The following is a 57,671-nucleotide window of genomic DNA, read 5'->3' on the forward strand; positions in this document are numbered from 1 at the left end:
CAATGCTCCACAAGAATCCTTCTTTGGGCATTTTAAAGATGAAACGAATTTCAAAACATGTATGACCCTGGAAGAGGTTAAGCAAGAAGTGAAAAGCTACATGATCTATTACAATCATTATCGAGGTCAATGGAACTTAAACAAGCTGCCGCCTGCGCGATACAGACAGCAGCTTGAAGCAGCCTAACCTTTTTTAATTTGTCCTGTACAAGGGGTACATTTTATAGTACAAAAAAAAAAGCCTGATCCATATGGATCAGGCTTCTTCAATATGTTTGTCGTTTGCGTGTTCACCAAGTTTCCGTAATCACCATGTTTCCGCAGCCGACTGCGACCAACTTTATTAAGACTTTGCAGGTTTCCGCGAAGATTTAGATGAACTAGATTTTTTATTCTTTTTCTGACTCACTTCCACAACCACTGGCTCCTGTGGATGTTCCACCGGGTACATTTTGCGGAACAATAATGTCTGTAGTACCAGGAACGAACCCCCAACTGTCCAGTAGAGCGGCATGGCTGCTGGAGCTGTTAGAGAAAAGAATGCCATCATCAATGGGGAAAGATATCCCATAATGGCGAACTGTTTTCGCTGCTCAGGTGCCATATTGGCTTGTGATACCTTGGCTTGAATCAGATATATGACCGCAACCACCACAGCGAGTACGTAGTCCGGCGCTCCCAGTTTGAACCACAGGAACGAATGGGAGGACAGTTCCGGTGTAAGTCGGATGGCTGTGTAAATACCTGAAAGTATAGGTAACTGAATGAGCATCGGCAAGCAACCAATGTTCAGTGGATTGAACTTATGTTTCTTGTATAGCTCCATCGTTTCCTGAGACAGCTTTTGCTTATCAGCAGGATCATTTTTGCCTTCATATTTTTTCTTGAGCGCATCCATTTCGGGTTTCATGGCGTTCATGATGACTCGTGTTCCCTGCTGGGACTTGGCTTGACGCATCATCAATGGCAACAGTGCTAAACGAATGACCAGCGTAATCACGATAATCGCGACCCCGTAGCTTCCACTAAATATGGTGGCAATGTGCTGAATCAGGTACGACAGTGGAAATACAATGTAGTGATTAAAAAATCCCGGTGTCGATGAAGTAATCTCCGACACGTTGTTGCTGCATCCGGCAAGCAGCATGACTGCAAACAAAATGGCAATCAGGCCATAGATCCGTCCCTTGCCCGAAGTAAAAGTGAATCCCTTGTTGGTCTTATGTTCCATATATATCCTCCTCGTTGATTTGTTGACCAATCGTTCAACGAGGAATGACAATCTGGTTCATCTTCATCGGGCGCTTCTCTTCGTCTAATCATGCGGCTCCAGTCTTCCTGTCTGTGCTGTCTGTCCAAACACAGGGCGGGAAGTACAGGTTCAAGTCCACCACCGGCGCCACCTTCCACCCAGTACTCCGTCATGCCACAGTGAAGATGGGCAATATAGGCATAACTGACGGTGAAGATGAGTCCAATCGAGAATAAATATGGTAATAACTCCTGCAGTTCAAACAAGGGATTCACCCCCTTTATAGGTTCATTTTTATATTATAACACTTACATATTGTTTTTGCATAAATCCGTACGTGAAAACAACTACTATTCAGCTATTCCGTTCTCAATTTGGACATTTCTAGCTCAGCTTTATGTCTTGCAACGTTATAAGAAGGCCATGAGCGATCTGATGTATCCATATCCAGATATGCTTGACGTTCCAGCATTTCCCTCTTGAGATCCGGATACTCCTCCTGAGCAAACTCTCGAAGTAACGGTACTGCATCTGCCGATAGACTCGCCAGATAGGTTGCATCAATATTGCCAGTCTGATGATAACGTTCAATATTCAGCTCGGCAATCCGTTTATCCATGCCCACATAGTTGACTGCAACATAAGCTGTGAACGCCAGCACAATATACCAGCGAATCAGCGGTATTGACGTGTACCGTATACGAAGGCCAGCAATCAGCAACAGGAGTGCGAGGAAGATCATGAATGCGTGTACCAGGAAGCGGATGTACGTATATCCATATGCCTGCTCATACAGATTTAGGCGCATAAACGCGGAATACAACATAATTGCTGAACAACTGACCAGAATCAGGAGAAGTACCTGATGCACGATGGAACCCGCTTTGCCACTCGAACGGGTATACTGCAAAGCAACAATAAGAATAAAGAAGTTAATACCTGTGACGAGAATTAACTCTGCGAATCCACTTCTCGCATAGTCTGCGTAAGACAGATCTACCGGAAGATGCCCCTCTCCTGCACCAAACAGATACGAAAACTGTACAAGTACAAACAAAACGTACACACAGTTAATGACAATCAGCATCGTCCCCACAATGATGGGGTCCAATCTGAATGGTTCCCGCTGAACTGGAGTGCGTTCGGGCTCGGGTGTAATCTTATTCGTAACCTTACCTTCAGTGGCCGGGTCCATAGGAGAGAATATATAGGTGTGGTCACGCTTATCAACCGTGGATGCAGCTCCATTTTTCCAATGTGCGTTCTCTCTCTTTTCTGCCTCATATTGCATTGGCTGTACGAATCCCCATACATAACCGAACAGCAATACACCTGCGATGACAATCCAGATGATTCTCGGTATCCCTGGAGTAAAAGCCAATTGATTCATCCACTCCGGAAAACCGGCTAAATACTGATCAAAGACCCCGTCAGCAGAGGACAGTAATGCAACGACTACAATGAGTATAGGCAAGGACGCCACAAGACCAATGAGTACTTTAAAAACAACTGTTTTCTGTGATTTGCCGATGCCACGCCCTCCTGCTCTCACAGCAATAGCAGCAACCGTCCCCCAATGACGTATGGCTTGAGGCAGCAAGTGGTCAATAGCCATACCAATCAAACCAATCTCCCACCACTGCTTCTGTTTTCTGCCCATCAGATACGTCATATGTAAGATAACTACGCCGGGTACAACCAGAAAATTAAGAACATACAGCAATTCATTGTCGTATAACAGGAACGTTAGCGACAACAGTAGCACTACAGCCACTACAAAAGCATCAATGAACTTGAAAGACCTCATGCGGTCCCGGGCAAACAGATACATGAACACATAAAAGAGAATTACAAAGATAGGATACGATACGCCAATCTCATTACCATAGAATAAATACTGGTGAATAATCGCCAGCATCCATGCAGACAGTAGCGTGATTAGAGCGCGTTGCGGTGAAGCCATTATTTTATCAATCATGGGAAAAACCTCCATTAACCTTTCTATGCTATATTCTAGATGATAAAATAGGAATATAAATAGAAATTAAAATCGACAAAACTTCTTATTTTAGAGGAATACGTCAGAGTTCACCTCCAGGAGGGAATCAACACTTGAAATTACATCAGCAATATCTGCTGTTGCATCGTCATTACGGCCACCATACGGAACATGAACTTACACTCGCCGATCTCGCTGAGTTGCTAAATTGTACACACCGCAATACATTAACGATTGTCAAAAAGATGGTTGCCCATGATTGGATTCGTTGGGTTTCCCAGCGTGGCCGGGGTCGGCGTTCTTCACTGACCTTGCTTGTTCCGGCTGATCAAATCGCCGCAGAATATATGATGCAGGCCATGAATCGCCGGGAGTTGCAGGAAGCTGCCGAGCAGGTGAGCGCATTCTCCAGTTCAACAATCATGCAGGATCATCTAAACCAGTGGTTGCTTAGTTATTCGGGTCATCATACGGAAGCCGGCAATAATAACGAGCAGATTGATACGCTTCGATTGCCCCTGCGCCAACAGCTTCATGCGCTTGATCCGCTGTACATTAATCTATTAGCTGAATCCTTTGTTACCAGCCATGTCTTTGACGGGTTAGTTCAACGGGGTGAAAAAGGAGAGATCCTTCCCTGTCTGGCTCATACCTGGGATGTCAGTGCAGACCGAAAGACCTGGATTTTTTATCTGCGAAAAGGTATTACGTTTCACGATGGTCAGATGCTGACGGCCCATGATATTGTACATACGTTTGAACGACTGCAATCTACAGATCGCCGGACACTGTACCGTGATGTAAGTAAACAGATTCTATCTATTGAAGCGCTCGATCACTTAACCGTGTGTTTCCAGCTTAAACATCCTCACGAATTGTTTTTGTCTTTTCTGACAACAAGTCGTGCGGCGATTGTACCCTCACCCGGAAAAAACGAACAGAAGATAAAGCATGCGGTTGATACGCACGGGATGCAAAAACCTGTCGGGACGGGGCCGTTCAAGGTCACTGCCTGGGATGATCACTTGTGCAGACTTGAAGCCTTCTCATCGTATTTTCAGGGTAGAGCGCATATGGACCGGGTAGATATCCTGCAAATTCCGTGGAGTGCCTCGGCAAAAATAGACGACGATAGCCAAGATATCGAAACTCCGTTCTTTCATCTTGTTCATAATCCGTCTTCGTCTGCGGGTGCAGACTGGACACAGATAAGTGCAGGTGTGATGGTTCAAAAATTAATCACGTGTAATACGCAAAAATCCGGACCGTTAAACGATCCGGAAGTAAGAGCACACCTTCAATTATGCCTTGCTGGAATGTATAGAGATGACGGACATGCAAATGACTCTGAAGTCGTGGAGACTGATTTGAGTGCGGTGAATACCAAGAAGGTCCAGGTCCACTTGGAGGGATTTAGCGATATATCGATAAGATCCGTATCCTCCAGTCCCATCTCCCTGCACATTGCAACCATTCCACAATATCGCAGGGATGCTAAAAATCTGGCGTCCATACTGGAGCAGTGCGGTTTCTCTTGTACCATCCGTACCGCTACAATGGAGCAGTTCAAAGGAAATCTGCGGCTGGAATCTGATCTGATTCTCTTCTCTCTCATTCGGGACAGGGACGAAGAACTGCGCAGGTATGATCTCTACTCTACGTTATCTGAGCATCTGGAAGATTCTGCTCGTGTAACGATCCATGAGATCTTACAAACCATCGTCGCCTCTCCCATCGCTGCGGATCGAACTCGTGAATTAGACCGCATTGAGCAATTTTTGGTCAGCCAGAACCTACTGTTCCATTTATCTGAAAAACCGGTAGAGACGGCTTATCTGCCTTCGGTACGTGGTCTATCTTTCAACAGCCAGGGCTGGGTGAACCTGCGTCATATCTGGTTTCCGTCTAATGAGCGAGCACATCAGTTTGATTAGACATCGTATTATATAACTTTATATACTGGTACCATCCGATCGCGCGTCTTTTAATTTTATTTTGACATGGTCGTGATCGGTTCTCCCTGTTTGCTTCTCAATGAAATAGTATCTTTACGTCGATATACTCCAAGCAATAAACCCATCATGGCGTATTCTAAGATCACATGAGAACCAAATCCAATAAAAGGGAAAGTAACGCTGACAATCGGAACCTTTCCGGTAGTCATCGCCAGCGAGTAAAGCATTTGCAATGCGAACATCACTGTAATACTGAACACAATCATGCGACCAAATTCATCGAGTACACGAGTTAGCATTTTCAGCATACTCGTAAGAAACCATACGATTCCAAGCAACAGTATTATGCCTGCTAACCAACCAAATACATCAATAAGCATTACACCGGGATAGTCCATATAAAATCCTGTAAAGTGGTCCAAAGACGTGTCAGAACCGTTTCCCCACCATCCGGCAGAATGAAGAATATTCATAATTGATTGGTTATAGCTGCCATGTCCTAGCGGGTCATTTTGGAGATTAAACACGGCAGTGAGTCTCTCAAACCGCCTGTACTCACCACTCAAAAACAATTGCATCATAGTGACAAGTCCCGCAATTGCAGCCCCTACAAACGTATAAAGCCATTTTTGTGTAATCCAGGCAAACAAGATAATAGTTGCTGTTCCTAATGGAAACAATCGTACCCAATCTGAAGCTTGTAACAGGCTAAAAGACGGCAAAGCCACAAGAAGAATATACGCGGAGACAGATTGTACGTCGCACTTAGTACGCAGCTTATCCATCATAATCGTACCTATGGCAAGGGGCAATACCCACATGGATATCGTCGTAAGATCAATTGTTAACCCAAATATGCTCCAGAACCGTTGTACACCATAATCAAACGGTGATACCAGCGGATTAATCCACAACATACCACTTAACAAAATATAGATCCACCAGGCAGATTTTTTCCATTTTTGATAATCAAAATACATCAAAAACACCATCAGCACTAAACCAACAATAGTGTAGAGTAAATGACTTTTATACAAAAACTGAAACCTTTCAACTGAAATATTTGTCGTATAAATCCATGTCAGCAGCAGGCTAATGATTAGCAAACTGGCAAGTCCCGTTAGCAACCCCCAATGCATACGATGGCGATGCAATCGGTGCATGCTTTTGCCCACAACTGAAGGATCACCCATCTGTTCAATGGCATATGTAATTGCTTCTTCCTCTGTATAACCTTCTTGTTCTTTATCCAAAATCATCTCTTCCATGTGGTTTCCCAACTCATCACGCAGGTCGTTATGTACTTCGCGAGCTTTAACCTGAACACACATGTGATCAAGATAATGCTGAATTCGCTCATGTCGATTCGTCATGTCAAGCCTCCTTCCCCAAGCACCTGATCCACAGCTCGACGGAACAAATTCCACTCTGCTTTTTTACTTTTTAAGGCCTCCATGCCCTTGTCACGAATCGAATAATATTTACGTTTACGGCCTTCAACCTCCATCCAGTACGACTCTACCCAGCCTTCAATCTCCATGGCATGCAAAATAGGATATAACGTGCCCTCTTTCAGATTAAACACACCCTCAGATTGACGATGTAATTCCTTAATTAATTCATAACCGTACAATGGTCGTTCCTGAAGCAGGGTCAGAATCAATGTTTCGGTACTACCTTTAATCATCTGTTTGTTGACCTGCAATACTGTCACTCCTTCCCTCTCAATTCATTTAGCAATTTTTTAAAGCTTTCGAAAAATACACTTTCAAATCTCTTCTTTTCTCATACATCGGAAACCTATGCATAGAACAACTAGGTATGATATTACCTTATCCTTCCTTTTTTGTCTAGCTAGCAACCTTCTTTATTTATGTTAAAATAAACAAGTCCTTTCATTCACGAACTCTAATGATGAATCTATCTATTCGTATAATTCAATTACATATCCTATTTTTGAATCTAATTCAGGAGGCATTACATTCATGAGCAAACTAATTTTCTTTCTCGGCGGGGCCGGAAGTGGTAAGACCACACTTGCCAAAGCACTTTCCCGTAAACATAAAGCTGCTTTCCTGGACATGGATATTCTACTTCGTCCCGCGGCTGAGGCGATCATGACCCTTCAGGGACTCGATCCATCGGACCGAGATTCGCCTGAATACAAGAGGTTATGCCGTGATCTCGGGTATCGTATTACCATGGACGCCGCTTTGGATAACGTTCAGTTGGGTATCGATACTATCGTTGTGGGACCATTTACCAAAGAAATTGGAACCCCGGATTGGATTGCTCAGGAACTTGCACAGATCGGACGTACCCTGGATGATACGGATGTGCGTGTGGCCTATATATATCTGGAAAATGAATCCTTGTATCACGAGCGGATTACAGCGAGACAATCTCCACTGGATGAATGGAAACTCGCAAACTGGGATGCCTTCACAGCTTCTCTCGTTCGTAAAGAAATAGTCTGGCCCCTCCCAGCTTTATCCGTCGCTTATATTGACAATTCCAGTGATGATCCTGCCATTGCCTATGCCGAACTTGAACAACGGATGTACGAGTAAAAAGAATCACACGCTCAATCTTGCTTTGGTGATAGGTAGAATAAACGCTTCTCTCGCCAAGTTGTGACTCACTTCTAGGGTGCGTGTGGTTCGTTAGCATTTCAAAGAGTGCCCATTGACGAAGCGAAATGTGCCCCAAAACGCTATCTGAATGAATGTATTTGAATGAAAGCTGTACACTGATCACATATACATATCAAATAAAATCAAAAAAAAGGGATCCGTCTCACCAAGCCTCGCAGGCCGATGAAACCGATCCCTTTTCCGTTAATTAACCCCGCATAGCTCATTCTCAATAGACGAAATCTTCTACACCAATTGGACGTCAGACATCAGCCGAGAAGAATGCTTTACATTCCTCCATTGCCCTATCGTTTACCCATCTAAAGCGCTTAGCATAAAATATCTTTTCCCTATCCGCGCTGACGTGCCGCTTGACGTTCTTCAATACGAGATGTAATTAATCCATGACTCTCATCGATCTCTTCCGGTGTACACGCGGCTTTTAACTCATATACTTTCACCGGCGAACGATCAATGATATCCAAAAATGAATCAAAAAAGGTCATGTCTTTACTATGGATGTATGGACACCAATGATCTGCCAACCCTACGGTTTCATGAATATGCACGCCAACCACGTGATCAATCAATGCGTTAGCCTCACGTACATTATCGTACAGCCCCATTCGATCCATCATCATGCCGTGACCAATATCGTACCAGAGACCAAGCGGCGCGCCCTTCATTTGTCCAATAATCGTTCCCGCTTCGTGCAAAGTCGGCATCTGATAACAGCGTGAACGGGTCTCAATACCAAAATTCACCCCGTATCCCCGCTGCTCTGACAAATCGCATACCTCTTCCAGACTCTCCCGAATCCGGCTCAGGTAATGTGCGCTGCCATCTTCCCGCTTCTCCAGCATCTCTTGCCATAAAGATTGATATGCCAGTGAATCCGGCCCCTGATCGTGGTATATCTTTTTCAACGCTTCATCTATATTGTATTCAAACGGCACCTCACCGGGATGTACAACTACAGCCTTGGCCCCATAACGATGTGCGTACTCGGCTGAGCGAAGTAACAGTCCAATCGCCCGTTTGCGGCGCGGCTCATCATCGAATCCAAGCAGGACGGAATCCGTCCCGTAATCCGGATCAGCCACATGCGGCAATGTATTATGCACACTGGATACACCGATCTCTCCCCGTTCAATCATCGGTTCTATCGTCTGCAGCATCTCTTCCGTTACGTTATAATTCAGTTCATCTTGTTTGAATCCAAGAGACTTGATCTCTTCGATCATACCTTGTCCGGTCGTATGACGTTTGATGTTCCAACATGTTGAGAACGAATATTCCTGTTTGTCCGTATACATGATTGGTCCTCCTGTCTCTCATTTTATCGCCCATTCATATTCCATTTATCTCTATCTATATAAGTTGAACCAATAAACTTTACACTAGATCACTCCAATTGCAGTACCATCTTCCGATCGCTGTTATCCCCAGATTTTTTTGATCCCCTTCTCCAAAGGGAAAAATCCGGCGATAGCTTATGCTTCCGATGCAGCTTTCTTGCAGAAAGCTTTCAGGCTAACGCTCCGCTTCTTCAGATCGGTTCTGCACTCTTCGTTCTCGTGTAAATGTTCAGTTCATCTTATATACCTATTTATTCCTCATACCGTTGTCTTCACCGAGAGTCAATTCAAATCTCATCTTGTTTGCAGTCTTTCCAGGCACATAACGATAGATGATCTCCACATGATTCACGTACATTAACACGGATGGTTCAGGTGCTTCAGCCTTCACGGTACACGTAAGTCCAGGGAACTGCCATAACACTGGTGTAATATCCTGCTGACGAAGGGATGGCCCTCTGATTTCAAAATAAACGTCGATCTCTTCCGCCGTATCCAGCTTCACATCAATGGTTAACGAATCTGGCGTGAGATCCGCATCAAACGTTACTCCGCGCAGATGACTGTTCCACCCCTCGCCTACCTCACGGCGGATCAAGCGAAGATAATAACGCTCCCCCGTCTCTGTCTGCCAGTGGATCGTGGCTGGATGCATCTGGCCATTGGTATTCACACTTCCCGACATGGCCCCGATCATCCGATCCTCACAGATCCAGGCTTTGGCTGTACACAGATTCCGATTGGACGTTGGATCATTGCGCTCACACAGTTCCATGAACTGTTTCTGCACAAGCCGATCTACTTGATGAGCCTTGAAATACGGCACGGCTTCTGCGGGCACATCTACCCCAAGGAGCGCAATCAGTGGATCATGGCCTGACTCACAGTTGATTCCTGCCAGATATTCATACCCTTCACCAAGCAAAAGATAGATAAATACACCGATTGAACTATGTTCTCGCATCTCCATGTCGTACGCCCGAGAGAACGGGCCGGAGAGATTCTCCAGGTTGGCATTGTAATACAGCGCAATGTTACTCCACAGCCCGTGTTCAATCCGGTGTCCAATTTTAACCAAACGTTCCGTGAGTCCATACTTTCGAAACATGCCAAGCACGGACAGATCCACCCCGTAATACGTTGTCGTATTGAACTCGGCGAATGTACCGTTGTATTGTTCAAACTCCTTCATTAACCCCTCCGCCTGTTCATCCGAATGCTGAATCCAATCTGTTCGGTTAAAGCGATGGCCGTAGTAGTGGGTGATGAAAATATGCATTAACTCAATATTGGTGTTCATGGGGATTACGTCGGATAACCTGCGTTCTATTGACCCTTGAACAGCCAATTCCATTGCATGGTCCATTCGTTTCACCAGTGTATCTGGCATAAGTTCGGAGAATTCGGCAGTTACGACCACACAGACACAAGCGATAAACTCGCGCCAGTTGGGATCATAGCTGATCCAGACCGGTGGCAGAATCTGATTTACTGTCGAATGAAACAGGCGTTTCAGTTGTTTGGGATCTGCGGCCTCTGTGAGCAGAGATCCATCTTCCTGTATTTTATGGATAAACTGCGCAGACACCTTCTCAAAGGTGCGTTCCAGGAAATAGGCCGTGCCTGGCGCAAAAGATTTCCAAGCATAGTGACCCGCTGGTGGATGCGCATCAGTTGGTCGGGTCGCGAAGGTGCCGTGATAGATCTCATCCGGAGCGTCATATTGAACATCGAGCACCTTGTGGAACACTTGTATCGCGCGTTCCACATCACCAGGCTCATTTCGAATCAACAACCCGAGTGCATAATGTGCACTGGCTCGTGTGCTGTGCTGCGATGAATCCTCTTCTTCAAAACTGCGAAGCAGGTCCATTTCCTTATCATAGAAGCTATCCATCATCAACATGGACTGATTCACAAGATACTGTTGCTCTTTCGACATCTTCTCTACCATTCGTTGTGTCATGTCATGCGCCCTCCCGAGACTATAGGTGCGTGTTCAAAAAGATCAGTTTTCAGTACCAAGAAGATGGAATTAAGCTAGAAATGGAGTAGCGGAGCGTAGGACAACTACGTGAGCAACTACAATGTTTCTGAAGGAAACATACTTCGTAAGCATCAACCTATTTCGGCTAAATTTCATATTCGATGCTGATGATGCCACTAGGCATCATTCGTAATCAAAAGTGAACTTTTTGAACAACCTCTATTAACCTTTTACAGCACCTACCATTACGCCACTGATAAAGTACCGCTGCAACCACGGATACACAAGCAGAATCGGTAACGTTGAGAATATAACGCTGGCTGCCTTCAGACTCTCAGGCAGGACTTGGACAGCACCAATGCCTTCGTTCTGCATCAGTTCTGTAATCTGGTTTTGCTGAATCATCTGATACAATTTCAATTGCAAAGGGTATAGCTCGGGCTTGGTAATATACATGAGTGCATCTTGGAAACCATTCCACCGTCCTACCGCGTAGAATAGGCTCAGTGTCGCCATAACCGGAAGGGATAGCGGCAAGATAATGCGCATAAGGGTTCCGAAGTGGCTGCTTCCATCAATGCCTGCCGCTTCTTCCAGACTTTCGGGAATTCCTCGGAAGAAGGTGATGAGGATGATCATATAGAATGGACTAATCAATCCAGGCAAAATAAGTCCCCATGTGCTGTCGAGTAGATGCAGATTTTTGATCAGAATGTACTCGGGAATAATGCCGCCACTGAAGAACATCGTTACCACAATGACAAGCATGAACCACTTACGCCCCTTCAGATTACTTTTCGCCAGTGGATAAGCTGCTGCAATGGTCATCGCCATGCTTAACACCGTACTCAGGACGGTCAGCCAGATCGTATAGATCAGGGAACGAATCATCGATCCATCTGCAAATACTTTGGTATACGCCTCAAAGGATAACTCTTTTGGGAAAAAAGAAACTTCTCCTGAACCGATCGCCCGGTTTGAGCTGAGCGAGATCGCAATAATATGAATGAATGGTGCAAGACACAGCACCATCGTAATGATAATAAGAATGACGTTTACCGTATTGAATATTCGATTCGCCGTGTTTTCAGACATCTCACTCACTCCTTACAGATCATATGTGAATCAAATCCACTACATAATGCTCTCATCGGTCAATTTCTTGGACGTATAGTTCGCTCCGAGTATGAAGACAAGTCCAACTAATGCCTGGAACAAACCTACAGCCGTCGCGAGTGTAACCTGACCAGATTGTAAACCGACACGATAGACAAACGTGCTGAGCACATCTGAGTATTCACGTACAGCCACGTTACCGATAATAAACGGTCGGTCGAAACCGATGGAGATCATGTTGCCGACATTGATGATCAATAAGGTAACAATCGTTGTTTTGATGCCTGGCAAGGAGATGTGCCAGATTCTGCGTAGCCGACTTGCTCCATCCACTTCTGCCGCTTCGTACAGTTCCCGGTTAATTCCTGTCAAGGATGCCAGATACAGAATCGTACCCCAGCCGGCACTCTGCCACACGCCTACCGCAAGATACGTGAAGAGCCAATAGTTTTTGTCTGAAAGGAATGGTAATGGATCAAATCCCATGCTCATCAAGATATTGTTAATAAAACCCGATTGTGTACCAAATACTTGAAGTACGATCCCTCCAATAATGACCCACGAAATAAAGTGAGGAATGTACAGTAAAGTTTGTGCCAGTTTTTTGAACCAAGCCTTTTTAAGCTCGAACAATAAGATGGCCAATATAAGCGGCGCCGGGAAGGACACCAGCAGATCCAGCATGTTAAGCACTAACGTGTTGCGTAATGCCGTGTAAAATCCCTGATTTTGAAATACTTCTCTGAATGCATCCAAGCCAATCCACTCACTACCGGAGATCCCTTGAAAGAAGTTAAAGTCCTTGAACGCAATCTGCACGCCATACATTGGCCCATACTTGAAAATAATGAAGTAGATCATGGGCAGTAGGAGCAACGCATATAGTTGCCAGTTTCTGCGGAAATAGATGCTTGTTTTCATAAACCTTCCCCCCATGTCATTCAGGATTCTTCATCAAGGCGATGTTGCCATCGCCCTAATGAATTCCCTGTTCTTTGTTGTCATACACATTAGATGTGAACTCTACTCTACTTATTTCATTGCTTTGTAAGCTTCTGTACGTTCATCCAGGATCGCTTGACCACCGCTTGCCATGTAGTCTTTCATCATGCTGTCATACGTGGCTTCAAAATCAGCGGGTTTGGAAATGGTTGTTTTCACGAAGAACTCCATAAACTTGTCTTTCAGGCCGTTACCGTAACGTGCTTCTGCATCAATAGGTTTGGAGAAGCGTACCGGTTGAATGGTGTCCGTGTTGGAAATGGCTACCGACTTGCGCATGTCATCCCGATACTTCGACTCTACCTGTACGACATAAGCCTCTTCATTTTTCTTGTCATCCCCAACGTATTTACCATTAACGATAATGGCAATGTCACCGGAATTATAGATACGACCTGCGATTTCAGGTGAAGCATCATCTTTAATCAGTGGTACACCATCCACAAGCTCATAGTTCTCATTTTCAACACCAAATTGCAGGTCGAACAGGTTGTTGCCTGAAGCCATCCAATCCAGATACTTCATCGCTGCTTCTGCATTTTTGCTCGATTTCGGAATCATGACATACATTGCATTGGGTGCATATGCCGGTTTGGCGAATTTGCCTTCGGAGTTTTTGAATGCATCAATCGGTGTCATCACTGCACCCGGTTGATTGGTTTGCAGATTTTTGTACGTACCAGAGATGTAAATCTCCCCTGCATCTTCGGTGTAGAATCCAACTTTGCCGTTAGATACATCTTCCCACAGCTTTTTCTTGTCTTTATCTAGTCCAAAGTCCTTGCTCATTAATCCTTCATTATAAAGTGTGTTCATATATTTCAGAGCGTCCTTGAAACCAGGCAACAACGTTGGATAGTCATTGGAACCCAGTTGTTGTGTTAACGTATATTTTTGTTCTTCCGTCAGTGGTTCAATGAATGACCAGATCAGTGGTTCATATTGAGCCGAAGCAATCGACATCCCCATTGGGATAAGTCCTGTACCGACTTTTCCCGGATCTTTTTCCTTAAAGGCCTTCAGTGTTGTATGCAGCTCCTCGGCTGTCTCAGGTGAAGGCAATCCGAGTGCATCCAGCCAGTCCTGACGAACATAGGATGCATACTTCCCAAGTACAAGACGTTTACCTGGAACCGCAAACTGTTGACCATCGTATTGACCGTAGGCCAGCGTTTCATCTCCCAGGAACTTCTTCAGGTTAGGACCGCTTTGATTGATCAGATCCGTAAGTTCAGTCAGACCTCCTTGCTCTGCATATCGGTTGAATGTTCCCGAGTCGTAGGTAAATACGATATCAGGTACTTCAGATCCACTCGCCATCAGAACGTTAAGCTTCTGTACTTCCTCCGAACGTGGTACCGGAACAAACTGAACATCAATGTTGTTTGGATCACCAAACTTCTCTTGTATGAAGCGAGTCAGATAACTGTCCGAAATGGTGTAGCCCGCCGGAGTGTTTCCCCGATCGAAGATTTCTACTTTCAAAGTTGTTTTTTCCCCCGAACCCGACTCTCCAGATGAAGATGTTGATTCGCTTCCCGACGAACATGCAGATAATAATAGAGTGAATGCTGTTACCACTGCGAGGATTGAACTTGCCTTGCCTGCCTTACGTCTTTGAAATAATCTCATTTGACCTTTCCCCTTTCGCACACTCTCTGAATGGATTCACATGATTGCCACTCCACTTTGTTCATCCCATTTTGTTGCACCTGTGAATGTCACTAATCATTACATAAGAGCTGATATTTAGACAATAAACTATTTTCAAAATGTAAAATTCACGATTTTTAAGTTAAATACCGCGATACATAAACATATTTCCTGACAATATACAATTTTCACGACACTAATGTTAACTATAGTAACACATAATGTTGCATTAAGATCGATTTCTCATGCCTAATTTGGCATCACCCATCTTGCAATAATCCTTTTTCCATTGAATCTCTCTTCAAAAAAAAGAAAAAGAGACCACATCTTATGTGATCTCCTTGTTTAGCAACACGTGTAGAACGTTTCGACGTACTAATTCCTCGGTGGAAGATTAAACTTCACTTGACCAAACAACGTATCGATGGCATTTCCCGCAAATTGATCGATAACATGTTCGTTGTTCGTATCCGTATGTTCCAAAATCAATACATTATACTTCTCATCATAATGCATTCCGCCCATAATAAATCGTACAGGAATGTTCTGAGCCGCCCCTTCCTTTGAAATAGTCTGAATAAGTTCGGATTCATGCCTTTGTTGACTTGTCGTGTAGGTGCCCACAGGAATAGTTAGCGTATATGACGAGTCATCTACATGAAATGTAAATGTGTTGTTGTTTGCTGTAATGGTAACCCGTTTACTGATATCTACCGATCCCCACACTTGATGTCCGTATTTGTACATCATTTTCACTCCTGTCCTATTAATCTATGGATTGTCATAATGCTAGTATAGGACATTCGTAAAATTCCTTAACAACATACCAACTACACTGGCCTAAGATCGTGGTTGGACACCCAAAAAATCTCCTGCAAAGGACGATAAGGGACGAAACCTTATTGCCTCATACAGGAGATTTCATAGATATCTCTAAGATTATTGATTTTCATGCGGTTCTAACACGACCAATATCGTTATTGATCCCCTGGTTTCCCACTCTGCTTGCGGTAGTCCCCTGGTGTCACGCCCATAATCCGTTTAAATACTCTGCCGAAGGAGATCGCATTGGCATAACCTACTTGCAGAGCAATGTCCTGAACAGCCATATCAGATGCAGATAACAAACGGCAGGCCTTTTCAACCCTTAGTTTCACCAGAAAATCAACAAACTTCATCTCAAACTCTTCCTTGAACAAATAACTCGCATATTTACCCGAGATCTGGAAACGATCACTCAGATGTTTCAGCGACAGATCCGGATCATCAAAATGCTCTTCAATATAAATCCGCAACTCGTTGATCATCGCGCGATGACTTTTCGTTTCATTTACAGACACATAATTGCGATAGACCTCTTTAAGCCATTCCTGCAAAATCTCTTGAATCCCCTCCAGTGTGTCCACCTGCTGGATATCACTGCGAAGACGAGTCAGGATTTCCTCGGCAAATTGGCTTTGCAACCGCTCAGACAGTTCCCCGAATTCACGGGACAACATCTGGATTAACGCCTGCAGCAACATGCGAATATCGTTATCTGTAATCTGATCTTCGCTGAACGCAACAAACATCTGATCCAGTTGAGTCCGCCAACCATCACTGGTAAGCCTGAATTCACGGACAAAGTCTGCGAGCATCTGCAAATACTTGTACGATTGCAGCTCAATACGATCCGGTAGCTGCTCACTGAGAACGATGGCATCTTTACCAAGGGTAAGTCTATGCTGCAAACCCGCATCTGCACTCGCATAGGAACGAGTAATCTCCTCCCAGCCCGATACGGTTCGTCCAATCCCGAAAGTAAACCGGAGGCGAAAGTTTTCCGCAATCCACATATGCATCTGTTTAGCCAGATCCATAAGCAATTCACGGTCCAGTCCTTCCTGCTCATCCGATGCAATCACCACAATAAGCCTGCGGTTCCCAAACCATTCAGCCCAACCACCGAATTGAGTCTCATTCTGTACCAGTTCTTCCACCACGTTCATGAGCGCTATCTTCAGAATATTCTGATTGGTCGAGAGATCGTCACCATTCATGTCCGCAATGAGGACAGCAACACTCTTCGGTTCCATGAAACGTTCCTCTAGCGGTTGCAGATGGCGAAGTCGCTGACGGAACGAATCCATTCGCTCCCCTTCCATCAGATCAACAAGTAACTGTCTGCGGTGAATCAGCAGGTTTTCATGATGCTGTTTCTCATAGTCAACCGTTTGAGCAATCAGATGTTCCAGCGCACGATCGATGAGAGCCAGTTCATCCTTGACGGATGGAGCTGCTTCATCCTCTTCGGCACGTGGCTGTAACGCCTGAATTCGATTCATGATCAGCTGGATGGGCCGCGTATTTCTGCGGGTAATGTAGATCAGTCCCGCCACCGCACCAACAATCGTTAACAGTCCAATGCCGATCCACACATAAGAGACAAGTGATACCCATGAATACAGTTGTCCGGATTGAATGCCACTCTCGAAGACCAGACCAAGCTTGTCCGCAGTCACACGATTAAGGATTTCACCTGCTGAAGGGTCCATTTGATGCGCGGTATAGATCAGATTATCGCTCTTGTCCCGAACCTGAAGAACAGATAACTTTTCATTGGTCATGTTATCAATCTGCCGTTCTACTGCATACATGCGGATGGTAATGACGAGTAGTCCTTCCCCGCCCCAGGGCAATGGAAGCCACTTATTCATGCTAATCACCTGTGAAGGTACGTCGAAGGAACGTTCCTTATAATTACGCGGCAAGTTCCAACCGAGGTTCTCCCGATCTTTCAAGGCTTGCTCAATATAGGCACGATCTTCGAAATCTTCCAAACGCATCATGCCTCTGGGCGTAAGAATCTGGGAATCGGACATGCGATAGAGATAAATGGATTGAATCATACCCTGCTGATCCAGCATACGCCCCAGCCCACTTGCCGCATCATAGATGAACTGAGTCGATAATTGTCCCTGTTCAGCTTCCAAAAAGCGACTATACGTCTTGTTCACACCAATGTCTTCAAGCAACCGAAGTTCAATGTCGCTTAGTGAGCGCTCCAGTGTATCCACGATATAGCGGGTGGAGATCATGTCGGCTTTTTGTGTTTCGTTACGTGAGAGTTCGTTGACAATCAGGAAGGAGAGAAAGATCAGAATGGAAATCGTAAGCAGAAAAATAGGAAAATACGAATACATCAACTTGGTGTGCCAATTCCGCTTCAGATTTACTTTCATAGGCTCCAACTCCTTCCATCTCTATTCTAATGAGTATGCTCTTCTCTGTTCTTTGGCCTGCCTGCTGACGATATACAGAATCACTGATCCTAGTGCCGCACTGATCGTGCAAGCCAGATACATCAGTGATGGACCGCCGGAATCGAGTAAATATCCGTTAAGCATATTCCCAACTATTCCGCCCAGGCCAGCAAACACCATGTTAAATAAACTTTGTCCTGTGGCCTGCATTTCCCGTCCCGTAACGGAAGCCACATACTCCACTGCTGCGATATAGAAGAATCCGAAGGATAACCCATGCAGCACCTGAACGCCAATCATGACCTCAGGCGTCGGCCATAGCCATTGTATCCCCCAACGTAACATATACGCCCCCGCTGCAAGCAGCATCGTCCGTTCATGTCCCCATTTTCGGAGTATGAATGCCGCTGCCAACATGGATGGAACATTGGTGATCGATGCAAGCAACAGCGCTGTACCTGTCATCGTCACAGAACCGCCAGCCATCTGAAATGAAATAACAAAAAAGGAGTTAAACGCAGTGAGCGTTTGGTTAACCAGGAAACAACCTGTTAGAAATAGAAGGAATGTCCGGTTTCGGAGCAATCTTGCCAAACCTACGGAGAAGGTTACCGAGGACGAGGATATGCTCGTCTGCCGGGGAAGTGTACTTGCCAGTATAGCGCTCAGAACGTTAAACAGGAGAAATGGCAGCCATAACATGTGAATGGAAAACTGGGAGAGATACATCCCTGCGGCAAATCCACCAACTCCCGTTCCTATGCTGCCGAAGAGTCGGATCATGCCATATGAGGTGTTGGCTGCTCTCGCGGCGGTAACCGCATAGGAGTCAGCCACGGGTATTTGAGTCACTTGGAATATAGTGCATAAAGTATAAATCAATATTAATATAAAGTACACTTGAATATTGTAGAAGTACGCTAACGATGCAGGAACAAGCAGGCTTATCACCAGTACGAACCGTGTCTTTTTAAACTTATCTACCAGAATTCCCCATATAGGTTGAAGAATAATAGATACAAGTGTGCCAAACGCCATAATAAATCCGGTTTCTTTACTGGAAAACCCTTGTGCTACCAATATGGGATTAATGTACGGGTTAAACATCCCCCCGGCAAGCCCCATAAACAGATATAGGCCCTGTAATTTGAGTAAAACACGTTTTGCATCATTGGAATCGGCTTTTGTTTTCTCTGTGTAAGCCTTCATATGTCTACTTCTCATCCGGATCTCCATCCTTTATTTCTGTAGTTGCTTCGCCTATTCTCTATTTTTATGTGCGTGTCAGACTCGATTTGATTGCAGCCAATGCCCCGATTGCTCCTGCTTTGTTCCCCAGTTCAGCTACAGCTAAAAGTGTAGGCAGAACGGTGTAACGTTGGAGGCGTGTGCGCACTTCATTTAGATAATAGGATGGGTTGGATGCAGCCACGCCACCACCGATCACTATAATGGAAGGATTGAGTAAAGCCGTAATATTCGCCAGACCTCTAGCCATATAACGCATAGGCAGTTCCAGAATCTCAAGTGCAGCAACATCACCCGATTCGGCTGCTCTGAATACATGTCTGGCTTCAATCTGTTCCACTTCCCCTCCTGCCAGACTCATAATCAGGGATAAGGAACTCCCCTTTCCAGCAGCAAAATAACGCCTCGCCTGTTCGGTAATTCCCGTACCTGAAGTCACTTGCTCAAATACGCCAAAGGAATCCGCATCAGCAACGTAACCGGTATGAAGCCCTTCGTCTCCTGCAATGAAATGCCCAATCTCACCTGCTGCTCCATTCTGACCGCTGTAGAGCTGTCCATTCAGGATAAGAGCAGATCCAATGCCTGTTCCAACCGTGACCATTACACAGTGTTGATGTCCCTGTGCTGCCCCTTGATCATATTCTCCCATTGCGGCCATATTCACATCATTATCCAACATGATATTCCCGCTGTAATACTTCGCAATAGCAGGGCGAATATCTAGCTCAGGCCACTGAAAAGCCGGAGCATTTCGCAGTATTCCCTCCTCCTGCAGAACCACACCAGGGAATCCCAAGCCTACACCGTTAAGTTGATCCAGACTGCATCCAACTTCGCGGCAGAATGTTTCCAGTTCAGCGAATAACCATCGGAAGAACTCATCCGGCTGATCACTGGCAAGCGTAGGCAAGATACGTTCATGAACTTCATTTCCAGCCTGTTGTGATGACAAGAGCATTAATGTTTTGGTGCCTCCAATGTCAATACCTGCAATCCAGCCGGATGGATCACCTCCAACCGTACCATCCTGATTGGACTGATAATTATTTCTTACGTTTTTCACGGATTCTTTCATCCCTTTTCCCTCCTCACATGTTGTATATCCAATCTCTTATTCCATGGCTTCCTGCTGAAGGTTCAGCATCGTTTGTTGTATGGCTACCTGCACTGCGCCAATGACAACAGCCTGCTCACCAAGCTTGGAACAGATTAACTGTGGTTGCACCGGGAATTGATCAGATATGATCTGCCTCAGTAAAGGCAATAACACATCACCGTTTCCTCCTACACCTCCGCCAAGCACAATGAGATCTGGAGCAAGCACAACGCTAATCTGACGCAGAGCTGAAGCAATCATCTGGCTGTATTGATGTAGAATATCTAACGCCTCTACTTCTCCACTGCGTGCAGCTTCAAATAACTTCTCGGGAGTCAGGTGTCTGTGAAGATCATCTGCAACTACATCTACATTTACATCTGCACCCGAATCAGAAACCTCCAATAATAGTTCATCATGCTGATCTAGATAATCTTTCGCCAGTTGCATCAGACCATCAGCGGACAGCACTTCCTCCAGACGTCGACCATCCTCCACCAGCATCTCTGCGATCTCTCCAGTTAAGCCACCTAGCCCTCGAAGCAGTTGACCATGTACCATGATGCCAGCGCCCGTCCCTGTACCGATGGAGAAAAAAACAAACAAGGGATAACCTGCTGCTGCACCACTCCGGTACTCCCCAAGTGCCGCAAGATTCACATCATTTTCCAGGATTACTTCACAGGGAAAAGCTCCTGACAACGACTCTAGAGAGAAAGCTTCTTCCAGACCCGCTAACGGGTCCACAATACGATTGATATGTCCTGAATCAGGCAGCACTACACCAGGTATGCCGAACCCGATGCACTGAATCTGATCCCAGTTCAGATGATTCTCATCAAGTAATTTGTTCATATGGCTTTGAAGAAGCTCCAGCAGCGTTGTTTCTGCTTGGTCATGAGCTTTTTGGACAAGCATGGGATGTGTTCGATAGGCAATGATCTCTCCATTCAGATCGGATACTGCAATCCGAATACGTGTTGCGCCAATATCTATACCACAGACATAATAAGCCGTTTCATTGAAACGAATGAGGGTTGCTTTTCGACCCTGAGCGTTGTCAGCTGGCCCCATTTCCCTCACCAGATTACGGTCAATCAGATGTTCGACTGCCAAAGATACTGTTGGTTTACTAAGTCCGGTCTGACGGCTGATTTCCGCTCTCGACATGGTTCCCTGAGTTATCAGGGCATCCATAATGAGATTTTCATTCAGATTGCGGATATACTGCGGTGTGCCAGCCATGTTATCGCCTCCTTTTATAGTTAGTTAAGTTTATTAACAAATTAATTAAATTCAATATATCATCGTGCTTGGTAGGTGTACAGCTTTTTGTCATTGCACTCTTTTACTAGAAAGCCACATCTTCACTTATAACACAAAAGCCTAATAAAGGAATTATTATACAATAATAGACGTTTATACATTTCCGAAACAGTGACCTGTTCATAGAATACCTTATCACGATCAGGGAGGTTTTAATATGTATAGAAAGCATAAATGTCATCCGAAACCAAAGTGTTTTTACAAAAAAATTACGAAAACTTGTGTTACCAAAATTAAATATGTCCCTACAAAGTGTAAAAAACATTGTTGTGTCACTGTTGAATATTGTCCAGTCAAAAAAAGAAAACATTATTAATATTCTTTTGCCCTTCTCTATAGAGAAGGGTTCTTTCTTTTTGAACTAGATTAATACGGGATACAATTAACCTATCAAAAAAGTTGCGGTGATATTTCACCGCAACTCCTTTCTTCCTTATATACATATTCATTAAGTTTTGGAGAGTTCAATAAATCCTTCACCGAATACATCACGCACGTCATGAATGGTGATAAAAGCAATCTCGTCTTCCGCTCGTACAATCTTCTTCAGCATAGAAACTTCCTGCTTGCTAATCACAATGTATAGAATTTCTTTCTTATTTTTTGTGTAATAGCCATGACCGGACAGGACGGTTACTCCGCGATCCATCTTCTCAATGACTTGCTTCGCGATTTCATCCTGTTTGGAAGAGATAATCATAACTGCTTTTTTCGGATTGAGCCCTTCAATAATGAACTCCATCGTTTTGGTTCCGACAAACAGTAAAACAATGGTACACATTAATCCTTGCGGTCCAATGATGAAGTATGAGGAGAAAGCCACAATCAGATCGAAGAACAGAAGTCCGTAACTGATATTCCAATCCAGATATTTGTTGGCAAGTCGGGCCAGGATCACTGTCCCCGCCGTTGTGCCTCCCACTCTAACAATCAAGCCAATACCAAGACCGGCAAATACTCCAGCAAAGATGGTATTGATCCAGAGTTCATCCGATGCAATCGTCCAACTCTCCGTCAGATGCAGGAACAACGAGTTGAATACAACCGCAATAATCGTATATACCGTAGTCGTTTTATCAAGAAACCGATATCCCACAATTAACAAAATACCGTTCAGGATCAAGTTCATCAGTCCAGGGGACCATTCAAACAGGTAATACAAAATAATCGTGATACCCGTGACGCCGCCTTCAGCCAAATCGTTCGGGATGACAAACAGGTTCACCGCCAGTGCAAACAGAAATGCACCTGCCATAATAAATAGAATATCCGTAATTCGTTTCTTCATTATGCATTCCATCCAATCCATCAGAAATCAACCTAATCGACCCGTCTCATAAGTTGTCATAATCACTCAAGGATAGATTTTACCATGCTCTCAACAAAATTTGTATACATAATACAAATTGTTGCGTAATTTGTGCAAAGGAATTTGTAAAACCTGCTCTTCTGTCTTCTGCAGAGCTATTGAGCATCATACACCCATGACAAATGTCATGGTCCATCATTGATATTCATCATTACAGAGGGCTGACGTTTATGACTTACTGTCATGTTTGGATTGTTTTACAATGATAAAAACGCTTCCTAGAGGAAAGTCTTACCGGGAAACGTCAAGTTGTAGCTGAATACAGTTATGACGATTGAAGGAGGACACAATTTTATGAATCGATCAAAAGAAATGGCCTTAAAAAAGGAAGTTACCCCTTACGAAAAAAATGATCTCAGATTAAGTATCCGTCAGTTAATCAATACATTGCTCCCGCTCTTCTTGTTATGGGCTGCAGCTTACTTTAGCTTATCGGTTTCCTACTGGCTGACCTTCCCGATTGCCTTGGTAGCATCCGGATTTGTACTTCGGACCTTTATTATTTTCCATGACTGCTGTCATGGTTCATTCTTCAAGAGCAAACGCGCCAATGATATTCTCGGTACCATTACGGGTGTATTAACAGTGACACCCTATCAGCAGTGGAAAAACGAGCATTCTATCCATCACGCAACAAGCAGTAATCTTGACAAACGTGGTGTAGGTGATATCTGGGTTATGACGGTTGACGAATACAAAGCAGCTTCTCCTTGGGGACGCCTCTTCTATCGGATTTATCGTAACCCGTTTGTATTGTTTTGTATCGGACCTATCTACGTGTTTCTGTTGGCTTACCGTTTTAACCGTAAAGGTGCAAGACGTAAAGAACGTATCAACACACATCTGACTACAGCATTAATCGTAGTGCTCTATGCATTCATGTCCTGGTTAGTCGGATGGCAGGCTTTTGTAATGGTGCAGGCACCTATCTTCTTCTTCTCCGGTTTCTTTGGTATCTGGCTGTTCTACGTTCAACATCAGTTCGAAGAGACGTATTTTGAACATGAAGATGAATGGAGTTATGTAAAAGCAGCTGTTGAAGGCAGTTCTTATTACAAATTGCCAAAATTATTGCAATGGATCAGTGGTAATATTGGGTTTCACCATGTGCATCACTTGAGCCCGCGTGTACCTAACTATTTCTTGGAAGAAGCACATAACGCAACACCACCCTTGCAAAAAGCAACGACCATTACACTACGTTCCAGTCTGGTTGCCCTGCGCTTCCGCTTATGGGACGAAGATTCCAAACAATTTATTAGTTTCAGACAGCTCAAAAGCTTATCCCGCAAGCCGTATGTTCAACCGCCTATCCGAGTAACCAATCCAGCGGGTCTGACAGAGAAGCCTTAACTCTGTCGGATTCGTTTTCTTGTGTTCAAGTTATAGTCATGCTACAGTCATGCTAAAGTTGAGTACAAGTACAAGGAGGAGAATTACATTCAAAAGTGGATGCAAAATTTTTATAAAAAGACAGGATTGAATCTTTATGTGTGGCTCGCCTTTTTCATCCTGCCCTTCTATTTCATTTCACAATATTCCAAATTATGGACGTTGGTAACTGGCATCATCATCATCCTCGTTTTCTTCGTCTGCTATCTGCTCGCCTTCATCACCAAGGGCTGGCAGGTGTACATGTGGATTGGACTACTTATTGCCATATCCATTACGATGACTATCGCTTATGATTATGCCTATTTCTCATTGTTTCTTGCTTTTTTTATTGGGAATATTAAAAATAAAGCCGGTTTCTTCACCCTCTATTCGGTGAATTTGGGAGCCAGTTTCCTAACCATTAATTATGGTTTCATTAATCAGAGTTCTCTATTGGTGAGCCAACTCCCGTTTGTATTCATCAGCTTGATGGCCTCCATTCTGCTTCCCATCAGTACGTATAACAAAAACAAAACTGAACAATTGGAAGGTCAACTTGAGAATGCCAACAAACGACTGGATGATCTTGTGAAAATGGAAGAACGACAGCGTATCGCTCGTGACCTGCACGATACCCTTGGACAGAAGCTCTCACTGATCGGTCTGAAAACCGATCTGGCGAAGCGTTTGCTCCGCAATAATCCCGATCAGGCAGAGATCGAATTGAATGACCTCAGACAAACGGCAAGTACAGCTCTGAAGGAAGTTCGGGAAATGGTCACCACCATGCGTGGTACACAATTAGTCGATGAACTGTTCCGGGCGGAGCAGATTCTGAAGGCCGCTTCGATTGAATTTGAGCTTGAAGGCAATCCAAAGCTGCAAGACACATCGCAATTGAATGAAAATGTGATCGGCATGTGCTTGAAAGAAGCCGTCACCAATGTAGTCAAGCACAGTCAGGCCACGGTATGCACCATCATCATTAAAGAGACACAGTCTGATAACATTTTAACGGTTCGGGATAACGGTGTAGGCATAGAACGCACGCGCAACAAGGATCGACGCGGTACCGGCATTTTGGGTATGAAGGAACGACTTGAATTTGTGAACGGTTGTCTGGATCTTCGCTCCGGAGCAGATAAAACAGGCACACAACTCGTTATCCAGGTGCCTAAGCTGACACGCAAACCAATGAAGGAGGATACAACATGATCAGCATTGTAATCGCCGAGGACCAACGCATGATGCTGGGCGCCTTGTCTTCCCTGCTCAATCTGGAAAAAGACATGCAGGTGGTAGGACAGGCAAGCAATGGACAGGAAGCTTTGGCACTTGTCAAAGAACTGACCCCGGATATCTGTCTGATGGATATCGAAATGCCCGTCAAAAGTGGGCTAGAAGCGGCAGAAGAGATGAAAGGTTTGAACTGTAAAGTCATTATTCTGACCACTTTTGCCCGAACCGGCTATTTCGAACGTGCGCTAAAAGGCGGTGTTCGTGGATACCTGCTCAAGGATAGTCCGATTGAAGAACTGGCTGAAACCATCCGCCAAGTTATGAATGGCAGACGCATCTTTGCTCCCGACTTGGTAGATGAAGCTTATGTAGAAGAAAACCCCCTGACAGAACGGGAGAATGCTGTACTGGGCCTCATGGCAGATGGGAAGAACACCAAGGAAATCGCCGGGCATCTGTTCATCACAACCGGCACGGTGCGTAACTACATCTCCATTATTCTCAACAAGTTAAATGCCAGTAACCGTATTGAAGCCATCACTCGCTCCAAGGAAAAAGGGTGGTTCAAATGAAAGTACCGCTTTAACCCATTGAAACAAAAATAAGCATGCACCCCGGCTGCACAAGCTGCAATAACATGCTCAAAATAAAAAGCTTGGCCCAGAAAAAAATTGCTGGGCCAAGCTTTTTTATGTGTATCGTAACAATCCAACATTCATCTCTTCTACATTGCAGAATCAGAATATCCGTAAAACACTCAAGATTTCACAGAAACAGCCATGCCAAGAGCCTCTAATGGCACTTGATCGGTCTTAAGCTGATGAATTTTGTTACCGTCCTGCCATGAGATCGTTACATGAACAGACTTTCCATCACTTGGATATTCAACCTTGATATACCCTTTATCTTTGGGTACAGGCAAGGTATGTGACTCCAGATACTCCACCATTTTCTTCGCTATGCCCGGATTATTCATTTCATCTTCGGATACCGAACGAATTTCCAGCGTCCATCTACCTTCTTGCCAAGTCAGATATTGACTGCCTGCGGCACCTTCACTCATGCCTTTGATGCCATGTCCCAGATCCACAGCCATATCTGCTGGAATATCATTCAGGTCCGTCTCAGGGAAAATTTCTGACTGATTCGGGTCCTTATAGGTCTTCACTTCATAGGAAGCCAGTACAGGTATTTTACTATCGGATGCCGTTAACGATTGATCATTAACGGCAACAGACTGAGTGGTAGCGTAGAAGTTCACTTTAAATGTGTCAGCAGTATTGGACAATATTGCCGCACCCAGAGATGTACCCTTGTCCAATGTGAATGATGTGGGTAACGCTGCATCCTTCATCTTCAACTGGTTGCGAACTTGCTTGATCACATCGTTCACACCTGATTGACCAGTGGCAACTTGGTTGTCATTTGCCTTCGATCCTGATGTGTCTTCATTATCTGTTGTGCCCGTATTCTCTTTGGTTCCCGTTTCATTTTCATTAGAGAAATCAGCACCACCGCTGCCGGTCTCGGTCTGCTCACCCACTGTTGTCGTTGGTGAAGAATTATTCTCTGATGATGCTACATTTGAATCCGGTCCGCCACATCCTGCCAGAGCAAGTAAAACGGCCGTCGTTACTGGAATCGTGATCCATAATGGTTGTTTCTTCATAATGTGTACCTCCTTCGTTGTAGCCAATCTAAAAATTCAAAAGATTAACGCTTGTCGTTCCAGAAGTTAACCGGCTGCAATTTTTTGCTTAATACTTCAAAACGATACCCTTCTGACTTCAATGTTTTCAATACTTGCGGTAATACTTTCAGCGTTGCTTCCTGGTCGTGCATAAGCACAACAGGTGTTGTTCCGCTCTTTTGCACATTGTGGATCTGCTTCATTACACTGTTATAGACTTTCTGATGATCCTTCTTGTATTTCCAATCTTCCGAATCCACATTCCAATCCCACAGATGGAATCCACCCTGACCTAGCAACACATTACGGAATGCCGGTTTAAGATAAGGTTTACTACCATATGGCGTCCGCACGAGACTTGTTTTAACTCCGGCAACCTTGTTTAGACTTACATTGGCCTGTTGCATCTCTTTCAATCCGCTATAGGCAGATTTATAGAATTTGCCTGGAACATGAGTCACACCATGCAGCCCTAATCCATGCCCGTCAGCTACGATTCGTTTGGTAGCCTTCTGAAATTTCTCCATCTGAGGACCCAGCATGAAAAACGTTGCCTTTGCATTATACTGATCCAGTATATCCAGTAACTGACCCGTATGAGCGGTTGGCCCATCATCAAACGTCAGGTATATGATTTTGGAATTTGCCTTGCTTGCACCATCCTTGGATGTAGCTGATTTGGCAGATACCGACTGCGGCATTAATAGTGGAATCATTAGTAAAATAGCAAGTGTGACCATGATAGATTTGCGAATATGTAACATAATTAAAAATCTCCCTTGTGTGTTGTATTTCCCCGGGTGTCCATGTTTTCTACCTTCATCCCTTGGCGATTAATCCTAATACTATCAAAGATAGTGACTCCTGTTCTCGCTCCAAAGGCTACGGTAGAGTTACACTTTTGTCAGATAAACCTAAAATTTAATACGAATTTGATAGATTTGCGCAAAAAAAGATCCCGTCAGGATAGATCAATTGTGACATATCCTTTATTACCCACATTCAGGATTTTGATAGACTTTTGCTCCATTTCAAACAAATCAATACAATAATTAAATATCTATGCATGCAAAAAAGCCTGCACAAGTGCAGGCTTCTTCGTCTTCAATCTGCTGTATGTAAATGATGTTTTGTCGCTGGAATCTTATCGACTCCCTACGTGCATTTATTCAGCAGGAGCAGTGAACGAACGTTTGCCAAACTCGGCATCCAGCATGTAGAAGGCATTGCTGTCTTTTTCAATGCGGCGCAGCTTCTGAATAATGTTGTCAAACAATGCTTCCTCTTCAACTTGCTCATCAATGAACCATTTCAGGAAATACATCGTTGCATGTTCACGTTCATTCAGAGCGATGTCAGCCAGATTGTAGAATTTTTTCGTGTTTTGCTGTTCATGAGCATAACCATGCTCAAATACATCCAGCATTGAAGCATATTCATTCTTCGGTTCTGGCAAAGCCGCAAGTGTGGCACGTTGTCCACGATCATTCAGGAATTTGTATATTTTCATGCCATGGAATCGCTCTTCTTCCGCTTGCACGATGAAAAAGTTCGCAAATCCATCCAGACTTTTGCTGGAACAATAGGCTGCCATAGCCAGATATACATGAGCGGAATAAAACTCAAAGTTCATCTGTTCATTTAAAGATACTGTTAACTCTTGGCTCATTATTCAAACACCTCTTTCTTTCTCTAGGGATGGTTATATTCTAACATAACGTCAGCAGGACTTACACCGAATTTCTACAAAATTCGCCAATGACTGAACGAACAAAAAAGCTCTGCCGTGATGGCAGAACTTCTTTCATTCTTTAGAGATATGCAATTATACCAAGAACGCTTTGGAGATGATAACCAACAGGATGAACAGAACCAGAATGGCACCTACAGAAGTAAAACCTCCGTATCCGTAGCCTCTTGTTTCTCCACCTAATACTTCGCTCATTGACCGTACCTCCTCTGCAACAGGTATGGGTTATCTTATGCAGGAAGAACGACTTTGACAGGGCGGATGCCCTAATTATTCAGATTGCTGTTTTTTCGTTCAGTACCGGGGAGATTGCACACGCATGATATCCAGAAAAGGCACCTTCGCTGTGAACTCTTCTTCGGTATACTCGACATGCACGAGTCGTGTCCGAGAGTCCATTTTGACGATGACTCCTTGCACCTGATCTTCTTTGCCCCATACCGTCAACAATACTTCTGAACGTTCCCGAAAGGCTTCAACCAGCTGATTCCCCAACTCTTCAAGTTCAAACTCATCCCGTGTAGGTCTTTTTGCAACTTTTGCTTTTGCCAATGTGGCTGCCTCCTCTACTCCGACGTCCCGATTCCACGGGTTGATTGCCGAGTTCATATTCAATTAGTATACCATTCATTTACGTTCGTGTAATCTCATGGCATACAGAATGAGCAATTTCCTCAGGCAAGTTACCTTTAACCGTGTTACCCCCTATTCTTCTCCATACTCCACAATGATGCTGTACTCATTCGATCGGGATTCGCCTGCCCGTTTTTGTCCATTCCATTCATACGTGTACCTAGCAATCAAGGCTCCTTGCAGTGTCCCCGTCTTCTCAGGAGCTAGCTGCGCTACATAGGAGATGTTTCTTTCCGTTCCAGGCTTAACCTCGCCCACATGCAGAACCCGTGGTGTGGAATACTCTGGTATGCTCAATTGGAGTTCACCCGTAGCTTGCCCAAGCCATCTGGCACCCTCAGGTAAAATGCTCCCAAGTTGTACGCGTGCTGGCAAATTGCCCGTATTCACCACACGTACCTGAAAAGTGACGGTACCCCCCTGCTCGACCAATGTGGGTATCACTTGAACATAAGCCTGAATTACCGGCGCTTTCAATTCGACCACAGCTTCATTGGATGTAATCATCCGCTGCACTGACCGTGAATCCGGTAAGCGAAATGTATATATCAGGCTGGCATGATTCACATACCTGTAGTCATCAGGCGTCGATTCATCTCGATCTGCAAGTTTCGCTTCGAACTGAATATTCAGATTAGACCGGGCAGTTAATGTCCCCAGATTAAGCCCTTTAACCAGACTGGTTCCGGGACGTTTAACCCCATTCCAGCCCAGACTGCCTTCGACAAATGTCATACCTGTTGGCAATACATCCAGAAGGGTTCCATCCACCGCATAGCTGCTTGCATTGGAGACGGTAATATTATATTGGACGGCATCACCCCATGTGGCCGTTACCGGGAGCACACTTTTCACCACAGAGATCTGGGGCTGTATGACTTCCAGTGTAACCTGATTGGAGTAGACCGTCTCCTGCTGCCCTACCGAGATATACTTCAGTACAGCTACACTTGATATTACGTTCGCATCGCTTCCCCCCGTAACCTGAACTCGATATTGTATCCTAACGGAGCTTCCGGGCAAGATCTCTCCAAGTTCTATTCCTGTATCAGGCGTTACTTGTGGCGCAAACATCTCATCTACTATGACACTGGCAGGTATAAAAACAATACCTTGCGGCAAAGAGACCGTTACCTGAGCCCCTGTCGCTGCAATAAACCCCGGATTGCTCACGATGACGGTGTACATGATGATATCCCCGGAGAATGTTTGGGAACGCTCGGCTTGCAGGCTGATTTCAAGCCGGGACGAGACCATGCTTACCTCCACGGTGTTGGATCTCTCCACACCCCTTACTGTCCTGCCTTCAGATGTCCCAAACTCATAGTTAACCTGGGCTTGATTGAGCAGCTTTAAGCCAGTGGGTATCCGCAAGACTACTACTTGAAAGTGATATCTCAGCGTTGCTCCTGGCGCGATCTCTGCTGGAGGCAGCCCGTGCTCCGGGGATGCCCCCGGTAATGGAATTCCATCGCGTAAAACACTATTTGGAAGAAGGGATGTTTCGGCGGATAAAGAATCCACGACATGAATTGTAGCTGTACAATTACCTGTGTTAACAATCTCGATCATGTAGGTCAGGGACTGCCCCAGTGTAGCCATAGCTACATTGCATTGCTTTTTCACTTCCAGCCTGGGCCCGACCCATGGAGTAATGACTGTATTGGAATACGCCACCTGTTCCAGTTCAGTCGTACCCGAGCTGAATCGAACCAGCGACTGATTCTGAAGCCAGTGGGACAACGGACCGGACGATTGACTCATAACACAACGACCTCTACTCGGAATGTAACGGTAACGGAAGAGCCAGCAGCAATGGAACCAAGCGTAATTCCTGTATTCGGATTTCCAGTAGGTCTTGCTACACCATCCACGGTCACACTCCCGGTTACAAATACCGTTCCTGCCGGCACAGGGTCAACCATGACAACATTATTCACCACTTCAATGCCGCTATTGGTTACAACAACCGTGTAGGTGATTACATCGCCAACAACAGCATCAATGGCACTTGTGCTTTTGGCAACAACAACATTTGGTGCAGATACAGGAATCACCAGCACGTTGGAAGACACGCTTCCCGTCAACAGACGGCCATCCGGAGGACTAAAGGTATAGTTGGCAGTGGCCTGATTAATCAGTTGCTGATTCTGAGGCAATGAATCCACCGTAACTTCAAGCGTAACCGTTACATTCACCGATCCACCTGGCGGTATCGTACCCACCACAATCCCCGATTCCGGATCGGCTCCTGGCTGTGGAACACCATCGATCAGGACACTGTTGGGAAGCAGTACGGCTCCAGCCGGTATATTGTCCGTTAAGGTCAAGTTGGCTGCAAGATTCCCGCTATTGTTGATGGTGAAAGAATAGGTGATGGTGTCACCAATCGTTGCGTTAGAGGTGCTGGCTGTTTTGGTTAAAGCGACTATCGGTTGATAAATAGGTGTTACAACTATATTCGAATACGTAGCTCCAGAGAAAACGCCAGATGTAAAACTTACAGAAGATTGGCTGCTCACTTGTGGTGGTGTTGGAAGTGAATTGACCCGAACCGCATATGAAACGGCTACAGATGCTCCCGGTGCCAGCGTGCCCAGAGCAATTCCAAGCGCAGGGTTGGCTAAGGCACGTGGAACACCGTCCACCAGAACACTGCCTGTAACAAATGTGGTGGCTGGGCTAATCGGATCGGTGATCACAATGTTGTTAACCGGGTCAATTCCGTTATTGCTCACAACCATCTCGTATACGATCGTGTCCCCCACCACAGCATCAATGACCGGAGTGGTCTTCACAACGCTGACATTTGGAGCAGATACTTGAATGTTGAGTGCATTGGACGTAATCGTGCCTCCAAGTGTTCTTCCATCAGGTAATGTATACGAAAATGTCGCAGAAGCCTGATTGGTGATGGACTGACTCAAAGGTAATGTCACGATCACAACAGAGAATATAACCGTGGTTGTTGTGGATACAACCCCCAGTGGAATACCCGAAGCTGGATCAGCACCTGGTGCTGAAGCGCCATTAATAATGACACTATTCGGTACAAGCTCCGTTCCAGCCGGAATGGTATCCGTTAACGTGACAGATGCTCCGTAGTTTCCGCTATTGGTAATGGCAATGCTGTAGACCACCGTATCTCCCACAGTTGCAATTGCCCGATCTCCTGTTTTGACAGCAGCCAGAATAGGTTGGTACACCGGTGTTGTAATGGTATTGGAGAATGTGGTCGCAGAGAATGCACCGGATGTAAAGCTCACGGTTGACTGATTGTTCAAAACTGCACTTGCTGGAAGAGATGTAACCTGCACACTAAACACAACTGTCACGGTTACGCCCGGTGCAATGGAACCCAGCGTTATTCCCGTAGAAGGATTGGCGCCAGGGCGCAGAACACCATCGACAAACACACTTCCTGCCGTAAGAAGGGTACTTGCTGGCAACGCATCTGTAAAAATCACATTGCTTACACTGGCAATTCCGTTATTGGTTACGGCGATGCTGTACGTCACGGTATCCCCGACGGAAACAGCTGTGGATGTCGTAGATTTGACCACATCCACATCCGGTGCGGAAACTGAAATGGTAAGCACATTGGATAACACTGTCCCTGTAATATTCCGTCCGTCCGGCAATGTAAAGGATAACGCAACTGAGGCCTGATTCACGAGCTGCTGCGGGGTAGGCAATGTATCAATCACTACGGAAAACGTAATCGTAGTTGTAGCTCCGGCAGCCACATTTCCTGCGGGAATACCCGTTGCCGGATTTGCAGCCGGTAACGGCTGACCGTTCACAATGACACTATTCGGTACAAGAATGGTACCGGCTGGAAGGTTATCCGACAGATTGATCTGGGCACCGTAGTTCCCCTGATTACTCACGGTTATCGTATAGCTGACCGTATCCCCGACGGTAGCATTCTGGGTACTTGCTATCTTTTGTGCCGAAAGAATCGGCTGGTATACCGGAGTGACCACGGTATTGGAAAACGTCGTGCTTGAGAACGCCCCGGAGGTAAAACTGACCGTAGAACGATTGCTCAACTGTCCTCCAGCAGGAATCTCATTGACCCTGACACTGAACGTCACTGTCGCGGATGTCCCAGGTCCCAGTGTAGCTAGTGATATCCCACCTGCTGGATTGGCATTAGGTTGGACTACCCCATTCACGGTTACACTGCCTGTGTTGAAAGTCGTCCCAGACGGAATCGGATCAGAAAACTGGATATTGCTTACCGGCGCTATCCCGCTATTCGTAACCAGGATGGAATAGCTAACGGTATCGCCTACGGCAGCAGCAGTCGATGTAGTACTTTTGACCACAGCAACGTTAGGTGACGATACTGGAAATGTCAGTGTATTGGAAGTGGCTGTACCCGTTAACGTTCTTCCGTCAGGAGGTGTAAATGTAAAGGATGATGTTGCAAAATTGCTGAGCTGCTGAGGCGATGGAAGTGAATTCACGACCACGGCAAACGTGACAACCGCTGTCGCTCCGGCTGCTACAATACCAACCGGAATACCTGCTCCAGGTGTTGCTCCCGGCTGTGGCACACCGGATACTACCACACTGTTTGGAACAATCGTTGTCGCAGCCGGAATGGTATCGGTCAGCGTTACATTGGCCTGCAGATTACCTGCATTGCTCACTGTCACCGTATATACAACCGTATCACCTACAGTTGCATTAACTGTATTCGCCGTTTTGACAAGTGAGATCTGTGGCTGTATGACCGGAGTCTGTGTGGTATTGGACGATGATGACCCCGAAAATGAACCGGATGTGAAACTGACCGTCGACTGATTGTTAATCTGCGAAGGGATCGGCATAGTTATCCTCACCTCAAAAGTTACGGTTACTTCAGCCCCTGGGGCCAATGTACCGATTGGAATGCCGGCGGTCGGATTGGAGAGCGGGAATGAAGTCCCGTTCACAATGACACTTCCGGGTATAAATGGGGTATTCGAAGGAAGAGGGTTCGTGTATACCACGTTGTTCACTGCCACCGTTCCGTTGTTACGAATGACCGAAGTATACCTGATGACATCTCCGGATACGGCGTAATCTACATTGTCACTGTTTACAATGCTTACATTCGGCAGGGATACGGGAATGGTGATTGTGTTTGATGATACAAAACCTGAAATATTCCTTCCGCTTGGAAGAGCATAGCTATAGGATGCGAGAGCTTGATTGATTAACTGCCTTGCATCTGGCAGACTTGTGACTGTTGCAAGGAAAGTGACTGTCGCGCTTGCTCCCGCAGCCAGTACTCCCAGACTAATACCGGAGTTTGGGCTGATTCCGGGTACAGGCGAGCCATTAATGATGACACTATTGGTATTAAAGATTGCTCCGGCAGGAACCGGATCTGTTAAAGTAACCGTTGCTGCAATATTGCCTGTATTCGTAATCTGGAGGGTGTAATTAAAAGTATCTCCCACAGTCAGACTCGTTGTGCTAGCCGATTTCACTACTTGAATAACAGGTTGAAATACTGGCGTATTTACTGTCACAGATGAGGACACGCCATTAAAACTGCCCGACGTAAAAGCTGTACTTGCCCGGTTGCTGACCGAACCTGAGGCAGGAATAGAGGTCACTCTTGTCTGATAGGTCACGGTTACATTACTGGAGCTATTCAACGTTCCCAAAGCAATGCCCGAAACCGGATTTGCATTTCTTGCAGCCGAACCATTAATTGTGACACTGCCGGATACAAATTCAGAACCGGCAGAAAGCGTATCGGATAGAATCAGGTTCTGAACTGCCCCACTGCCAGAATTCGTAGTTACAACCGTATAGGTAAGCACATCTCCTACAGTGGCATCTGCTGTATTGACTGTTTTGGCAACGGATATGTTGGGTGCCGAAGCGGGAATACGAACGATATTGGACAGCGCACTTCCTGACAGATTACGTCCACTCGGGAGCTGGTACGTGTAATTTCCCGTTCCCTGATTCTCCAATGTTGGCGGGGTCGGGAGCGTTGTCAGTGACGTGCGAAATACCACTGTGGCGCTCCCGCCAGGCTGGAGACTCCCCAGCGTGATCCCGGTTAAAGGACTAACCCCTGGACGCGCGGTTCCATTCACGGTTACCGAATCAGGAATGAACGTGAGTCCTGTCGGGATCGTATCCGTCACGTTCACTTGTGCTGCGATATTCCCGCTATTCGACACGAGCAGTGTATACACAAGCTGATCTCCCAACGTCGCATTGGTCTCATTCGCCGACTTATTGATTGTAATCACAGGCTGGTATACTGGTGTTGTAATGGAATTTGAGTTAGAGATTCCGGTGAACGTGCCTGAACTATAAGATACGACCGCCCGATTGACGAACGAACCCGTAGTAGGCAAAAACTGCACATTAACCTGAAATGTGACGGTTGCCGAGCTTCCTGCTGTTAATGTACCCAGGGCTATACCACTGGCCGGATTAGCTGCCGTTACACTGGCCCCCCTGACAACCACACTTCCAGGTACAAAAGATAGACCCGCCGGAAGACTATCGGTTAAGACGGCGTTATTTATCGTTTGTATGCCACCATTCGTCGTAACCACCGAATACGTAAAGGTCTCACCAACAGCAACGTCTGTTACCGTTGCATTTTTCACAACGGATACGTTCGGTAAGGTTACCGGAATCGTCAGTGTGTTTGAAGCTAGCGTACCCGTTATGGTCCGCCCGTCAGGGGAAAGGAATGAATAGGAAGCCGTAGCCTGATCCACCAACGTAGGCGGTGTAGGAAGATTCGTGACCAGCACTTGAAAGGTTATCGTGGTTAAACTTCCCGCTGCAAGACTGCCCAGATTAACTCCCGTAACCGGATTGGCACCTGCGATGACAGTTCCGTTCACACGGAAACTCCCCGGAACATAGGTACTGCCACTTGGAATATTATCGGCGATGGTAACGTTGGCTCCGACGTTTCCACCATTCGTCACCTGGAGCGTGTAGGTAACCTGATCTCCAACCGTAGCATTTGTTGTACTTGCCGATTTCACAATGGACAGGTTAGGTGAATACACAGGAAGTGTAGAGTTATTCGATGGAATGACGCCTGTGATGATCGATCCGCCTGCAACACTTTGAAAGGTAAAAGCGGCATTTGCGGAATTGACGAGTTGAAGGATGCTTGCATCATTAGCAATTAATGCGCGATAGGTCACGACAATGCTGTTGCTCAAATTCAACGAACCCAGCGGTATACCTGCTGTCACATCCAGCGTTGGGCGAGCCACTCCGGCCACCGTGACGCTTCCAGGAATGAAAGTCAGACCCGGTGGTAATGTATCAGACAATACCACGCTCGCAGCACTGGCTGTACCGGCATTACTAATCGTTACCGTGTAGAGGACACTGTCTCCCGCGACAGCTCCAATCGCCACAGAAGCCTTGGCCACAGTAATTTTGGGTGCGTTGATATCGACTTGTATTGCATTCGCGTTCACAATGTACGCATCGCCTGAAGTCGTTAGCGTAAGTACTGCCGAGGATTGATTGTTAATCAGCCTGGCAGACACATCCACATTGGTAATATCCCAGCCTTGACGTCCACCGATAATATTGGTGCCTGGAGCCCCGTTGATCTGATTTCGTGTCCCGAAAGTGCCCGTTGTGTTAAGCGCACCCGTATCACCATTGATTTGGGACGCAAAGAAGTTCGCAGCCAGATTGTTCGGCCCGGATAAGGCCACTGAAGTCGCAGAGGTCGGCCCGAATAAAGCCTGATCTCCTGTTCGATTCGCATCACCTTCCTGCGCACTGAACAGCGCTCTTCCTCCGAGTACACCAGAGAGTGGAGTTGCGAATCCTGTCAGTGTTGTTACGACCGGTGGAGAAGTGGATTGAACAAGTACGCCGCCTGCACGCAAAGACATGTTGCGAAAAGGGAGATTGGGATTCTGATAGATAACCCCAAGTGTCCATCCCGCATGATTGGCCGTGGAATCATTCGTAATTACAATAGTCCCTACCACTGCTCCGGTGATATATGTACCGGCTCCCCCGCTTTGTACAAGTGTAGTCACATTGGCGGAACGTACATAGCCAGCAGCACCGCCCCCCAGATCGAATTGATTGTAGGTAAGTGGATCAGGGGTCACACTGGAAGTCCCTGCGGGTGTAATAAACGTAACCGGATTGTTGATGGCAGCACTCAGATTGACTGTACCATTGATGTAACTGCCGCCCCAGATCAATTCTGCATACAGAACGGTACTTCCAGCAGGCAGTGTAAGAATGGCTGCTGAACTGTTACTTTGATACAAGCTTGTAGTTCCCAGTGGGTAGGTGCCGTACTGGACGCTGGTATTGGTTGTGGTAAAACCTCCAATACTGTCCTGTGTTCCGGGTACCCCTGCTGTTTCCGAACGACTCAGTCCAAGCGTGTTACCCGTAAACGTAATCGCTCCCGTAGCGTTGACGGTTGAACGAACCACAAGAGGAATGGAATTCACCTCCCCTTCAGCAAGAATTACAATCCTATGAAACGGAGCCTTTTAACAGTCTATGACGCTCTCTCCGAAATTTGTATGTCCCTTCTCGGAAAGTTTCTGTCTTTCTATGTGCTATAATGTAAGCTTAGTTCTCATGCTCAAATATAATAATTTGCGTTTTGTTCATTGTGATTTATAATCATCATATACGAGAGTGATTCTGTCGTACCATTATGATGCAGTCAGCGGTGATATATGAAGAGTTTCCATACCCACAATAGCCACATTCCAACAGAATATGAGTTCAAACATTCCAAATGGATTCAAAAAATGCTCCATGTCTACTGGGTTGTCATCAGTGCACATTTCGCCATCCAGGTGGGCTGTTTCCTGTTTCTAAAGTATGATCGCACGCCTGCGGATTTCATGATGAATGTCCTGTTCTGGCCTACGGCGATTAGCTGTTCATGCATTTTGTTCGCGAGTTGGGTTGATCGGCGCTTCAGTTCATATTCCTTCTATACCATGTCTGCGGCTAGCACAGTGATCGCCTGGACAATAATTCATGTCAATTACGACATTCGGATTATATTAGCCATCTGCCTGTTACCCATCTTCGCTTCAGTTCTGTTCTTCAGCAAAAAGAGAGTCTGGATTGTTTTCCTGATGCAGATGATCGGTTACCTTCTCGTTCTGTTCGACCCAGCCTACCGATCCTACCTGTCTTCCTTTGACATGGTATCCATTCCGGCTTTTCTAATCCTTGGTACATATGTAGCACAGGTTATCGTAACCAGCGGCGTTGAAGTGTTGGAAGATCTTCAGGCCAGTATGCTTGCCAAGCAGGACCTTATTGTGCGAAATGCAATTATGAGCAAACAGTCCAAAACAGACGGTTTAACCAACCTTTATAATCAAAGCTCATTCAAGGATTATTACGAAAAAGCATTTGAGTATGCCAACAGTGGCATGAGTATGCACCTGGCCCTGATCGATATTGATGACTTCAAATCCATTAATGATACCTATGGTCATCGGGTTGGAGACATCATTTTGGAGAAAGTATCCCTGATTATTCAGGAAACCATTACCTCCAGTGATATTGCAGCACGCTACGGTGGCGAAGAGTTCGCCTTATTGATGTTTGAGCAATCTTTCAAGCAGGCCTATGCCTTGGTGGAACAGATTCGTCAGAAGATTGCCTTGATGGGCCATCTGGAACTTGAAGGTGCTTCCATCACGGTGAGTATCGGTCTCAAAAGCTACAGTCCTAATCTAACCAAAGACAAATTGTTCGAGGAAGTGGATGCCTGTCTGTATGCCGCCAAACGAACAGGTAAAAATAAAACCGTAACATCACTTGACCTGACTTCGTCCTTGGTAGAGAAAATATAAATAAAAAAAGTTGTGCTGTACACCGGAATCCCGGTTTGTACAACGCAACTTTTTTTGGGTTTGAATACGATCTATACGACCAGCAAACCAATCTTCTTCATATGTCTATGTTTCATTCGCCCATTCCCAGCGATGACGATTTTGCTCCAGCCTAGGATGCAGGTATTCGGACGATCCGTCTATGATGAGACGCAACTCTTTGATCCAATCCTTGAAGGATTCAAATGAAGCAAACATATTCGCCATCTCAATCGTCAAATAGAGAAAGTGAGGGGCTGGATATTCCGCAATGATATGGCGCAGCGCGCTATCCACAGGTGTATATTTCTTTCTCTTGCCCTCAAGTCCCTCCACACGTATACGTGAAGTTGGATGTTCCCGCCGCCAATCATGCAGGCGGTCTTCTCTTTTGTAATATGCCTGTATCGTATCCTTGCTCATTCGTTTAAACGTGCTCTCGTGTAAAGGATACAGCACAAGCTGTATGAATGAACGGGTATCCACCGTTGCAGCGGCGCGCTCGAGTTGCTCATCGGTCACATGTTCAAACGAGTCATAAAAAGTAAGTGTGCCTTTGCGGCTGGCCGCAGGTGGTTCATAACCGTAAGGTACAGTTGTATATTTTCCAGACATTTCACCCCTCCTTGTTTATACGCACATTCGCACAAAGGTGATTGGGATAACCCAGCTAATGTTATTATACGCTAACGCCCCTGCTTCAACTCGGAATAAAATGTCATTCTGTTCTTGCCTGCACGTTTGGACTCATACAACGCTTCGTCCGCCATCCGGATAATCTCACTTGGATTGTCGCTGTTGGTTGGATATTCAGCACCTCCAATGCTACATCCAATTCGAATTCGCTCGTATTCGATAATAAACGGCTTGTTCAGACTTTGAATGATGGCTTCTGCATAAGCCATGGCTTCTTCCCTTGGATGACTTCCAACAGACTGAAGTACAATCAGGAATTCATCTCCGCCCAATCGGACCGTTATACCCTTCTCCTGACCAAGAGCAGACAATCGCTGGGCCACTTTCTGTAGCAGCACGTCTCCAGTCTGATGTCCAAGTGTATCGTTAACCCGTTTGAATCCATCGAGATCCAGATAGAGAAAAGTCAGCGTGTGATTTTCACTTTCGGTCTCCAGAGACTCCTCCAGATACACTTCAAGGGCAGTGCGATTCGGCAGACTAGTCAACTGATCAAAATGCGCCAGATTCTGCATCACGACCAGCTCTGAGTTTTTATTCATAAGAGAGGTCAGCATATCCCGAAGCGAACGGGACAACACTTCAATCTCCTTAATCCCCTTATTCGCGGGAATCTCAAGCTCTTCCCCTGCACGCAGTCGATTGGCTACTCTGGTAAGACGCACTAGTGGGGCAGAGATCAGACGTGAGACAACCCAGCCAATCAGGGCAAACAGCACGGTAACGGCGAGTCCTGACCATACATTAAACCACATCAGGTCAAACACAGAAGCAAAAGCAGACGACTTGACTTGACGAATGACTACGGTCCAGCCTAAACCGGGATAATCCAGATGACCCTGGCTGTAGGCAAACCCAGTCACATATTCATTACCATCAGGCCACTTTTCAATGGACCAACTGCTTTTGTTTAGCTGAGCCTCTTCGATGCCGGGCAGTACCAACGGTTTACCGACCCACTCCTTCGGCCCCAGCAGCACTGTATGTTCCTTTTTGCTCACGATAAAGAACTCAATGTCCTTTTCTTCCCTTTTCAATGGGGCGAGTACGGATTCCTCAACTTCCTTCGCCCATTCCCAGCTTAAATGTGCAGCGAGCACACCTTGAATATGTCCTTTGCTATCCTTCAGCGGAAAACTGATATCAACAAATTGCAACGGCTCTCCCGTTGGATTCGGAAGCAGCTTGGCAAGAAGTACTGCATTATGCACATCTCCAATGAATTTACCCTTGATTCCCTCCTGATACACAGGCCGCTCTGATAAATTTTCCCCCAGCAAGATACCATCCGTGGCAGCTAACACTTTTCCCTTCGGGTCCATGAATCCAACCCATGAGAATGAGGGAAAGCTATCTTGTAACTGATCCAGCAACATCTGAATCTCATCAGGCTGGAATCCATCTTCCAGCGAAGCCATTCGGCCCAGCAGGTCCAGCTCGCCTGCGCGCGCGGACATAAACCGATCCAGTTTGTCCGAAGCTTGTGAGGCCGTACCTGTAAGTGAATGACCAATCTCTGTCTCTACAGCAACGAAAGACTTTTTGCTAAAAACAGATCCGATCGTCAACGTAACCAGCAAGGATAACACAGCGAAGATGACTGTAAGCACAGTTCTAATTTTGAATGACATTACTTCCTCCATTACACGGTGAAACCATCTTGCTTATCAACATAACTATGCTGTCAAGAGTACACGGAATGTCACCTAATCGTTTTCATATTTATCGGAACTTGTGTGTTTATTTATTATACATGCCCATACAATATTATACTGAAATTTTCACCGTGTTTCTTCCATTCAAAGAATAGACACGATTCTGTATATACATACTTGGGTTATGAATATAGAGAGCAAGCATATCCTTCAAAGGATCATGCGCCTGTATGTCACAGAGAGAGTAATCGAAATACTAAACATTGGGGGTGTAATGTTGAGCCTGCTTCATGTTGCTGTTATTCTGCCTTTTGCCGCTGGCATTCTTCTTGCCATGCTGCATCGTTTCTTCCGTAAAAACCATTTGGGATGGCCGGTTCTCCTTGTCCCGGCACTATTATTTGTATACTTTGCGAGTCTCATACCCGCTGTGTCACAGCGCAATACCGTATCCGGAAATATCCCGTGGATTCCTTCACTGGACATTGGATTTAACCTGTATCTGGACGGTCTGAGCCTCATGCTGACACTGCTAATCACCGGAATCGGTGTCCTCGTTGTTCTTTACTCCATCTTCTACATGGATATGAAAGAAGCGCTAAACCGTTTCTACCTGTATCTGTTGATGTTTATGGGAGCCATGTTGGGCGTGGTGCTGTCTGATAATATGATCGTGCTCTACGGATTCTGGGAATTGACTAGTATTACGTCATTCCTGTTGATTGCATTCCATTACAAACGTAAAGCCTCGACTTCAGGAGCACAAAAATCATTCCTGATTACGGTATTTGGCGGTTTCGCCATGCTAACCGGATTCATGATGATGTATCTCATTACCGGAACATTCAGTATTCGTGCAACCATTACAGGGTTGGGACAGTTTCAGGATAGCGCACTATTTCTGCCGGCACTTATCTTGATCCTGATTGGAGCTTTCACCAAATCAGCCCAATTCCCGTTCCATATCTGGTTGCCGGATGCCATGGAAGCTCCGACACCTGTGAGTGCCTATCTTCACTCAGCCACCATGGTCAAGGCCGGACTGTACGTTGTAGCACGGTTTACACCAATCTTCGGTGGACAGGGACTCTGGTTCTGGCTCGTTACCGGCGTTGGTCTTCTGACTTTGTGTTATGGATCATTCCTGGCGGTGAAAAAAAACGATCTCAAAGCGATTCTTGCCTATTCGACCATCTCTCAACTCGGTCTGATCATGTCCCTCTTAGGGGTTGGATCTGCTGCTCTCTACTTCGGATATGGCGAATCCTCTGCGATGTATACTGTGGCAATAACCGCTGCGCTGCTTCACCTGTTTAATCATGCAACCTTCAAGGCCGCTCTGTTCATGGTCGTAGGGATTGTCGATCATGAAACGGGTACACGTGACATTCGGAAGCTCGGTGGACTTGCTTCATTCATGCCAATTACATTCACCGTGGCATTAATCGGTTCACTTGCCATGGCGGGTATTCCGCCGTTCAACGGATTCCTGAGCAAGGAGTTATTCTTCCAGGCGATGGTGGAAGTCACGCATCTACGAATCTTTGGACTTGGGTCCTGGAGTGTTCTGCTGCCGGTATTCGCTTGGCTTGCAAGTGTGTTTACCCTGATCTATGCGCTTATTATCGTGTTCAAAACATTCCTCGGTCGTAGCCAAAGCGAGATTCCTGCCGAGAAGCTGCACGAAGCGCCCGCTGGCATGCTCATTCCGCCTGTTGTTCTAGGTGTTCTTGTCGTTGTATTCGGACTCTTCCCGAATCTGCTGGCCGGATCACTGATTGAACCGGCAATGGCCGCTGTGCTTCCATCCCTTTTGAATGGGAATGAGCGCTTCGATGTACATTTCTCCCTGTGGCATGGATGGACTCCGGAACTGATCATGACGATCGGAGTCGTGATTCTCGGAATCGCTCTCTACAAGCTGTTGCCACGATGGAGGAATATTTATGAGCATTATCCACAAGGATTAACGATTAACAATATGTACCATGTTGTGCTGGATAATCTTCAGCATTATGCACGCAAATGGACGGAAGCCTATATGAATGGCTCAGTTCGTAATTATCTCGTTTACATTTTCTCATTCACGGTCGCGTTGCTGGTCTATGCTTTCTTCCGTTCAGGAGAGAATATTACCTGGAATCTGCAAGGCAATGCACCTTACTCATTCTATGAGGTGGTACTGCTAGTCACGCTCATCGGTGCTGCAGTTTCGATTCCTTTTGCCAAGAACAGACTATCGGCAGTCATTATGACTGGAGCAGTTGGTTACCTTGTAACCCTGCTGTTTGTACTTTTCCGGGCGCCGGATCTGGCGTTGACACAGATGATTGTTGAGACGGTATCCGTTGCATTGTTCCTGCTCTGCTTCTACCATCTGCCTGAGCTTCAACGTGGCAAATCAAGCCGCAGTTATCTCACGGTAAATATGATCGTAGCGATTGCAGTCGGAATCGTGATGACTTTTGTTGCACTAGCGGCAAGCGGAACAGCATCACTGGACAGCATTTCTACCTTTTTCCTTCAGGAAGCGTATGACTCGGCTGGTGGTAAAAATGTCGTGAACGTTTTGCTGGTAGATTTCCGTGGCTTCGATACGTTATTGGAAATTATGGTGCTTGGCGTTGCTTCGTTATCCATCTACTCCATGATTAATCTGAACCTTGAAGCAAAAGATCTCGGAGCCCGCTTAAAGTTCCGTAAAAAGGACGAAAGTCAGGATTCCGAAGCTGCTCTGGATGATGAAGCGGACAATACGAAAAAGTATGGTAACCGGGAACGCAGCTCATCCTCGTGGGATACCGTCCCCTTACAGAGTAATGATGTATTGCTGCAAACGACCACCAAAGTCGTTGTGTTCATCATACTGACGTTTGCCATGCACCTCTTCTTTGCAGGTCATCACAATCCGGGCGGAGGTTTCATCGGCGGCTTGGTCACAGCGGCAGCGCTCGTATTGATTGCCCTGGCATTCAGTACAGATACGATACGCAAAGCGTTACCGGTTGACTTCCGTATTCTAACAGGAATCGGATTGGGTATCGCCTTACTTACGGGTGCGGGTTCATTTATATTCGGAGTCCCGTTCCTAAGTCAAACCTTCGGCTATTTCGAACTTCCTTTGCTGGGAGAGACAGAACTCGCCACGGCCATGCTGTTTGATCTTGGCGTGTATCTCGCTGTCCTGGGTGTCACCATGACCATCATTCTACAGATCGGGGAGGATCGCTGATATGGAAATATTGATGTGTGTAGCCGTTGGCATTCTGTTTGCGGTTGCCGTCTTTTTAATCTTGTCGCGGAGCCTGCTCCGCATCGTACTTGGCATGTCCATACTAACCCATGGCGTGCATCTGCTCTTGATCACCATGTCACGTCTTAAAACCGGGGCACCACCACTGCTTGGGGAGATGGCTGAACGTTATGTCGATCCTCTTCCTCAGGCTTTGATACTAACTTCGATTGTTATTAATTTCGGTCTCACTGCGTTCTTCTTTGTTCTCTCTTATCGTTCTTATCTGAAGCTGAAAACAGACGATATGGAAGAAGTAAGGGGGCGCCCATATGAATAATCTTGTCGTTCTGCCGATTCTGTTGCCTTTGATTACAGGTGTTCTGGCTCTGCTCTTTTTCCGGAAAACAAATATCCAGCGGATCATTAGTGTCATCGGACTTTTGTTTACAGCAGCGGTCTCAACGATACTCATTACTCGTGTGACTCAAACTGGAGTTCTAACGCTTAATATGGGCGGTTGGGCACCTCCCTATGGTATTGTGCTTGTTGCTGACATGGTGTCAGCGTTGCTTGTTGTTGCTGCTTCCATCATTGCGCTGGCTTGTCTGCTGTATGCATTCCGCAGTGTAAACAAGGAGAGAGAAGAACATCACTTCTATCCGTTCTTTCATTTTCTGATCGCAGGAGTTAACGGTTCATTCTTAACAGGAGATTTGTTCAATTTGTTTGTCAGCTTTGAACTGATGCTCATCTCTTCCTATGCACTGATTGTGCTGGGTGGTACGGAAAGACAGCTTCGTGAAACGATCAAATATGTCTTGATTAACATCGTTTCTTCAGCACTATTTGTCGCTTCCATCGGCTTCCTGTACTCCATTACTGGCACACTGAACATGGCAGATTTGTCCGTAAAAATTGCTGAAGTGGGACAGAGCGGGGTCATTACCTTAATTGCCGTTCTCTTCCTGATCGTATTTAGCATAAAGGCCGGGCTGTTCCTGTTCTTCTGGCTGTCAGGCTCTTATGCAGCACCACCTGCTGTCGTCACTGCATTGTTTGCAGGATTGCTTACCAAGGTTGGCTTGTACGCGATTGTGCGAACATTCACACTGATCTTCTATCATGATCCTGATTTTTTCCATACACTGATCGGATGGATGGCTGGTGCAACGATGGTCCTTGGTGTCATCGGTGCGATCTCATACCGCGATGTGAACAAAATTCTCATCTACAACGTGGTCGCAGGTGTAGGTTTTGTCGCTTTTGGTATGGCCTCGGCCAGTCGCCCTGCACTGGAAGGTCTGCTCTTCTATATGCTGCATGATATGTTGATCAAAACATTGCTCTTCCTGCTCGGCGGTGCCTTGATCGCTGTTGCGGGAACATCCAAACTCGACAACATGGGCGGGCTGATCCATCGCTATCCGCTGCTCGGCTGGATGTTCTTCATTAGCGCACTTGCCTTGGCAGGCTTGCCGCCATTTAGTGGATTTCCTGGGAAGCTGCTTCTATTTGAAGGAGGCTTGCAGGCAGGCTTGTATGGTCTGACCGGCATTGCGGTGCTTTCGAGCTTGTTGATGTTATATTCGGTACTACGCATCTTCATACAAGCGTTCTGGGGCGAACCGCCTGCCGGGGTTACAAGACGCCCTTACGCGGTGAACGGCCTGCTGATTCCTGCCGGAATTCTGTTTGTATTCATCATCGTAATGGGTGTGGGGGCTGAAGGCATGTTCCAATTGACCTCCCGCGCAGGCGATATTCTACTGCATCCCAATATTTATATTGATGCCGTATTGAAGGAGTAGATGTCTATGGCCTTTCAGATTGTACTGAATCTTATCATTGCTTTTGTATGGATGTTTCTGAACAACGCCTGGAATGGTGTTGGTTTTCTCATAGGTTACCTGCTTGGACTGCTTCTCATCGGGGGGATGCGCAGATTCTTCCCCCAGCGCTTCTATATTGTGCGAGTCTGGGCTATCTTCAAACTGATTACACTGCTTTTCAAGGAACTGGTGCGAGCCAGCATTGAGGTTATACGCCAGATTATCAAGCCAAAGTTAGATATAAGGCCCGGTATTTTTACGTATAAAACTCAATTGTCCTCGGATTGGGAAGTTACTCTGCTCTGCTTACTCATCTCATTGACACCAGGTTCTCTGCCGCTTGAGATCTCGGGTAATCAACGCAAACTGTTTATTCACGCACTGGATATCAAGGATGAACAGAAAATGAGAGATGATATCCAAAATACATTCGAAAAAGCAATTATGGAGGTGACGCGTTAATGTTATCCTCACTGTTGTTCATCTCATTGCTCATTCTCTCCTTAGCCATTCTGGGTTGCTTGTACAGGGTGCTGCGGGGACCATCCATGGCTGACCGGATCACGGCACTGGATACGATCGGTATCAATGTGATTGCCATCGTTGCCGTTCTGTCGATGATGCTGCAAACCCAGGCCTATCTGGATATTATCTTGCTGATTGGCATTTTGGCTTTTCTAAGTACAGTGGCATTTGCACGTTATATTGAACGGGGGGCGGTATTCAAAAATGATGGAGATCGTTAAAGTAACCGCTGAAACAGCTATAGGTCTACTCGTACTGCTCGGTGCACTACTCAGTGCACTCAGCGCATTTGGACTTATTCGTCTGCCTGATGTATATCTTCGAGCCCATGCCGCAACCAAAAGTATGACGCTTGGAGTGTTCTGTGTACTAAGCGCTACGTTTTTCTACTTCTGGTACTTCGATAACTATATCAGTGCCCGCTTGTTGTTAGGTATCCTGTTTGTATTCATCACGGCTCCTGTCGCCGGACATCTGAACGGACGGGCCGCCTATCGCACAGATGTACCGCTGTGGGAGCAGAGCGTGCAAGATGAACTTGAACCCTTGTTAAAAGGTAAAAAGGTGAACCATGAAGCCAAGGACATGATGGAGTAATCCCAAGCCCAAGCATAACGAATTCCCCCGAGGATCAGCCAGCCGTTTCGCGGCATGTTCCCGGGGGTATTTTTTATTTTTCATACACGGATCATATCAAATCTGGATCATGCGGGCAGATTAAAATGCATCGTCAGAATCCATTCAGTCCCTGTCTTCTCAAATCCGCAGCCACAATGCGAGCTAACTCTGCAGCACCTTGACGATTCGGATGCAGACTATCCCCTGTCATATACAGAGCGAGTGTTGCAGCTGGACCAATGGATGTGAAATAAGCCGAGCTCAACTTATTCAGTTCAACCAGCGTGACCCCCTCTTCCTGGGCTAGTGCACGAGTTGATGGATTGTACCAGCGGTTCTCTGCTTGATGTACATTGGCTGAATTAAAGTCTGTTGCCCGGCCCTGAGGCGTGGAGAGGATGACCGTTGCTCCTTTGTTTTTCGCCTGGCGTACCATATCCCGCATAATCTCTTTGAACTGGGCCTCCGTTGTATTGTTCTTGGCATTGGTATCGTTAATTCCGAATTGCAAAATAAAATAATCTCCCGGCTTGATATACTTGAGAATGGCCTCCATCTGACCATCATCGCGGAATCCTCTTGCAAACTGGCCACTTGATGCCATATTGCGAACTTGGAAGGTAGCGTTGTTCACATAAGACGGAAACAGCTGTCCCCAACCTCCCTGTACACTGCTGCCCAGCGGATAGTAATTGCATACTGTTGAATCGCCACCAATGTAGATCGTACGGTTGGTAACCGTCTGATTGGATAACTTCCGGATCTCGAGTGCACTGAGTGTAAATGCAGTACCTGCCTTTCCTTCCGTAATGAGCAGATTGAGTTGCCCGTCAGTTATTGGAATTTGAAATTGATCCGTCGCCCCGTTACCCGTCATATTGATGATCTGGTATACACCTTCTGCCGCTACACTCGCTCTGGCTGTATTGCCCAGGACCACTTTAACTTCATATAGTCCATTGGACAGATTCACATTGAAGGTATTGGTGCTCTTAGTGCCGTAAGTCAGGAACTGGACAGCATCACTCATCACTCCGCTTCCGGAGGCAGACACATTTCGCATATTGGCAGGTGTATTGAACCCATATCCTTTGGTCGCAGTATAGGCATCTCCTGCGGACACACCTGTGTAACCGCTCTCAACAGCTCCCGAACCAAAATCAAATCTGTAATTGTCCGATGCCGCTTCGGCGACTTGCCCTCCACTGCTTCCCAGACCGAGGCCCATCGTACTTGCAAACAGAACAAGACAGAGCAGAAACTTTACCGATGTTGACCATTTCATCACTGAATTCTCCTCTCGAGTTAGAATTAAATTGGTGCATGATCCACAACTTCACAGAACTCGATCAAGCCAGTCATAGGCCTTTGCTCCGCTAATCTCATGTCCACCTGTAAAGAAATCCGCGTCCAGTGATTCTGATGCTCCTGCCTGCTCATATATGTGTGTCAAACGCGCATACGCCTCTCTTGCTGTCTGGATCGGGAACACCTGGTCATCACTTCCGGCTTCAATAAAGAGTGGTCTAGGTACAATCAGGCCGATCAGATCCGGCAACTCCGCTTCACGCAGGATACCTGGCACATAGTTGTCCAGACAATGGTTCCGATCCAGTATGCTGCCCTGGAAAGTACTTGCATAACCACTTACTACAGTTGCCCGGAACCGTTCATCCAACGCAGCTGTAAATGCGGTCACCAGACCGCCACCCGAGATACCCATGCTTCCAATTCGCTCCGAATCCACTTCTGGCCGGGTCGATACATAATCCAATACACGTGTTGTTTCATACACCCTATGACCGGCAAGGGTATTCCCCACCATGAGCAGATGCGCAGCAATCTTCGTACAGGAACTTACACCTGGTGGCGCATCACGGTCCTCTTCCAGTCTTCGATCACCAAATCCGAGCAGCTCTGGAGCCGCAACCACATAACCACGCTTCACAAGAGCTACTGCAAAGTCCTTGTGTAATCCGGGCTCTCCTGTCCGTGGCGACCCATCCGGTTCCATGCCGGATATCTCTCGGCTACCGTAGCCATGCCCATGACAAGCAACGATAGCAGGTCTCTTTGTACCAATAACGCTTCCATCACCTGGAATTAATAAATAGACAGGCATGCGAAGTCCTGCATAGGTTGTGATTTCGATCCGCTCCCGGATATACCCGTCACATGTAATGCGCTCCAGTAAGACAGGATTCAGTGCTGCTACCATTGTTGGAAAACCGCCCAGCCGTTCTTTCAAGCGGGTACGTAACTGACTGCGCCATAACTCCAGAGGTTGATCTGCCTGATACGCGGAACGACCACGAAGATTCGTTTGTTGTTGTAGATAGGCTTCAATATCCGACATGGGCCTGTGTCCCTCCTGTTTTTCGTAGGATAACGTAGATAAAAGACTGTCATACGGAATTAATCCCATCCATTATAGAACATCGATGTCACCCATGAATTGAACATGTTTGCCTGTTTTGAATAGAATCACACGATTTCTAGCCAAAAAAAGGATATCTCCAACCTGAAGACAGGTTACGGAAATACCCTTCATTTCATCTGACCTGGCAGCCACCAGTTCCACCTGCCCATTAATTTCATCAATGCAGGTACCAGTATTAGACGGATTAATGTAACGTCAATCAACACCGCTGCCGTGATTCCGATCCCTAACTGCCTCACACCTGCAACTTCAGCAAAAGCAAACGGCACGGTCACCGCAAGCAGAATTGCCGCTGCGGAGGTAACCAGACGGCCTGTAGAAGCCAATCCCTGTTGGACAGCCACATCACTGTCTCCGGTTCGTCTATACACTTCCTGAATACGGCTCAGCATAAACACGCCATAATCCATGGATATGCCAAACACCAATCCTGCAATGAATACAGGAATCATAATGGCAATGGCTGATGACTCCATCCCCAGATGTCCTTCATTAAACACCCACACCATTATGCCAAATGAAGCGGCTAAGCTGAGCAGATTCATCACAATGGCCTTGATTGGAATGAGCATCGATCGGAATGCCGCCAGTAACACAAGATAATTGGTGACCACTACAAATACCAGCACTTTGGGCAGTTGACTTGTGACTTCCTGCATTATTTCATACTGCTTGGCAGCTTCCCCACCATAACGTAGTTTTACGTTGTTGGAACCTAGTGCATGATCGCTATAGCTCATTCGTTCCAGCCAGTCTGCGACCTGCTCCGACCCAGGCTCCCCGTGTACGGTGGCTACCAATCGAATCGAATGAGCAGAGACCGTTGAACGCAGCCATGCCGTCCTTGTTGACTCCTTGCCTTCTATGGAAGAATTGAGCGACGACGGTGGAATTCGAAAAAGGTTTTGTGAGCCATTTTGAGCCGGCTGTAATATGCCCCATGGTGAAACAATGCTCAATACGTCCGAGTCCTGCAGTAGTTGACGTGTTTTGTTGTGGGCGATCTGCCAGTGAGAGGCAGTCAACCGTTCCTGCTGTCCGCCAATCACCATCTCGATGGTGGAGGTATTCTTTTGCCCAAAATCATGTTGCAACTGCTCTGCTGCCTGGCGGGACTCCATTCTCTCTGGCAGTGAAGAGGCGTCCGGGACGGACAGTTCCAGCCGGGTCACTGGATATACACACAGGAGCAGCACAAGCGTACCTCCGATTGCCATGCTAAGTGGTCGTTTCATGACCATCGCTGACCATCTATGCCAGACCGAACGTCTGGGTAACAAATGGACTAACTTTCTCCTGAAGACCCGATCTGCAGAAAGTGACAGCAGGGCTGGCAGCAGTGTTACATTTAAAAGTAGCGATACGAGCAGAACGATAATGGCCCCCAAGGAGACACTCAGAAACATCGGCAGTCTGATCCAGAGCAGACCCAGCAGCCCAAGGAGCACGCAAGATGCCGAGAACAACACCGCTCTGCCTGCTGTACGTAATGTTCGCTGAAGAATCTCTCTCTGCATATCCAGACTGCAGCCCGTAACGTTAGCTTCGCCTTCATCTTCATAGGCTCGCTGAACTTCTTCCCTGTACCTGCTCAGGATGATCAGGGCAAAATCTATACTGAGTGCCATGCCCACCATGGGAATCACATTAATGATAAAGTTGGACAATTCCAGATGATAACCAAGGAGAGTCGTGGCTCCCATAGCGGTAATCACAGCACTGATCCCCATCATGACAGCAATCCATGCGGCATATAGCCCCCTGAATGCAAAACACAAAACGATCAGGGCAATCGGCAGTCCCACCATCTCTGCCCGTTCCAGATCACGAAAGCTCAGATGATTCACATCCTGCTGCACGACCGCCTTTCCCGTCAATTGGACCGCACCTGGACCATCTGTTGCCAGCACAGCGCGCAACTGCTCCAGCGGAGGCCCCATCTGATGCGCGGGCACATCCAATTTCACAAGGGCATATGCCCTAAGGTCTTGCAGCGTCACCCTTTCGCTAGCATCCAGAGGGGACGTGATAGAGGTTACCGCGGGCAGCACTTGAACCTGTGTCAGGCGATCCTTGATCCACTGCCGGAACTCTAACGGCGAGGCATTTGCCTTTTTTTCAAAAACCAGAATAACCGGATCAGCAGGAGAACCAAATTCGTCCTCCAGAACAAGTTCAACCGCTTGCGCATCCCCGTGAACCCGTTTCAATCCGTGATCCTGAACAATGTCAGGTAACTTCCACGCCCAGACCGCTGACATCCCGATGATAAATACCCAGCAGAGAATAATGAACCGCGGATATCGGCTGATGAAGGCAGCAAGTCTGCGATAACCCATACCTAAGCTCCTCTGCGATCAGATTAGTCATTCGATTATGTTCATCGGTAAGATCGTAAGCACATTCATACACTTGCTGTGTATGTTTCCTTCACTCGGGATCGCGAACTATTGGATGCCATGATTCACAGGTGTTCTGTTCGCTATGGGGGCAGGGATGTATGTAAAAGGAAGTAACTCTGCTGTTAGTCCCGGGCCAAAGGCCAGCGCTATCCCACTGGAATGCTCTTCCTTCTGTCTGTAATCCTCGCGGATGGCTTGAAGAACAAAAAGAATCGTCACGGACGACAGGTTGCCATAATCCCGCAGGATGTTTCGGCTGTAGGAGACCTGCTCATCTGTCAACTGATACAGCTTCTGCACGGCATCCACGATGCCTCTACCTCCCGGATGGATCGCCCATATTTCCGGTAAACCACTCCCCTCCAGCAACCGTTCTACCTCTGGGCCGAGATGCAAACCAAGCAGCTTCGGAATCTGTGGTGACAGGTAGAGATCAAAGCCTGTATTGCCCACTTCCCAGATCATTTCTTCTGCACAATCCGGGAGCAGCGTTGAGTGCCCACGACCCAGTCGAAAACATTCATTGCGATCTGTTCCGGACGCACCAATAACACAGGCAGAGGCACCGTCTCCGAAGAACGATGCAGCATACAGGTCGTCCCGTTTGGCAGATGGCTGAAAGTGAAGTGTGCATAGCTCCACACACACGATGAGAACCGTAGCCTTCTGATCTGTCGTTACAATGGAATTCGCCAGTTGGATCGCCTTCAGACCGGCCGCACATCCTTGAAACACCAGTGGAATCCGGTTGATCTGCGGTGACAGTTCAAGCTGCTGGATCAGCCGAACATCAAGTCCGGGCAGGAATTGCCCCGTGCAACTCACTGTAATGAGATGTGTAAGTTCCGAGGAGGATACGTCTGCATCCTGAAGGGCCTGTCCGGCCGCCTCCAGACCAAGGGGAACAGCAGCAGCTTTGTATTTGCCCATACGCTCGGATGTAGTCGGAACCTCCTCCGCACTGGTAAAGGGTAAATATCGGCAAGAATCAACAGGCTTAAGCAGATTCGGTTCACACGTATATCGAGTCTCCACACCGCACTGATTAAAGATTCGTTTGGCCCATCTTCTCGCATCCGGCTCATGTTCCAGCGCCTGTGCGAGACGGGCAGACACATCCTTTTGCTCAATACGGTGGGCAGGCCACGCCGTTCCTATTCCCATAATACTTGCCCCTGTAGTTTCCTCAAGCTGATTCATCGGCTTAACCTCCCTATTTAGTCTTGTCCTTCGTAATCAAAAGTGTGCTTTTTAATCAACCTGTATATCAAATAGGTTCATATAGAAATGTGCAGGATATAGTACAAGTCTATTCACTCCCTGTCCCGTTTATGTTCATATCACAACGAAAGGCGGACAACCTATGCGAGTTTCGCATGTGTTGTCCGCCTTTATCTACAGGGTTAAACCCTTTCACAAATTACATATAGGATCTTTCATAACTATTCAGGCCGAATTATGGTGAATCTCTCTCCGAGCTTGGCATAATCATTACCCGCAAGTCGGCTGACTGGTTTCAAATGATCCATCAGGATATACCCCTTGTCCGGATTATAGACTTCTTCGCTGAAATGATACTGCACTATGCGTACCAGTAACAGATCACTCATCGGTTTGCCATCATCGTTGGTAATGGGAATGTGCTGATACAGCTCACACTCCATCCGAATAAGTGCTTCCTTTATTCCTGGCACGGCGACCTTTGTACTTGGCACTGTAGTCAGTTTCGTCCGCTCAAGCTCACTTTCATGGGGTTCAAGGATAGCTGCTGTCTCATTTACTTCTGCTATGATTGCTTCATCACATATATGCACGACCAGCTCTTTATGAGCAAGTACATTACGTGCAGTATCTTTCATCATGCCGTCTTTACGAGCAACGGATATGGATAACAGCGGTGGGTCCGAACTAACCACATTGAAGAAACTGAAAGGCGCTGCATTGATCACATCATTCTCATCTGAACGTGTCGTCACAAAAGCAATAGGACGTGGTACCACCGAACCACTCATCAGTTTATAGTTGTCTCTTCCCGTTATTTCGCGTGGATCCAATGTATACATATGTAATATCCCCTTCCCTGCTCGTGTAATAAGTGTCCATTTCACTTCAAAACACGATAACACACTCATATTTATTATATAACGTAAAATGCTGAATTAACAAAAAAAAACTCCCTGGTGCCTATTGCACCAGGAAGTAGGAACATGCTTTTTCATATCGACTATTTCTTATTTAACAATGCTGTTCTGAATGTCTTCCATAATTTGAAGGTTGGCTTGAACTCCACTGTACAACCAGCTGCTGGACCGGGTGAATTCAAACAAATTTCCATTTTTTACAGCCGGGATACTTTGCCACACTGGATCTTTCAGTGCTTCCGCCCCAGTACCTTCATCACTATTCACAAAGAACAAGTAGTCTACATCCATTTCTGCCAGCTTCTCCATAGAGATGGATGACCAGTTACCTGTTGCATTGGCAGAGATTTCTTTTACAACTTCAGGCTCTTGAAGTCCAAGCTCTTTGTACATTACTTCTCCACTTGACACGTTGTCACTTACAATAAAGAACTTGCCGCTAACCAACCATATGGCCGCTGCTGATTTTGTTCCACCTGTAACGTTATTGATCTTTTCCTTGATTTCTGTAGCTTTAACTTCGTAATCATCCAGCGCTTTTTGCGCTTCATCACTCTTATTTAAAATCTCACCGATTTTCAGCAACGTTTTACGCCAGTCGCTATTGATCTCATCGCCAAGTACATAAGTAGGTGCAATTTTACTATACTGTTCGTATTTTTCTCCTTCAACCACACTTTCAGAACCAATAATAATCAGATCCGGGTTAAAGCTTGTTACCGCTTCAAAAGGCAGATCAAAAGCAATCGTTGGGATACCATTCAGATCTTTTTGCAGATATTCCTGGATTCCGTTGGCTACCGACCACTGGGCAACTGGCTTAACACCTAGTGTTACCAAATTGTCTTCCAGATAAGACGCGATGACACGCTCCGGATTAGCCGGGATGGTTACTTTGTGTCCCATAGCATCTGTTAAAGTGCGCTCTGTAGCGGCTTCTGTTTGCGTCTCTATCTCGGTTGTTGTGTCGTTCTCTGCCGGCTTCGCTCCACATGCTGCTAACCAGATGGACATGACCATCACCGTAATCAATAGTGTAATCATTCTATTTCTCTTAAACAATTTATTATCCCCTTTCAATATGAAAACCTTATTCGGCATTATTGTGACAGATTTTAATGTTCAAAAATATTGAAACTATTATTGATACATATAATATCCGTATGTACATTTGTCCGATTCCATTGACAATGATAATTGTTATCAGTCTACTTGTCAATTCGATTATGCTCTGCGCTATAAGTTGAACTAAAGATTGTTTACACTGACACTACGATGATAGAACAACCTCCCAATCGCTGTTATCCCCAGATTTTATAGATTCCCCTTTCTCTAAGGGAAAAAATCCGGAGATAAAGGCGAGCGCTTCGCTTTTTCAGGTTTTTTCTATCCTCTCCGTTTTGTGTAAATGATTAGTCAACTACATAGATCATATAAAATCTTCTTGGCGGTACTCACATATAGGCGGATGCCGCCATATGCTGAATGCAGAATACGACGACAGGAAGGATGTTCTGTACATGTATTACGAATATAACCCTTATCTAAGTTATGGAGAAGACCGTTCATTTCAATTGCCTCCATTGTTCCCAGGAGGTGGCGGTGGCGGCACACCAGGTGGTCCGACGTTTCCTGGTATACCTGGCGGTCAAGGCTCCTATCCTCCATACATTCCGGGCGGAGGACCAGGTCCATATATCCCCGGAGGCATTCCAGGTACAATCCCGGGTACAGCACCGGGCGTACCTGCGCAACTGGCTCAAGGCAATCTGCCCACCCTGCTTAGTGCCTATCCTCGTCCGGTAGGTCAGCCTCCTGCAGAAATGCTTTTTCTGTATAACCTGATCAAAAGCAGCCCGGGTCTGCTCCCGCTCTTCCTCCAGCAGCAGCCGCAAAGTCTCACTCAAGCGGTGCAATTTGCACAGACTGGTGCAGCGGCACCACGAGAGAACGAAGAACGTGCACTGCCCAACTTTTGCTACAACCGATGGTCCCTTGTCTTCACATACAATGATGTCTACCTGATGTGGCCTGCGATTAATCTGTTTGGTTTTGTGGTGGGGTACTTCTATCCATTCCTCACGCCAGGTATACTGTCCAATACACAGATTTTGTTTGCGCTCTGCTAAACCTGTCCTTACCTACAGCAAGAGCCCCGCTTGGAAGCATGATTCCTTCCAAGTGAGGCTCTTGTTCGTTCTTTTAACCAGATGTGCCTTTACACTATTAAGACTCCATAAACGCAAGGTGTGCAGAATCAGTACATTTAACTCAACACCTGATCGTTCTGGCGCTTCCTGCCTTTACTGACCATTAGGAAGTAAATCACCAAGGCACCG

Annotated in this window: 46 protein-coding genes (1 of these 46 running past the window's edge); 14 read left to right on the top strand and 32 right to left on the bottom strand. The window is 46.2% G+C overall.

Annotated features, from left to right (window positions below; translation table 11 throughout):
* Positions 1–187: IS3 family transposase (locus tag QVE09_RS28935; RefSeq protein ID WP_315939620.1), on the top strand; the 187-nt coding region annotated here is incomplete at its 5' end.
* Positions 188–343: 156 nt separating this feature from the next.
* Here the strand turns inward: QVE09_RS28935 and yidC are convergent.
* From yidC to QVE09_RS28950, 3 genes are all read right to left on the bottom strand, one after another.
* Complete coding sequence (gene yidC, locus QVE09_RS28940; RefSeq protein WP_315939621.1) at positions 344–1,231, bottom strand: membrane protein insertase YidC; 888 nt, start codon at positions 1,229–1,231, stop codon at positions 344–346.
* Complete coding sequence (locus tag QVE09_RS28945; protein ID WP_315939622.1) at positions 1,168–1,518, bottom strand: hypothetical protein; 351 nt, start codon at positions 1,516–1,518, stop codon at positions 1,168–1,170. The genes yidC and QVE09_RS28945 overlap by 64 nt, the downstream gene beginning before the upstream one ends.
* Positions 1,519–1,610: 92 nt before the next feature.
* A complete protein-coding gene (locus tag QVE09_RS28950; protein WP_315939623.1) occupies positions 1,611–3,230 on the bottom strand; it encodes a DUF4153 domain-containing protein in 1,620 nt (539 codons plus the stop codon).
* Between the two features lie 134 nt (positions 3,231–3,364).
* Between QVE09_RS28950 and QVE09_RS28955 the strand changes: the two genes are divergently transcribed.
* Positions 3,365–5,185, top strand: coding sequence for an ABC transporter substrate-binding protein (locus QVE09_RS28955; RefSeq protein ID WP_315939624.1), 1,821 nt, complete (start codon positions 3,365–3,367; stop codon positions 5,183–5,185).
* Positions 5,186–5,241: 56 nt separating this feature from the next.
* Here QVE09_RS28955 and QVE09_RS28960 read toward each other — a convergent pair whose 3' ends face one another.
* Together QVE09_RS28960 and QVE09_RS28965 are read right to left on the bottom strand one after the other, a co-directional pair.
* Positions 5,242–6,579, bottom strand: a complete 1,338-nt coding sequence (locus QVE09_RS28960; RefSeq protein ID WP_315939625.1) for an FtsW/RodA/SpoVE family cell cycle protein — start codon at positions 6,577–6,579, stop codon at positions 5,242–5,244.
* A complete protein-coding gene (locus QVE09_RS28965) occupies positions 6,576–6,911 on the bottom strand; it encodes a PadR family transcriptional regulator (protein ID WP_315939626.1) in 336 nt (111 codons plus the stop codon). The genes QVE09_RS28960 and QVE09_RS28965 overlap by 4 nt, the downstream gene beginning before the upstream one ends.
* Before the next feature lie 280 nt (positions 6,912–7,191).
* Between QVE09_RS28965 and QVE09_RS28970 the strand changes: the two genes are divergently transcribed.
* Positions 7,192–7,776, top strand: a complete 585-nt coding sequence (locus QVE09_RS28970; protein WP_315939627.1) for a P-loop nucleotide/nucleoside kinase family protein — start codon at positions 7,192–7,194, stop codon at positions 7,774–7,776.
* 413 nt (positions 7,777–8,189) lie between these two features.
* On the opposite strand, the gene QVE09_RS28975 is transcribed toward QVE09_RS28970, so the two are convergent.
* From QVE09_RS28975 to QVE09_RS29025, 11 genes are all read right to left on the bottom strand, one after another.
* On the bottom strand, positions 8,190–9,155 hold the full coding sequence (locus tag QVE09_RS28975; RefSeq protein WP_315939628.1) for a sugar phosphate isomerase/epimerase family protein: 966 nt from the start codon (positions 9,153–9,155) through the stop codon (positions 8,190–8,192).
* Positions 9,156–9,444: 289 nt separating this feature from the next.
* Complete coding sequence (locus tag QVE09_RS28980) at positions 9,445–11,163, bottom strand: hypothetical protein (RefSeq protein ID WP_315939629.1); 1,719 nt, start codon at positions 11,161–11,163, stop codon at positions 9,445–9,447.
* A 243-nt stretch (positions 11,164–11,406) separates the two neighbouring features.
* The gene (locus QVE09_RS28985) at positions 11,407–12,279 is read right to left on the bottom strand and encodes a carbohydrate ABC transporter permease (RefSeq protein WP_062834079.1); all 873 of its coding nucleotides are present in this window, start codon (positions 12,277–12,279) and stop codon (positions 11,407–11,409) included.
* A gap of 39 nt (positions 12,280–12,318) precedes the next feature.
* Positions 12,319–13,221, bottom strand: coding sequence for an ABC transporter permease (locus tag QVE09_RS28990; protein ID WP_062834078.1), 903 nt, complete (start codon positions 13,219–13,221; stop codon positions 12,319–12,321).
* 111 nt (positions 13,222–13,332) lie between these two features.
* Positions 13,333–14,934 (bottom strand): extracellular solute-binding protein, encoded by a 1,602-nt coding sequence (locus QVE09_RS28995; protein ID WP_315939630.1) that lies wholly within the window; start codon positions 14,932–14,934, stop codon positions 13,333–13,335.
* A gap of 396 nt (positions 14,935–15,330) precedes the next feature.
* Positions 15,331–15,702, bottom strand: coding sequence for a hypothetical protein (locus tag QVE09_RS29000; protein ID WP_315939631.1), 372 nt, complete (start codon positions 15,700–15,702; stop codon positions 15,331–15,333).
* A 230-nt stretch (positions 15,703–15,932) separates the two neighbouring features.
* Complete coding sequence (locus QVE09_RS29005) at positions 15,933–18,176, bottom strand: helix-turn-helix domain-containing protein (protein WP_315939632.1); 2,244 nt, start codon at positions 18,174–18,176, stop codon at positions 15,933–15,935.
* A 21-nt stretch (positions 18,177–18,197) separates the two neighbouring features.
* Entirely contained in the window at positions 18,198–19,421 is a 1,224-nt protein-coding gene (locus QVE09_RS29010) for an MFS transporter (RefSeq protein ID WP_315939633.1), read from the bottom strand.
* A gap of 49 nt (positions 19,422–19,470) precedes the next feature.
* The gene (locus QVE09_RS29015) at positions 19,471–20,523 is read right to left on the bottom strand and encodes an ROK family protein (protein WP_315939634.1); all 1,053 of its coding nucleotides are present in this window, start codon (positions 20,521–20,523) and stop codon (positions 19,471–19,473) included.
* Positions 20,524–20,559: 36 nt separating this feature from the next.
* A complete protein-coding gene (locus QVE09_RS29020; protein WP_315939635.1) occupies positions 20,560–21,789 on the bottom strand; it encodes an ROK family transcriptional regulator in 1,230 nt (409 codons plus the stop codon).
* Between the two features lie 529 nt (positions 21,790–22,318).
* Positions 22,319–23,158 (bottom strand): YitT family protein, encoded by an 840-nt coding sequence (locus tag QVE09_RS29025; protein ID WP_062834072.1) that lies wholly within the window; start codon positions 23,156–23,158, stop codon positions 22,319–22,321.
* 375 nt (positions 23,159–23,533) lie between these two features.
* On the opposite strand from QVE09_RS29025, the gene desA reads away from it, so the two are divergent.
* The 3 genes from desA (at position 23,534) to QVE09_RS29040 (ending at position 26,424) form a co-directional block, all read left to right on the top strand.
* Positions 23,534–24,592 (top strand): Delta(5) desaturase DesA, encoded by a 1,059-nt coding sequence (gene desA / locus QVE09_RS29030; RefSeq protein WP_315939636.1) that lies wholly within the window; start codon positions 23,534–23,536, stop codon positions 24,590–24,592.
* A gap of 87 nt (positions 24,593–24,679) precedes the next feature.
* A complete protein-coding gene (locus tag QVE09_RS29035) occupies positions 24,680–25,828 on the top strand; it encodes a sensor histidine kinase (RefSeq protein WP_315939671.1) in 1,149 nt (382 codons plus the stop codon).
* A complete protein-coding gene (locus QVE09_RS29040) occupies positions 25,825–26,424 on the top strand; it encodes a response regulator transcription factor (protein WP_307413297.1) in 600 nt (199 codons plus the stop codon). The genes QVE09_RS29035 and QVE09_RS29040 overlap by 4 nt, the downstream gene beginning before the upstream one ends.
* 185 nt (positions 26,425–26,609) lie before the next feature.
* On the opposite strand, the gene QVE09_RS29045 is transcribed toward QVE09_RS29040, so the two are convergent.
* The 7 genes from QVE09_RS29045 to QVE09_RS29075 form a co-directional block, all read right to left on the bottom strand.
* Complete coding sequence (locus tag QVE09_RS29045) at positions 26,610–27,521, bottom strand: hypothetical protein (RefSeq protein WP_315939637.1); 912 nt, start codon at positions 27,519–27,521, stop codon at positions 26,610–26,612.
* Positions 27,522–27,565: 44 nt separating this feature from the next.
* Positions 27,566–28,306, bottom strand: a complete 741-nt coding sequence (locus QVE09_RS29050; protein WP_315939638.1) for a polysaccharide deacetylase family protein — start codon at positions 28,304–28,306, stop codon at positions 27,566–27,568.
* A gap of 401 nt (positions 28,307–28,707) precedes the next feature.
* Positions 28,708–29,211, bottom strand: coding sequence for a ferritin (locus tag QVE09_RS29055; RefSeq protein WP_315939639.1), 504 nt, complete (start codon positions 29,209–29,211; stop codon positions 28,708–28,710).
* Positions 29,212–29,367: 156 nt separating this feature from the next.
* Positions 29,368–29,487 carry a hypothetical protein gene (locus tag QVE09_RS29060; RefSeq protein ID WP_017688846.1) on the bottom strand — a complete coding sequence of 40 codons (120 nt, stop codon included), beginning with the start codon at positions 29,485–29,487 and terminating at the stop codon, positions 29,368–29,370.
* 99 nt (positions 29,488–29,586) lie between these two features.
* Positions 29,587–29,844 carry a YolD-like family protein gene (locus QVE09_RS29065; protein WP_036608707.1) on the bottom strand — a complete coding sequence of 86 codons (258 nt, stop codon included), beginning with the start codon at positions 29,842–29,844 and terminating at the stop codon, positions 29,587–29,589.
* A 153-nt stretch (positions 29,845–29,997) separates the two neighbouring features.
* Positions 29,998–31,689 carry a DUF11 domain-containing protein gene (locus QVE09_RS29070; RefSeq protein WP_315939640.1) on the bottom strand — a complete coding sequence of 564 codons (1,692 nt, stop codon included), beginning with the start codon at positions 31,687–31,689 and terminating at the stop codon, positions 29,998–30,000.
* A complete protein-coding gene (locus tag QVE09_RS29075) occupies positions 31,686–38,399 on the bottom strand; it encodes a DUF7507 domain-containing protein (protein WP_315939641.1) in 6,714 nt (2,237 codons plus the stop codon). Before QVE09_RS29075 ends, QVE09_RS29070 begins: the two co-directional genes overlap by 4 nt.
* Positions 38,400–38,633: 234 nt before the next feature.
* On the opposite strand from QVE09_RS29075, the gene QVE09_RS29080 reads away from it, so the two are divergent.
* A complete protein-coding gene (locus QVE09_RS29080) occupies positions 38,634–39,773 on the top strand; it encodes a GGDEF domain-containing protein (RefSeq protein ID WP_315939642.1) in 1,140 nt (379 codons plus the stop codon).
* A gap of 105 nt (positions 39,774–39,878) precedes the next feature.
* Here QVE09_RS29080 and QVE09_RS29085 read toward each other — a convergent pair whose 3' ends face one another.
* Together QVE09_RS29085 and QVE09_RS29090 are read right to left on the bottom strand one after the other, a co-directional pair.
* Complete coding sequence (locus QVE09_RS29085; protein ID WP_315939643.1) at positions 39,879–40,406, bottom strand: hypothetical protein; 528 nt, start codon at positions 40,404–40,406, stop codon at positions 39,879–39,881.
* Between the two features lie 71 nt (positions 40,407–40,477).
* The gene (locus QVE09_RS29090) at positions 40,478–42,118 is read right to left on the bottom strand and encodes a sensor domain-containing diguanylate cyclase (RefSeq protein ID WP_315939644.1); all 1,641 of its coding nucleotides are present in this window, start codon (positions 42,116–42,118) and stop codon (positions 40,478–40,480) included.
* Positions 42,119–42,419: 301 nt separating this feature from the next.
* Here QVE09_RS29090 and QVE09_RS29095 point away from each other — a divergent pair, with 301 nt between their 5' ends.
* From QVE09_RS29095 to mnhG, 6 genes are read left to right on the top strand one after another with little or no spacing between them, the layout of a single operon-like run.
* Positions 42,420–45,374, top strand: a complete 2,955-nt coding sequence (locus QVE09_RS29095; protein ID WP_315939645.1) for a Na+/H+ antiporter subunit A — start codon at positions 42,420–42,422, stop codon at positions 45,372–45,374.
* A 1-nt stretch (position 45,375) separates the two neighbouring features.
* Positions 45,376–45,714 carry a Na(+)/H(+) antiporter subunit C gene (locus QVE09_RS29100; RefSeq protein ID WP_036670645.1) on the top strand — a complete coding sequence of 113 codons (339 nt, stop codon included), beginning with the start codon at positions 45,376–45,378 and terminating at the stop codon, positions 45,712–45,714.
* Positions 45,707–47,185, top strand: a complete 1,479-nt coding sequence (locus tag QVE09_RS29105; protein WP_315939646.1) for a Na+/H+ antiporter subunit D — start codon at positions 45,707–45,709, stop codon at positions 47,183–47,185. The genes QVE09_RS29100 and QVE09_RS29105 overlap by 8 nt, the downstream gene beginning before the upstream one ends.
* A gap of 6 nt (positions 47,186–47,191) precedes the next feature.
* Positions 47,192–47,668, top strand: coding sequence for a Na+/H+ antiporter subunit E (locus QVE09_RS29110; RefSeq protein ID WP_036608718.1), 477 nt, complete (start codon positions 47,192–47,194; stop codon positions 47,666–47,668).
* Positions 47,668–47,952, top strand: a complete 285-nt coding sequence (locus QVE09_RS29115) for a Na(+)/H(+) antiporter subunit F1 (protein ID WP_017688855.1) — start codon at positions 47,668–47,670, stop codon at positions 47,950–47,952. Before QVE09_RS29110 ends, QVE09_RS29115 begins: the two co-directional genes overlap by 1 nt.
* Positions 47,936–48,328 carry a monovalent cation/H(+) antiporter subunit G gene (mnhG, locus tag QVE09_RS29120; RefSeq protein ID WP_076249568.1) on the top strand — a complete coding sequence of 131 codons (393 nt, stop codon included), beginning with the start codon at positions 47,936–47,938 and terminating at the stop codon, positions 48,326–48,328. The genes QVE09_RS29115 and mnhG overlap by 17 nt, the downstream gene beginning before the upstream one ends.
* A 133-nt stretch (positions 48,329–48,461) precedes the next feature.
* On the opposite strand, the gene QVE09_RS29125 is transcribed toward mnhG, so the two are convergent.
* The 6 genes from QVE09_RS29125 to QVE09_RS29150 all read right to left on the bottom strand — a co-directional run bounded on the left by QVE09_RS29125 (position 48,462) and on the right by QVE09_RS29150 (position 56,376).
* Entirely contained in the window at positions 48,462–49,577 is a 1,116-nt protein-coding gene (locus QVE09_RS29125) for a rhamnogalacturonan acetylesterase (protein ID WP_315939672.1), read from the bottom strand.
* A gap of 108 nt (positions 49,578–49,685) precedes the next feature.
* On the bottom strand, positions 49,686–50,705 hold the full coding sequence (locus QVE09_RS29130) for a dienelactone hydrolase family protein (protein ID WP_315939647.1): 1,020 nt from the start codon (positions 50,703–50,705) through the stop codon (positions 49,686–49,688).
* 191 nt (positions 50,706–50,896) lie between these two features.
* Positions 50,897–53,128 (bottom strand): MMPL family transporter, encoded by a 2,232-nt coding sequence (locus QVE09_RS29135; RefSeq protein ID WP_315939648.1) that lies wholly within the window; start codon positions 53,126–53,128, stop codon positions 50,897–50,899.
* 108 nt (positions 53,129–53,236) lie between these two features.
* On the bottom strand, positions 53,237–54,391 hold the full coding sequence (locus tag QVE09_RS29140) for a type III polyketide synthase (protein WP_315939649.1): 1,155 nt from the start codon (positions 54,389–54,391) through the stop codon (positions 53,237–53,239).
* A gap of 242 nt (positions 54,392–54,633) precedes the next feature.
* Positions 54,634–55,254, bottom strand: coding sequence for a flavin reductase family protein (locus tag QVE09_RS29145; protein ID WP_315939650.1), 621 nt, complete (start codon positions 55,252–55,254; stop codon positions 54,634–54,636).
* A gap of 168 nt (positions 55,255–55,422) precedes the next feature.
* Positions 55,423–56,376, bottom strand: coding sequence for an iron-hydroxamate ABC transporter substrate-binding protein (locus QVE09_RS29150; protein WP_315939651.1), 954 nt, complete (start codon positions 56,374–56,376; stop codon positions 55,423–55,425).
* A 434-nt stretch (positions 56,377–56,810) separates the two neighbouring features.
* Here QVE09_RS29150 and QVE09_RS29155 point away from each other — a divergent pair, with 434 nt between their 5' ends.
* Positions 56,811–57,461 carry a hypothetical protein gene (locus tag QVE09_RS29155; protein ID WP_315939652.1) on the top strand — a complete coding sequence of 217 codons (651 nt, stop codon included), beginning with the start codon at positions 56,811–56,813 and terminating at the stop codon, positions 57,459–57,461.
* A 137-nt stretch (positions 57,462–57,598) separates the two neighbouring features.
* On the opposite strand, the gene QVE09_RS29160 is transcribed toward QVE09_RS29155, so the two are convergent.
* Positions 57,599–57,671: the 3' portion of a multidrug effflux MFS transporter gene (locus QVE09_RS29160; protein ID WP_315939653.1), read on the bottom strand. Its footprint extends 1,163 nt past the window's final position; 73 of the gene's 1,236 nt are visible here — the last part of the coding sequence; its start codon lies off the right edge, out of view; the stop codon is at positions 57,599–57,601.

Source organism: Paenibacillus sp. ClWae2A, assembly GCF_032452295.1.
Taxonomy (GTDB): Bacteria; Bacillota; Bacilli; order Paenibacillales; family Paenibacillaceae; genus Paenibacillus.

What these genes read in the sequence shown, in the direction of transcription:
- yidC (WP_315939621.1), bottom strand. Translation starts at nt 1,231, where the DNA reads ATGGAACATAAGACCAACAAGGGATTCACTTTTACTTCGGGCAAGGGA.
- QVE09_RS28950 (WP_315939623.1), bottom strand. Translation starts at nt 3,230, where the DNA reads ATGATTGATAAAATAATGGCTTCACCGCAACGCGCTCTAATCACGCTA.
- QVE09_RS28960 (WP_315939625.1), bottom strand. Translation starts at nt 6,579, where the DNA reads ATGACGAATCGACATGAGCGAATTCAGCATTATCTTGATCACATGTGT.
- QVE09_RS28970 (WP_315939627.1), top strand. Translation starts at nt 7,192, where the DNA reads ATGAGCAAACTAATTTTCTTTCTCGGCGGGGCCGGAAGTGGTAAGACC.
- QVE09_RS28975 (WP_315939628.1), bottom strand. Translation starts at nt 9,155, where the DNA reads ATGTATACGGACAAACAGGAATATTCGTTCTCAACATGTTGGAACATC.
- QVE09_RS28980 (WP_315939629.1), bottom strand. Translation starts at nt 11,163, where the DNA reads ATGACACAACGAATGGTAGAGAAGATGTCGAAAGAGCAACAGTATCTT.
- QVE09_RS28985 (WP_062834079.1), bottom strand. Translation starts at nt 12,279, where the DNA reads ATGTCTGAAAACACGGCGAATCGAATATTCAATACGGTAAACGTCATT.
- QVE09_RS28990 (WP_062834078.1), bottom strand. Translation starts at nt 13,221, where the DNA reads ATGAAAACAAGCATCTATTTCCGCAGAAACTGGCAACTATATGCGTTG.
- QVE09_RS28995 (WP_315939630.1), bottom strand. Translation starts at nt 14,934, where the DNA reads ATGAGATTATTTCAAAGACGTAAGGCAGGCAAGGCAAGTTCAATCCTC.
- QVE09_RS29000 (WP_315939631.1), bottom strand. Translation starts at nt 15,702, where the DNA reads ATGTACAAATACGGACATCAAGTGTGGGGATCGGTAGATATCAGTAAA.
- QVE09_RS29005 (WP_315939632.1), bottom strand. Translation starts at nt 18,176, where the DNA reads ATGAAAGTAAATCTGAAGCGGAATTGGCACACCAAGTTGATGTATTCG.
- QVE09_RS29010 (WP_315939633.1), bottom strand. Translation starts at nt 19,421, where the DNA reads ATGAGAAGTAGACATATGAAGGCTTACACAGAGAAAACAAAAGCCGAT.
- QVE09_RS29015 (WP_315939634.1), bottom strand. Translation starts at nt 20,523, where the DNA reads ATGAAAGAATCCGTGAAAAACGTAAGAAATAATTATCAGTCCAATCAG.
- QVE09_RS29020 (WP_315939635.1), bottom strand. Translation starts at nt 21,789, where the DNA reads ATGGCTGGCACACCGCAGTATATCCGCAATCTGAATGAAAATCTCATT.
- QVE09_RS29025 (WP_062834072.1), bottom strand. Translation starts at nt 23,158, where the DNA reads ATGAAGAAACGAATTACGGATATTCTATTTATTATGGCAGGTGCATTT.
- desA (WP_315939636.1), top strand. Translation starts at nt 23,534, where the DNA reads ATGAATCGATCAAAAGAAATGGCCTTAAAAAAGGAAGTTACCCCTTAC.
- QVE09_RS29040 (WP_307413297.1), top strand. Translation starts at nt 25,825, where the DNA reads ATGATCAGCATTGTAATCGCCGAGGACCAACGCATGATGCTGGGCGCC.
- QVE09_RS29045 (WP_315939637.1), bottom strand. Translation starts at nt 27,521, where the DNA reads ATGAAGAAACAACCATTATGGATCACGATTCCAGTAACGACGGCCGTT.
- QVE09_RS29050 (WP_315939638.1), bottom strand. Translation starts at nt 28,306, where the DNA reads ATGTTACATATTCGCAAATCTATCATGGTCACACTTGCTATTTTACTA.
- QVE09_RS29055 (WP_315939639.1), bottom strand. Translation starts at nt 29,211, where the DNA reads ATGAGCCAAGAGTTAACAGTATCTTTAAATGAACAGATGAACTTTGAG.
- QVE09_RS29060 (WP_017688846.1), bottom strand. Translation starts at nt 29,487, where the DNA reads ATGAGCGAAGTATTAGGTGGAGAAACAAGAGGCTACGGATACGGAGGT.
- QVE09_RS29070 (WP_315939640.1), bottom strand. Translation starts at nt 31,689, where the DNA reads ATGAGTCAATCGTCCGGTCCGTTGTCCCACTGGCTTCAGAATCAGTCG.
- QVE09_RS29080 (WP_315939642.1), top strand. Translation starts at nt 38,634, where the DNA reads ATGAAGAGTTTCCATACCCACAATAGCCACATTCCAACAGAATATGAG.
- QVE09_RS29085 (WP_315939643.1), bottom strand. Translation starts at nt 40,406, where the DNA reads ATGTCTGGAAAATATACAACTGTACCTTACGGTTATGAACCACCTGCG.
- QVE09_RS29090 (WP_315939644.1), bottom strand. Translation starts at nt 42,118, where the DNA reads ATGTCATTCAAAATTAGAACTGTGCTTACAGTCATCTTCGCTGTGTTA.
- QVE09_RS29100 (WP_036670645.1), top strand. Translation starts at nt 45,376, where the DNA reads ATGGAAATATTGATGTGTGTAGCCGTTGGCATTCTGTTTGCGGTTGCC.
- QVE09_RS29105 (WP_315939646.1), top strand. Translation starts at nt 45,707, where the DNA reads ATGAATAATCTTGTCGTTCTGCCGATTCTGTTGCCTTTGATTACAGGT.
- QVE09_RS29110 (WP_036608718.1), top strand. Translation starts at nt 47,192, where the DNA reads ATGGCCTTTCAGATTGTACTGAATCTTATCATTGCTTTTGTATGGATG.
- QVE09_RS29115 (WP_017688855.1), top strand. Translation starts at nt 47,668, where the DNA reads ATGTTATCCTCACTGTTGTTCATCTCATTGCTCATTCTCTCCTTAGCC.
- mnhG (WP_076249568.1), top strand. Translation starts at nt 47,936, where the DNA reads ATGATGGAGATCGTTAAAGTAACCGCTGAAACAGCTATAGGTCTACTC.
- QVE09_RS29125 (WP_315939672.1), bottom strand. Translation starts at nt 49,577, where the DNA reads ATGGGCCTCGGTCTGGGAAGCAGTGGAGGGCAAGTCGCCGAAGCGGCA.
- QVE09_RS29130 (WP_315939647.1), bottom strand. Translation starts at nt 50,705, where the DNA reads ATGTCGGATATTGAAGCCTATCTACAACAACAAACGAATCTTCGTGGT.
- QVE09_RS29135 (WP_315939648.1), bottom strand. Translation starts at nt 53,128, where the DNA reads ATGGGTTATCGCAGACTTGCTGCCTTCATCAGCCGATATCCGCGGTTC.
- QVE09_RS29140 (WP_315939649.1), bottom strand. Translation starts at nt 54,391, where the DNA reads ATGAATCAGCTTGAGGAAACTACAGGGGCAAGTATTATGGGAATAGGA.
- QVE09_RS29145 (WP_315939650.1), bottom strand. Translation starts at nt 55,254, where the DNA reads ATGTATACATTGGATCCACGCGAAATAACGGGAAGAGACAACTATAAA.
- QVE09_RS29150 (WP_315939651.1), bottom strand. Translation starts at nt 56,376, where the DNA reads ATGATTACACTATTGATTACGGTGATGGTCATGTCCATCTGGTTAGCA.
- QVE09_RS29155 (WP_315939652.1), top strand. Translation starts at nt 56,811, where the DNA reads ATGCTGAATGCAGAATACGACGACAGGAAGGATGTTCTGTACATGTAT.